Annotated in this window: 47 protein-coding genes, 3 tRNA genes and 2 pseudogenes (1 of these 52 running past the window's edge); 21 read left to right on the top strand and 31 right to left on the bottom strand. The window is 46.6% G+C overall.

The features are described 5' to 3' along the window. From B5J93_RS01620 to B5J93_RS01595, 6 genes and pseudogenes are all read right to left on the bottom strand, one after another. A protein-coding gene (locus tag B5J93_RS01620; RefSeq protein WP_079324118.1) for an Hpt domain-containing protein crosses the window boundary here: on the bottom strand, positions 1-3649 show its 5' end (the start). It extends 5186 nt beyond the left edge of the window; 3649 of the gene's 8835 nt are visible here — the first part of the coding sequence; the start codon lies at positions 3647-3649; its stop codon lies beyond the left edge, outside the window. Between the two features lie 110 nt (positions 3650-3759). Then, positions 3760-4653 (bottom strand): CheR family methyltransferase, encoded by an 894-nt coding sequence (locus B5J93_RS01615; protein ID WP_079324117.1) that lies wholly within the window; start codon positions 4651-4653, stop codon positions 3760-3762. A gap of 26 nt (positions 4654-4679) precedes the next feature. Then, a pseudogene (locus tag B5J93_RS14340) lies at positions 4680-5711 on the bottom strand (methyl-accepting chemotaxis protein); the annotation flags it as partial. A gap of 1169 nt (positions 5712-6880) precedes the next feature. Then, positions 6881-7411: a chemotaxis protein CheW gene (locus tag B5J93_RS01605; RefSeq protein ID WP_079324116.1), complete on the bottom strand. Its 531-nt coding sequence runs from the start codon at positions 7409-7411 to the stop codon at positions 6881-6883. A gap of 3 nt (positions 7412-7414) precedes the next feature. Continuing rightward, the gene (locus B5J93_RS01600; protein ID WP_079324115.1) at positions 7415-7777 is read right to left on the bottom strand and encodes a response regulator; all 363 of its coding nucleotides are present in this window, start codon (positions 7775-7777) and stop codon (positions 7415-7417) included. 63 nt (positions 7778-7840) lie between these two features. Beyond that, the gene (locus B5J93_RS01595) at positions 7841-8188 is read right to left on the bottom strand and encodes a response regulator (protein ID WP_036388546.1); all 348 of its coding nucleotides are present in this window, start codon (positions 8186-8188) and stop codon (positions 7841-7843) included. Positions 8189-8492: 304 nt separating this feature from the next. Between B5J93_RS01595 and B5J93_RS01590 the strand changes: the two genes are divergently transcribed. From B5J93_RS01590 to B5J93_RS01575, 4 genes are all read left to right on the top strand, one after another. Beyond that, positions 8493-9797 (top strand): efflux RND transporter periplasmic adaptor subunit, encoded by a 1305-nt coding sequence (locus B5J93_RS01590; RefSeq protein WP_143823467.1) that lies wholly within the window; start codon positions 8493-8495, stop codon positions 9795-9797. Between the two features lie 231 nt (positions 9798-10028). Continuing rightward, a complete protein-coding gene (locus B5J93_RS01585) occupies positions 10029-10751 on the top strand; it encodes a response regulator transcription factor (RefSeq protein ID WP_029103939.1) in 723 nt (240 codons plus the stop codon). A 125-nt stretch (positions 10752-10876) separates the two neighbouring features. Next, positions 10877-12571, top strand: coding sequence for a HAMP domain-containing sensor histidine kinase (locus B5J93_RS01580; protein ID WP_079324113.1), 1695 nt, complete (start codon positions 10877-10879; stop codon positions 12569-12571). Positions 12572-12959: 388 nt separating this feature from the next. Next, positions 12960-13211, top strand: coding sequence for a helix-turn-helix domain-containing protein (locus tag B5J93_RS01575; protein ID WP_079324112.1), 252 nt, complete (start codon positions 12960-12962; stop codon positions 13209-13211). An 88-nt stretch (positions 13212-13299) separates the two neighbouring features. Here the strand turns inward: B5J93_RS01575 and B5J93_RS01570 are convergent, their stop codons facing one another. The 9 genes from B5J93_RS01570 to B5J93_RS13415 all read right to left on the bottom strand — a co-directional run bounded on the left by B5J93_RS01570 (position 13300) and on the right by B5J93_RS13415 (position 20670). Then, on the bottom strand, positions 13300-13656 hold the full coding sequence (locus B5J93_RS01570; RefSeq protein ID WP_079324111.1) for a 2OG-Fe(II) oxygenase: 357 nt from the start codon (positions 13654-13656) through the stop codon (positions 13300-13302). A gap of 3 nt (positions 13657-13659) precedes the next feature. Further along, on the bottom strand, positions 13660-14139 hold the full coding sequence (locus tag B5J93_RS01565; protein WP_079324110.1) for a prolyl 4-hydroxylase family protein: 480 nt from the start codon (positions 14137-14139) through the stop codon (positions 13660-13662). Between the two features lie 74 nt (positions 14140-14213). Then, positions 14214-17021 (bottom strand): translation initiation factor IF-2, encoded by a 2808-nt coding sequence (gene infB / locus B5J93_RS01560; protein ID WP_079324109.1) that lies wholly within the window; start codon positions 17019-17021, stop codon positions 14214-14216. 198 nt (positions 17022-17219) lie between these two features. Beyond that, positions 17220-18701 (bottom strand): transcription termination factor NusA, encoded by a 1482-nt coding sequence (gene nusA, locus B5J93_RS01555; RefSeq protein WP_079324108.1) that lies wholly within the window; start codon positions 18699-18701, stop codon positions 17220-17222. Positions 18702-18725: 24 nt separating this feature from the next. Further along, positions 18726-19223: a ribosome maturation factor RimP gene (gene rimP, locus B5J93_RS01550; RefSeq protein WP_029103945.1), complete on the bottom strand. Its 498-nt coding sequence runs from the start codon at positions 19221-19223 to the stop codon at positions 18726-18728. 444 nt (positions 19224-19667) lie between these two features. Next, a tRNA-Met gene (locus tag B5J93_RS01545) sits at positions 19668-19744 on the bottom strand. 110 nt (positions 19745-19854) lie between these two features. Next, a tRNA-Leu gene (locus tag B5J93_RS01540) sits at positions 19855-19939 on the bottom strand. A gap of 36 nt (positions 19940-19975) precedes the next feature. After that, on the bottom strand, positions 19976-20524 hold the full coding sequence (locus tag B5J93_RS01535) for a hypothetical protein (protein WP_079324107.1): 549 nt from the start codon (positions 20522-20524) through the stop codon (positions 19976-19978). Continuing rightward, a complete protein-coding gene (locus B5J93_RS13415; protein ID WP_158080659.1) occupies positions 20521-20670 on the bottom strand; it encodes a hypothetical protein in 150 nt (49 codons plus the stop codon). Before B5J93_RS13415 ends, B5J93_RS01535 begins: the two co-directional genes overlap by 4 nt. A 230-nt stretch (positions 20671-20900) precedes the next feature. On the opposite strand from B5J93_RS13415, the gene rlmD reads away from it, so the two are divergent. Next, positions 20901-22322, top strand: coding sequence for a 23S rRNA (uracil(1939)-C(5))-methyltransferase RlmD (rlmD, locus tag B5J93_RS01530; RefSeq protein ID WP_079324106.1), 1422 nt, complete (start codon positions 20901-20903; stop codon positions 22320-22322). 63 nt (positions 22323-22385) lie between these two features. Here the strand turns inward: rlmD and mscL are convergent. Continuing rightward, positions 22386-22802, bottom strand: a pseudogene (mscL, locus tag B5J93_RS01525) (large conductance mechanosensitive channel protein MscL); the annotation flags it as partial. Positions 22803-22989: 187 nt separating this feature from the next. Then, positions 22990-24837 (bottom strand): translational GTPase TypA, encoded by a 1848-nt coding sequence (gene typA / locus B5J93_RS01520; RefSeq protein ID WP_079324105.1) that lies wholly within the window; start codon positions 24835-24837, stop codon positions 22990-22992. 180 nt (positions 24838-25017) lie between these two features. Here typA and B5J93_RS01515 point away from each other — a divergent pair, with 180 nt between their 5' ends. Together B5J93_RS01515 and B5J93_RS01510 are read left to right on the top strand one after the other, a co-directional pair. Continuing rightward, on the top strand, positions 25018-25554 hold the full coding sequence (locus tag B5J93_RS01515; RefSeq protein WP_079324104.1) for a helix-turn-helix domain-containing protein: 537 nt from the start codon (positions 25018-25020) through the stop codon (positions 25552-25554). Further along, positions 25527-26471 (top strand): IS3 family transposase, encoded by a 945-nt coding sequence (locus B5J93_RS01510; RefSeq protein WP_115237156.1) that lies wholly within the window; start codon positions 25527-25529, stop codon positions 26469-26471. Before B5J93_RS01515 ends, B5J93_RS01510 begins: the two co-directional genes overlap by 28 nt. 72 nt (positions 26472-26543) lie before the next feature. On the opposite strand, the gene B5J93_RS01505 is transcribed toward B5J93_RS01510, so the two are convergent. From B5J93_RS01505 to B5J93_RS01495, 3 genes are all read right to left on the bottom strand, one after another. After that, complete coding sequence (locus B5J93_RS01505) at positions 26544-27848, bottom strand: OmpA family protein (RefSeq protein ID WP_079324102.1); 1305 nt, start codon at positions 27846-27848, stop codon at positions 26544-26546. Between the two features lie 243 nt (positions 27849-28091). Further along, a complete protein-coding gene (locus tag B5J93_RS01500; RefSeq protein WP_079324101.1) occupies positions 28092-28832 on the bottom strand; it encodes a pyridoxine 5'-phosphate synthase in 741 nt (246 codons plus the stop codon). Positions 28833-28858: 26 nt separating this feature from the next. Beyond that, a complete protein-coding gene (locus B5J93_RS01495; RefSeq protein WP_079324100.1) occupies positions 28859-30289 on the bottom strand; it encodes a C13 family peptidase in 1431 nt (476 codons plus the stop codon). A 530-nt stretch (positions 30290-30819) separates the two neighbouring features. Between B5J93_RS01495 and ccoS the strand changes: the two genes are divergently transcribed. From ccoS to B5J93_RS01480, 3 genes are all read left to right on the top strand, one after another. Then, entirely contained in the window at positions 30820-31032 is a 213-nt protein-coding gene (gene ccoS, locus B5J93_RS01490; RefSeq protein WP_036387736.1) for a cbb3-type cytochrome oxidase assembly protein CcoS, read from the top strand. Further along, on the top strand, positions 31029-31892 hold the full coding sequence (locus B5J93_RS01485) for a sulfite exporter TauE/SafE family protein (protein WP_079324099.1): 864 nt from the start codon (positions 31029-31031) through the stop codon (positions 31890-31892). Before ccoS ends, B5J93_RS01485 begins: the two co-directional genes overlap by 4 nt. 226 nt (positions 31893-32118) lie before the next feature. Continuing rightward, positions 32119-33006 (top strand): LysR family transcriptional regulator, encoded by an 888-nt coding sequence (locus tag B5J93_RS01480; RefSeq protein ID WP_079324098.1) that lies wholly within the window; start codon positions 32119-32121, stop codon positions 33004-33006. Positions 33007-33069: 63 nt separating this feature from the next. On the opposite strand, the gene B5J93_RS01475 is transcribed toward B5J93_RS01480, so the two are convergent. Next, the gene (locus B5J93_RS01475) at positions 33070-33315 is read right to left on the bottom strand and encodes a hypothetical protein (RefSeq protein ID WP_079324097.1); all 246 of its coding nucleotides are present in this window, start codon (positions 33313-33315) and stop codon (positions 33070-33072) included. Positions 33316-33438: 123 nt separating this feature from the next. On the opposite strand from B5J93_RS01475, the gene B5J93_RS01470 reads away from it, so the two are divergent. From B5J93_RS01470 to recO, 7 genes are all read left to right on the top strand, one after another. Further along, on the top strand, positions 33439-33834 hold the full coding sequence (locus B5J93_RS01470; RefSeq protein WP_079324096.1) for a helix-turn-helix domain-containing protein: 396 nt from the start codon (positions 33439-33441) through the stop codon (positions 33832-33834). 256 nt (positions 33835-34090) lie between these two features. Beyond that, entirely contained in the window at positions 34091-36937 is a 2847-nt protein-coding gene (gene rapA / locus B5J93_RS01465) for an RNA polymerase-associated protein RapA (RefSeq protein WP_079324095.1), read from the top strand. A gap of 16 nt (positions 36938-36953) precedes the next feature. Continuing rightward, a complete protein-coding gene (locus B5J93_RS01460; RefSeq protein WP_079324094.1) occupies positions 36954-37310 on the top strand; it encodes a 5-carboxymethyl-2-hydroxymuconate Delta-isomerase in 357 nt (118 codons plus the stop codon). Positions 37311-37338: 28 nt separating this feature from the next. Continuing rightward, the gene (locus B5J93_RS01455) at positions 37339-37602 is read left to right on the top strand and encodes a hypothetical protein (RefSeq protein WP_079324093.1); all 264 of its coding nucleotides are present in this window, start codon (positions 37339-37341) and stop codon (positions 37600-37602) included. Further along, a complete protein-coding gene (locus tag B5J93_RS01450) occupies positions 37566-38027 on the top strand; it encodes an SMI1/KNR4 family protein (protein WP_115237154.1) in 462 nt (153 codons plus the stop codon). The genes B5J93_RS01455 and B5J93_RS01450 overlap by 37 nt, the downstream gene beginning before the upstream one ends. A gap of 178 nt (positions 38028-38205) precedes the next feature. Next, positions 38206-39699 (top strand): YifB family Mg chelatase-like AAA ATPase, encoded by a 1494-nt coding sequence (locus B5J93_RS01445; RefSeq protein WP_079324091.1) that lies wholly within the window; start codon positions 38206-38208, stop codon positions 39697-39699. 26 nt (positions 39700-39725) lie between these two features. Then, complete coding sequence (gene recO, locus B5J93_RS01440; RefSeq protein WP_079324090.1) at positions 39726-40478, top strand: DNA repair protein RecO; 753 nt, start codon at positions 39726-39728, stop codon at positions 40476-40478. An 18-nt stretch (positions 40479-40496) separates the two neighbouring features. Here the strand turns inward: recO and B5J93_RS01435 are convergent, their stop codons facing one another. The 4 genes from B5J93_RS01435 to B5J93_RS01420 form a co-directional block, all read right to left on the bottom strand. Continuing rightward, positions 40497-42149 (bottom strand): fatty acid--CoA ligase, encoded by a 1653-nt coding sequence (locus tag B5J93_RS01435; protein ID WP_079324089.1) that lies wholly within the window; start codon positions 42147-42149, stop codon positions 40497-40499. Between the two features lie 181 nt (positions 42150-42330). Then, positions 42331-42867 (bottom strand): YecA/YgfB family protein, encoded by a 537-nt coding sequence (locus tag B5J93_RS01430; protein WP_079324088.1) that lies wholly within the window; start codon positions 42865-42867, stop codon positions 42331-42333. A gap of 98 nt (positions 42868-42965) precedes the next feature. Then, positions 42966-43181 carry a PA3496 family putative envelope integrity protein gene (locus B5J93_RS01425; protein ID WP_029102430.1) on the bottom strand — a complete coding sequence of 72 codons (216 nt, stop codon included), beginning with the start codon at positions 43179-43181 and terminating at the stop codon, positions 42966-42968. Positions 43182-43368: 187 nt separating this feature from the next. Further along, positions 43369-44616 carry a hypothetical protein gene (locus tag B5J93_RS01420; protein WP_079324087.1) on the bottom strand — a complete coding sequence of 416 codons (1248 nt, stop codon included), beginning with the start codon at positions 44614-44616 and terminating at the stop codon, positions 43369-43371. 229 nt (positions 44617-44845) lie between these two features. Here B5J93_RS01420 and serB point away from each other — a divergent pair, with 229 nt between their 5' ends. Next, entirely contained in the window at positions 44846-46051 is a 1206-nt protein-coding gene (serB, locus tag B5J93_RS01415) for a phosphoserine phosphatase SerB (protein ID WP_079324086.1), read from the top strand. Positions 46052-46135: 84 nt separating this feature from the next. Beyond that, positions 46136-46657: a hypothetical protein gene (locus tag B5J93_RS01410; protein WP_079324085.1), complete on the top strand. Its 522-nt coding sequence runs from the start codon at positions 46136-46138 to the stop codon at positions 46655-46657. A 128-nt stretch (positions 46658-46785) separates the two neighbouring features. On the opposite strand, the gene B5J93_RS01405 is transcribed toward B5J93_RS01410, so the two are convergent. From B5J93_RS01405 to B5J93_RS01385, 5 genes are all read right to left on the bottom strand, one after another. Further along, positions 46786-48261 (bottom strand): UvrD-helicase domain-containing protein, encoded by a 1476-nt coding sequence (locus B5J93_RS01405; protein WP_079324084.1) that lies wholly within the window; start codon positions 48259-48261, stop codon positions 46786-46788. A 107-nt stretch (positions 48262-48368) separates the two neighbouring features. Beyond that, positions 48369-49175, bottom strand: a complete 807-nt coding sequence (locus B5J93_RS01400; protein ID WP_079324083.1) for an acetyl-CoA carboxylase carboxyltransferase subunit alpha — start codon at positions 49173-49175, stop codon at positions 48369-48371. 277 nt (positions 49176-49452) lie between these two features. Next, the gene (locus B5J93_RS01395) at positions 49453-49929 is read right to left on the bottom strand and encodes a hypothetical protein (protein WP_079324082.1); all 477 of its coding nucleotides are present in this window, start codon (positions 49927-49929) and stop codon (positions 49453-49455) included. A 3-nt stretch (positions 49930-49932) separates the two neighbouring features. Next, positions 49933-51477: an exopolyphosphatase gene (gene ppx / locus B5J93_RS01390; RefSeq protein ID WP_420811389.1), complete on the bottom strand. Its 1545-nt coding sequence runs from the start codon at positions 51475-51477 to the stop codon at positions 49933-49935. Positions 51478-51817: 340 nt separating this feature from the next. After that, the gene (locus B5J93_RS01385) at positions 51818-52798 is read right to left on the bottom strand and encodes an RluA family pseudouridine synthase (RefSeq protein ID WP_079324080.1); all 981 of its coding nucleotides are present in this window, start codon (positions 52796-52798) and stop codon (positions 51818-51820) included. 519 nt (positions 52799-53317) lie between these two features. Between B5J93_RS01385 and B5J93_RS01380 the strand changes: the two genes are divergently transcribed. Then, on the top strand, positions 53318-57064 hold the full coding sequence (locus tag B5J93_RS01380; protein ID WP_079324079.1) for an Rne/Rng family ribonuclease: 3747 nt from the start codon (positions 53318-53320) through the stop codon (positions 57062-57064). A gap of 110 nt (positions 57065-57174) precedes the next feature. After that, positions 57175-57251 (top strand) — tRNA-Pro (locus tag B5J93_RS01375). A gap of 263 nt (positions 57252-57514) precedes the next feature. Here the strand turns inward: B5J93_RS01375 and B5J93_RS14160 are convergent. After that, positions 57515-57658: a transposase gene (locus B5J93_RS14160; protein WP_079324122.1), complete on the bottom strand. Its 144-nt coding sequence runs from the start codon at positions 57656-57658 to the stop codon at positions 57515-57517. Positions 57659-57671: the final 13 nt, after the last annotated feature.

The following is a 57671-nucleotide window of genomic DNA, read 5'->3' as shown; positions in this document are numbered from 1 at the left end:
GGAATTCTTCATCATGGCTAAAATCATCTTCTTTTAGGCTTGCTTTGGCAGTTAGATAAACCTCACTAATGTCTCGGGCATTGTCATCATCTTGACTATCTTGGATATTATGTTCGGTAGCATCATCAGCCGATGACTCAGACATTTGAGTCTCCGACTGCTCCGCATACTCATCTGCTTGTGTCTTGCTTGACACTTCTGACTCAGCTTCTAAGGCGACATCCACATCTTCTGGGTCATCATCAAAGATAATCTCATCATCTTCACCAATTAAAATCTCATCGGTATCGGTATCGCCATGCAACCCGCTCTCAATCTCTGCATCATCATCACTGACCATCAAGTCTTCATCATCGCCAATCAAGATGTTTTCTTCATCGGCAAACATCAGCTCTTCTGCCGTCTCGTCTGCTTGGCTCTCTGGGATTGGCTCATCCATGCCTGGTTCAACTTCGCCCAGCTCAACTTCATCTGCCAAAATGGCGTCATCTGACATCACAACATCATCAGCCAACTCAGATTCTACTGTCTCAACCTCTACATCGTCTGCCGTGTCATTAGGGGCATCATCGAATACAATACTTTCATCAAAAATATCTACATCCGTTGCAGTATCAGTTAACTCGTCTGGCACATCTGACGCATCAGACAACAATTCGCTACTATCAAGGCTTGGTATGACGTTATCTACTGTACCCTCATCAACATAATCAGACAGGCGAATCTCTTCGTCAACCGCCACCAACAGCCCATCGTCAGATTGCTCTGATTCCGTCTCTTGGGGCAACTCATCCACCGTCAGCTCATTATCTTTATCATCAGCCCAATCAAGGCTAATGTCCTCGCCTGATAAATCCAACTCAATTTGGTCATCACTAAGTGGGTTATCGATAGCATCACCATCTAATACCACTGCCAAATCATCAACCGCCACCTCATGAGCCACCAACTGCTCGCTGATTGTCTCATCTGCCATCTCTATGTCAATGGTGGATTCAATGACGACTTCATTTTTATGAACAATTTCATCATCCAATGTCAGCCCATCATCAAAGATAAGCATGTCATCTTCGTCTGATGTCTCTGCCATCAACGGCTGTGCATGAGATTCCTGAGTCGATTGTTTGATGTCATCAATACCAAAATTATCATCAAACACTAAGCTATCATCAAACCAATCATCCAAGTCATCATTTTGACTTTCACCCCCAACTTGATTGGCAGGTTTATCAACCTCATTTAATGACATATTGAAGGATGATGCGAATACATCATCAAAAATAGATTCATCGTCGTCAGACTGCCCAATATTATCAGACACTGTCCCTTCTTTAGGGTTGATATCCTCATTGGTATTATCAGCATTTAATTCCGACAATACCGAAACCTCATCAAGCCCAATAGATTGATCCAGTATCTGAATGTCATATCCTTGAGACTTGAGAATATCACCAGTCAAACAGTCAGCATCTACATTTTGCGACTCATCCAGTGCCACTTCCAAGACGTCGACAGAGGCATCATTCATCTCATCTTGTGAATCAATGATCTGCAATTCAACATCATGGCTTACAACCATTTCATTTACTGTGACATCAGCATCAAAATCTTCAAATAATACATCATCCCCCCAATCATCATTAGAGACTTCTAGCACCTTATCATCACTGTGTACATCTTCAAAGATGTTTAGACTGGGTTCGGAGGAATCACTTTCATTTACTTTATTTTGATCGTCAAAGCCAGATGAGGGCAACTCGCTTAAATGACCATCATCTGCGATTGAATCAATCTGTTCTTCCGTCATCTCAAATGACTGGTCTGCCTGTCCAAATATTTGGGCATCGTCAAGATTAATCGGTGTTAACTGTTCTTCGTTAGCACCTTCTGATGTATCCATAAACGAATCATCTAGACTATCAACCATTTGGCCTGTTTGTACAAAGGACAGTGGCTCATCAAAAATAGATGGTACATCCTGCACGTCATTTACGAGCACTGGGTCATGCTCGCCCATATCATCATACAAAATATTATAACGATTGGCGGACTGGCGTTCGCTTTCAATCTGAGCAAGCTCATCCCCATCGCTAACACCATCTAACAATGTCGCCACACCATCAATACATTCCTCAGTACGAGTTAATAATGCATGGTCAAGAACTTGCTGAGCCAAATTATCAAGGAACATCTCAAAAAGCGATAAGCTCTCAGCCACTTTATGTGCCAATTGCCAACTAATATGTGCGAGGGCTTGAACCTGCAACTTTTCAAACACGGTCAAGAGTTTTGTAGCAACACCTGCTGCATCAAACAGCCCCATGTCATTAAAATTCTTAATCAGCGACTCAAAGTGCTTGATTGAAGGCAGATGGTTTACCTGTTTATCTTGCAAGTAAACTGCAAATCTATCTTTAATCTCTTCCATCAAAATACGCACTTCACGCAACACATCACGCTCACCCGTCATCACGCTTGTGTCGTATTGATTTTCCTTAGCGTTAATCACCTCAGCAGTACTGGCAATGGCAGTGTATAAATCTTGAAGTTGGGTATTAAGTTGCCATTGCATCTGAGCAAACATCTCATCACTGCTTTGGGCGGTGTTTGCATCACTGATGATTTGCTCTACATAACGAGCATAGAACGACCAACCACGTCCTGACAGTTGTTCTTGCAAGGCATACAAAGTATCTATTTGGATTTTATTATCTGCCAAAGCAAATACCAAACCCTCAATGGTTGTTAAAATATGAGGAAAAAAGGTTTGGTCATCTTCTAAAATATCATTAAGATGCTTAAAGAGATTCTGAGCAGATTCGTTTTGAATGTTCAGGCTTGCAAGCATGACATACATGTCCACAATCAAGCTTTCCATCCAAATGCTTGCTTCTAATTCTAACGCCAATCCTGTTTTTTGAAACACAATAACCCGATCAAGCTCTCCTAATATATGAGCATAATAATGAGGCAAAGGTTCACCATTTAAGGCGATATTCTCAAGCCATAAAGCAGTTAATAACCATAATTTTTGTAAAGTAATTTCATTGGTGGCACTTGCTAAGTGTGTACTAACATTACGCAACTTAGTTAATTGATCGCCATTAACACCGCTTTGAATAAGCTGACCTGCAAGCACTTTCCAAGCCTGATGAATCTCCTGATAGCTTTTATCATCAAGAAATCTAACGGCTGATATTGCAAGATTTACCTGCCCACTAAAGCTTTTACCGACAGCAGACTGCAAAATTCCTTGCTTGTCAGCATTACCACCTACATGGGCATAAACAAGACCAAGATAGCAAGTGCGAGTATTTAACATTGATCGACGTACAAACCCTATTGTGGCGTAGCGATTAATCTCATGTTGCAACAAGCGACTGGCGTAGATGATTTTTGGGGCAAATGCACCTGCTTTCTCCAAAGTAGCAAAATAATGAGATGCCTCACTAATGACTCGAGCCAACTTATTAAACTCGGGTAAATTTGCCATCAACAAAACGTTACTCAACGAATTGTATTCGCGAGAAAAATGTAACAACAGGTCAGAAACCGACGTTGCTCCATAGGCATGCAAATCATCAAGCTCTTTGTTTAGTGGCTCAATCAACCATTCTAATGCCACTAATTCATTGGACTGCTTGGTCATCTTTCTATCCTAAATCAATACTTTAATGGCTTACGCCAATTGTTATTCGCTTTGGTATATTACATATATGTGCACAACATCAAGTTGTCTTATTTTCGCTCAGCAGGCAGTTAATCACTAATCTTGTACCAAGCATTTATTTGCCCATCTTCTATTCGTTTCATCTTAGGATGGTGCCAAAACATGGCTTCATTCGGAGCAAGCACCAAATACCCACCAACAGCTAGATTCTGCACAAAATATGCCAAAATATCACGTTGGTCAAATTTTCTAAAGTATATCAGCACATTTTGGCAAATAATCACTTGTTGCTTAGCTAAATTCACTGGTTCTTTCGTAAAAATGTTGTGCCAAAAAAACTCGGTATGCTTATACGTCTTGTCGTCAATATGCCACATTCTTTGATGGTCAAATGCACCTTCATTTGCCATAGGCTTAACTTGTGGGCGATAATGTGTAGGGATTTCAGCAATCTGACGCTCTGAATATTCAGCAGTGCGTGCAATCCCCAAGGAACGTTCACTTAGGTCGGAACCATATATGTTAAACGGCAAAGGATTTGCATGCTGTCTAAAAATCAAAGTCAATGTCATGGCAAGTGAATACACCTCCTGTCCTGTAGAGCAACCCACACTCCATACAGAAAAATTTGGCAATTCACTAATTTCACCACGTGCTTTTAGTCGACGATGGTGTTCTATCTCGGTTTTATAAACATCCCCAATAAACATCATGGATGGTTCATGTCGAAAAAAACGACTCTCAGCAATTAGTAAGTTATTTAATAGCGACTGAGTAAGTGGGGGCAACCGATTGATACACTCCCCATCTCTCACCCTTTCGTCTTTTTCCTGTATTAAAGCATGATACAAATCAACATCACTCATGCCATGATTTTCAGCAGTGACAGCAACAGCATGAGTTAACCAATTACATTGCACTAATGGCAAGACAAACCCACATATCTGTTCAACATACGTCTGCCACAGAGACAAATTTACCACATTATTCTCCTGCCGCGGATGGCAAATTAATCAGCAAAAACATCATCGTTAGACAGCTTAAAGCCAGATACTGACTCTTGAAGTGCTGCCGCCATCTCATTGAGGCGACCCACCGAACGAGCGGTAGCCATCGTACCCGAGGAGGTTTGCGAAGTAATGTCCTGAATGATGTTCATCGTGCTGGAAATATGACCTGCGGAGGTGGCTTGCTGACGGGCAGCGTTCGAGATGTTTTGAATCAAGTCTGCCAACGTATTTGATACAGTTTGCACTTCTTCTAGTGCCTCACCTGCGTCTTTGGCAAGTTTTGCACCCTTAACAACTTCTGCGGTGGTTGATTCCATGGACGACACCGCTTCGTTGGTATCCGCCTGAATGGTCTTAACCAGTGTTTCAATCTGACGGGTCGCCGCAGCAGAACGCTCCGCCAGTCGCTGTACCTCGTCGGCAACAACCGCAAAACCACGACCTGCTTCACCTGCCATCGATGCCTGAATGGCAGCGTTCAAAGCAAGGATGTTGGTTTGGTCAGCAATGTCGTTAATCAGACCAACGATGTCACCAATCTCTTGTGATGATTCACCCAGGCGTTTAATACGCTTAGAGGTTTCTTGAATCTGGTTACGAATGGTGTTCATGCCCTCAATAGAGCGTTGTACCACGTCCACACCGTTTTGGGCGATGACTACCGAACGCTGTGCAACTGAGGCAGATTCTGAGGCGTTAGCAGATACTTGGTCAATCGACACTGCCATCTCATTAATCGCGGCAGACACACCAGCAATCTCTTGGGCTTGGTGTTCGGATGCTTCGGCAAGCTCTACCGCGGTCATCTGCGTTTGTTGTGATGACTGGGCAACTCGGTCGGCGGTGGTGTTAATGGCGAGTACCAGCTGACGTAGCTGGTCAATGGCGAAGTTTACTGAATCGGCAATCGCCCCCGTAAAGTCTTCTGATACGGTGGCATTAACTGTCAAGTCACCTTCTGCCAAATCGCCCAATTCATCAAGCAGTCGCAAAATTGCCATTTGCGAGCGTTCGTTTTCTTCCTGGATTTTACGGGCTCGCTCTGCTTCAACTTCCATCTCTTGGCGTTGACGCATGTTTTCTTTTTCACTGACATACAGCTCTTGGTTACTTCTTTGGCGTAGCAAGTTGTACAGAGCAAATGCCAATGCCAAGCTACTAAGCAGCAACAGTAGTGCAGGGATGAGCACACCTTTTTGATTGATAATACCTCTATCAATATTCGCTAGATGCTCTTGGGTTTTGGTGGCAAGGTCGGTCAGTGCTTGGGCTGATTCACGTGATTTGATGGCGGGATTACTAAGGTCAGTCAGTTGGGTAATCACTGGCTCAACCATTTGCTTATAAGTACCATCAATATTCTGCAAGGCAGGGGCGGCTTGACCAAAAGAGGCTTTTTGATTAGCAAGTGTTTGAGCAAATCTTGCCACCTCTTCTTTAAAATCATCGGTGCTTGTACCTGTACTGGTGGTTAATGCCACCATCTCTTCGTTGATGCGCTCAAGACGAAGCATCTGCTCTTGGATCTCTTTGACAGCAGTCGCTGGCATGCCCACACGCACTGCCTGTTCAGTGACGCCCGCATACTGCTCTTGCATTTGGCGAGCGGCATCTTGGACTTGTTTTTGCAGGTCTTGCAAGGCATTGACATCATTTTGATGCTCAACAACATAGTCCACACTACCCTTTTTGGCTTGCCAATCGTTGGCAATAGCATTGATAATCCCTGCATTACCAATCATCTTATTGCTTTGCAAGCGTGACAATGATGAGTCATAATTCTGCACATCATCAGATAACTTAGCATAGGCAGCTTTACTGACCTCGAAATCACGTGAGAACATGGCGTCATTAACATCTTTGACGATATTAGCGGCACTCACCTCAAGCTGATTGACATCCGCCAAATAATCGGTAACTTTCAACAGTGAATATGCCAAATATACCAAGCTAAACATGGCGATAAACCCAGAGATAATCAGTAGTGTCCACCACTTTTTCTCTGATGCATTGGCGGATGCAACCACTAAAGACTGCTCTGAGACTTTGCTCACATCATTCATTTTTGCTTATCCTTTAAAAAATCGAGCCAGACCACTTTGCCCGCTTTTCGTTCATTAATGAGTTTATTGGCGTACGATGAGTTCATCACGCATACATTTTATGATTGTATTTTTACCATGCCTATCATGGCAATTCATCAGCTTATCGCTGCATTTAGATATTCACTGTCGCTAAACAGTAATGATGGCATGACCACGTACCAGTCTTTACCCTCTTTGCTAAACTTACCGTGATTGTACGGGGCAAAGGGCGATGATTCGGGCAGGGGCATGTCTTTATAATCCAAACCCGAAAACTGCACCATGCCTGTGACTTGGTCAACCAAAATACCCGAGAATACCCCGTCCTGGTCAATCACCATCACCTTTTTATTTTTTAGGCGTTCGTGACTGTCAATGTGCAAAAACTTCGCCAAATCTGCCAGTGGCAACAATCGTCCACGCACGTTCGCCACACCGAGTAGCCACGGCTTGGTTAAGGGAATGGGGGTAAGCTCAGGCATTGCCAAAATCTCAGACACCTCACCCATGGGGGCGACAAATTCTTGTCCGCCCACTTCAAAGGCAATACCAATCCACTGTGTATAATCCGAGTCATGTCGCCCTGTCGCCCGAGCCTTGGCAAGGTCGGCAAGACGCAATAACTCAATAAAACCAGACGACGCCACGACTTACTCCAATACAGAGTGAATGACTCTGATTAACTCTTCTTCGGTAATGGGCTTGGTTAGGTACTCTTTTGCCCCTTGACGCTTGCCCCACACACGGTCTGTCTCTTGGTTTTTGGTGCTGACAATAACCACAGGAATGTGGGCAGTCTTTGGCTCACGGGTGATTTTACGGGTTGCTTGAAAGCCGTTCATCTCAGGCATGACGATGTCCATAAGCACCACATCGGGCATGACTTCAATCGCTTTGGCACAGCCATCTTCGCCATTGTAAGCCTCAAACATCTCAAAGCCATTTTTGACCAAAATTTCACGAAATCGCAATATCTCTGTGGGCGAATCATCCACAACTAACACTTTTGCCATGTCTGTCTCCTAGATTAAATGAATTTAACTTCTAACTAATCATCAAGAAGTCAAGAGAGCCGACTAGCGAAAGCGACTGATGGTCGCAAACAAGTCTTCTTTACTAAATGGTTTGGTCAAATACTCGTTTGAGCCCACGATACGTCCACGAGCTTTGTCAAACAGACCATCTTTGGACGATAGCATAATGACAGGTTTTTGGGCGTATTCTGGGTGATTTTTAATCATTGAGCAGGTTTGATACCCATCAAGGCGTGGCATCATAATGTCCACAAAGATGATGTCAGGGTTAGTCTCAACGATTTTTGATAAAGCATCAAAGCCATCAACAGCAGTAATCACTTCACAGCCTTCTTTTTGGAGTAGGGCTTCGGCGGTACGACGGATGGTTTTTGAGTCGTCAATAATCATGACTTTAAGACCAGCAAATTCACTCACGGGATTATCCTTTTGTTTGGAAATGGATTGTAAATTAGAAAGTCAAAATCAGCTCATCTATCAAATATTAAGTCCTATCATTAATTGATAAAACTAAACGTTAATAAGATTTGGTTAAATTTTGACAAATATTTTAGTTAGTAAAAACCTACTTTACTTTTTAGCACAAATAAGGCAAATTTTCCACTCTTTTTTGATAAAACAAAGTATTTATGGGCTAAAAATATGATACGATAGCAAGGTATTTTTAGCGACCTGTTTTTATTGTCTTGTTATTATGAACTTACCTTTTTGCTCATTGTCCTGCCAGTCATCTTGGCGGTCTCTGTCCGCCCTTGTGACACTGTCCTTGTTGGTGAGTGCCTGCGAGCCTGTGCCTGATGCCAAACTGACCGATTTGGAGAGCTTTGATGACAAGCACGAGCGAGATGGGCTGGTGCATGGCAACATGGCTGTGCGTCCGCCCACCGATGCTGATAACGCCAAAATCACCATCAATGGCGACAACGTCACCCTTGCCACCGCTCATGTCATGACAATCAAATCCGAACGTTATCAGCCTGCCTTTCGCCTAGAAGGGGTCATCATCCCCCACAAGCAGACAACCATCCCCCTACCCCAAGATGGCAAACTTGACCGCATGCTCGTCAAAGTGGGCGATACAGTCAAGGTGGGCGACATCGTGGGCAAGTTTTATCAAGAAACCGTCACTTTTGCCGACAATCCCGATAACATCTCCAATGACAGCCTAGATGACAACAAAAGCGATGATACTGACAAGCCTGCTGACAATGCCGTCACCGACAAGCAAAACACAAACAAAGCAGAAAATACAAAAACATCCGAAAAATCAAAAGACCACTCTAAAAACACAGGCAAAATCAGCCCCCAAGAGCAGACGGATGACACCGATGATGAAATACCAATAGCCCCCATCATCACCAAAACCCCCTTTGATGTCAAAAGTCCGATGACAGGCAAGGTAGATGCGATATTCATCAATGATAAAGACAAAACCCACCCCAAGACCACGCCTGTGCTTATCGTCTCTGATGAGCGGTTTATTAAGTTTATTAGCCCCTTGCCTGCCGACTTTGCCGACTATCTTGCCATCGGTGACGGGGTGAGTTTTGACACCGAAGATGGGCGAAGTTTTGGCGGTCAGATACAAGAGATTACCCCCAACCCCAAAGTGCGTGGCATGATGGAAATCCACGTCGCCATTACGCCCGAACAAGTCAAAAAAGCCCAACTCACGCTTGGCGAACGGGTCGGCGGTTATGTCAATTATGGACAAATCGATGTGGGTGTACTCGTGCCTGCTTTTGCCATTTTTGATGATGAGCTAAACCCCATGGATTTGTCCGAGCTGACCAAGCCACCCTATCGCCCTGCCACACCCCGCCCTGCATGGCTATGGACAGTGGGACAAGATGAACGCTTGGCTCTATCCAAAATCGTCGTCATCGAATACCAACCCGAAAGCGACCAATATCTCATCGCAGGCATTGCCTTAGATGGTTTGGTCGTTCTTGCCGATTTGCCCAAACAGGCTCATGGCGGACGAGTACGTTTAAAATAACCCATAGGCTATTATCCCCCCAATCTCACAATCATCTGTAACAATAGTTACAAAGAGTGGGTAAATGTAGGCAAAATCGGCTAAAATACACCCCGTCATTTTAATTAAATAACAATTTACCCCTTGCCAAAGTGAATAAATATTGGCAAGATATAGCCATGATTTTTTCGCCCTTATTTTTGGGTTTTTTATAAAAGACAATTTAAATACTATTTGACATAAGGCATGACCATGACCAAGCAAATCCTACTCATCGAAGACGACCCAGATTTGGCAGAGCTTATCAGCGACTATCTGTCCATGAACTATTATGAAGTTCATCACGCCCCCACCGCCCAAGAAGGGCTTGACCTACTAGAAGCCAAAGAGCGTGATATTAACCTTATCGTGCTTGACCTAATGCTCCCTGACATGGACGGCATGCAGGTCTGTCAAAAGGTGCGAGCCTCCAAGAATGTGATGATTAATAAAGTGCCAATCGTCATGCTCACCGCCAAGGGCGACACCACCGACCGTGTGCTGGGCTTAGAGATGGGGGCGGACGACTACATCGCCAAACCGTTCGAGCCCCGTGAACTGCTCGCTCGCATCCGTGCGGTGCTACGCCGTCATGAGACCCCCAACCAAGCCGACACCAATTCAGGCAGTCTGACCTTTGGGCGACTGACCGTATTCCCCGACAGTCATGAAGTGACCATTGATGATAAAATCGTCCGTCTGACCACGCACCAATTCCAGCTCCTGCACTACTTTGCCACCCATGCTGGCAAAGTGCTAAACCGTGAACAGCTCTGGCAAGCCATGCCGAACGATGACAGTTCCGAGAACATCGACCGTGCCATTGACGTGCATATCTCACGCCTTAGAGCCTTGATTGAAGACAATCCCCGTCAGCCCAAACGTATCATTACCGTGCGTGGCGTGGGTTATCAGTTCGCCACTGACCAAGTATAATCTTACCAAACATTCAATTCTTATGGGATTGGATGTTTATTTTTTATGGCGGTTTAGCAAATACACCAGCCAAACCAATACCCTGTTAGACTGCCATTTTATTTTAAATCCACCTGCTACTATCCATGCCCCACAGAAACAACCCACCGCCCAGCTTTGGTTTTCGCTCGCTGTTTGCACGGCTGTTTATCAGCGTGTTTTTGGCGATTATTGCCTTTGCCATTGCCATGATTTTGCTTGCCCAGCTTGTCCATAACAACTCCGACAGCATGAAATCCAAAGTCATCGCAGGGCAAATCGTGGGGCAAATCGACCCTTTTTTGGTCGAAGTCGATAAGCTAAGCAAAGACAATAACCGCTTGCAAGCCCGTTTTATCCTTGCCGTGGTCAAAAAAAGCTTTGATATTTTTGATGAAAGCCTAAACGCCAAAATCGGACTCTACGACCCCAGTCGCAGGCTTATTTTGCAGACCGAAGACACCGAACTGCCCGAACGTCTGCCTCCCACGCCGTCATGGCTTGCCGAGACGTTGCCCACCCTATCAGGCAAAGAGCCACATCATGTCATCTTAAAGACCAGCTCGGGTTACTCGGTGTGGTATGAGAGCCGAAAACCACCCAAGGAACGTCCGTTTTTGGGCATGTTTAACTTCTTTACTGGCACGTTTTTGCTCATTCTTATCATGACGGCGGTGCTGTGGGGCATTGCCCATAACATGACGTGGCGACTCAATCAGATGAGTCGCAAGATGGCAAAAATGGGTGATGGTGATTTTAGTGTGCGGGTCAATCAGACGGGCAATGATGAGATTGCCATGCTCGCCTATGGCTTTAACCAATCTGCCGAGAAGATAGAGCGACTCATCAATGCCAACAGCCTACTGCTCGCCCACGCCAGTCATGAGTTTAGAACGCCGATTACTCGCATTCGCTTGCAGATTGAGATGATGGACATGCTCACCCAAAAGCTCGACCCTGCCGACAAAGCCAAGTTTGACAAGCGTGCCAATGCCATCAATCGTGACTTAACAGGGCTTAATGATTTGGTTGAGAGCATTCTCTTGGTGAGTCGTCTGGACGCAGGTCATGCCCTACAAGCCAATGAAAGCGTGGATTTGGTAGAGCTTATCAAAAGCGAATGCCAACACTATACCGAAGCAACACTCTTTGCTGAGCCTGTGACGATGATGGCACAGCCCAAACTGCTGACGCATTTGGTGCGTAATCTCATCAATAACGCTCTCATTCATGGCACACCCCCTGTGGAAGTCTATGTCTATGGCTCGCCCAGTCTGGCAGAAGCAGGCTTTATCCCCAAAGCACTCATCGACCTTGGCAAAGACGATGACCACATGAACACGCCTGCCACTCATGACATCACAACCGCCCACGGCAGTGACCATGATGAGTTGGCAAGCCATCTTAATATCAATGATGACTTGCCAAAACAAACCGAACAAATAGACAATAAAGAAGATAGCGACAGCAAAGAGCAAACGCAAACCACCCAAGATACGCCATTAGAGAAGCATACCCGTGCCTTCTTTAAACTACTCTCTCGCAACAAAGACAAAGATGATGGCAAAAAAAGCCACTATGCCGTACTGGCAATCATCGACCAAGGCTCGGGCATTCCTGTGGATAAGCGTGAAGATATATTTAGTCCCTTTGTACGGCTCAAACAAGAGAAAAAAGGTTCAGGACTTGGGCTGTCGCTGGTCGCCCAAATTGCCGAAGCCCATGGCGGACATATTAGCACCGACACATGGCAGGGCAAAACTCGCTTTTTGGTGGTGTTGCCGATAAATCAGGATGGTTAATGCCAATCATATACACCCAAGAAGCTTTAAAATTACTACAAATACAATGATGTGTGGACGTAGGGGCGTGCTGAGCACGCCTTGTATAGTAATATCATCAAAGGGTGTGCTCAGCACACCCCTACAAACCCGTGGTAAATATCAAGTTGGTTGGGTGTAGCACCCCATATTCCATCGGGCGTGTTAAACTTTGGTATTTGCAATGAAAATGAGAAAAATCGCCCGTTTTTCAAGGAAAAAACTTGCTTGATAGTCATTCTATCAAGCAAGTTTTTGACGATGAAAAACAAGATTTAGCCATTTTTCATGCAAAAATTGATTGAAACTGTTAAACTTTCATCTTATTTTATAAGAATGTTATCAATGGTAGGCACGCCCTAACAACCCCATGAAAAAATCCAATCAAACACCCCGTTTATACCGCCTAATCTTCGCCCAAAACATGAGACAACTTCGGCGTATCAAAGAGTTTTCCCAAGAAGAGCTGGCATTTCAGGCAGGCATCAGCAAAACTTATGTCTGTGAGATTGAAAATGGTGGACGGGCGGTATCCATTGACCTGATGGGACAGATTGCCGACGCCTTAGAAGCTCCGCTGGATAAATTACTCATAGAGCAAGACCCAACAAAGATGTTTTAAGTAAACGCTTTTGAAAAATATTCAAGCATAAAAAATCGCCCGACATGACTGTGGGCGATTTTGTGGTATTTATCATCAAACCAAAACATTAACTCTCACGTCTGTAAGGACGTTCACGCACCCATTTGGTGGCGATAAATTTCACACCTGCAATGACAGGCACGCCTGCATGCAAGGTCAGTTTGTCTACATCCCCCTGCTCGTCTACATCAGCAAAGAACACCGCACCACCCTTTTTGGGCTTGACTTCCATACCCACACTGGGAAATGACGTTCCGCCCCCTGCCTGCACATCCGACAGATACATCACACAAGTGCCGACACGCTGTCCGCCTACTTCCAAATGCTTGCGACCGCCCACGCTGTCACCAAAATAATCAAAATGTGGACGGTATTCTCCGCCTTTTTGATAACGCAGTACCTGCAAACCCTCGCCATTTTCCACCGGTCAATTTAGCAGGGTCGCCAATCGTCTCTCCACGCGGTCAATGACCTCAAACTCACCCAAAGTGAACTGGGCGTTATCACTACTGCGGTGAGCATGCAGACGTGAATTACCAGTCTTTTCATCAACAACCTTACCACGCTCCAACCTACCATCCGCCAATGCAATCAGCTCATCGCACTCCGCCTGTGTGAGCAGGTTGTCAAACACTACCACTCGGGGCGATTTTAGAGTACAAACCACCTGCACGACATGCCCATCAATATCAACAAAATTCTCATCATCATTGGTGATATTTGGACGCACGGCAGGCAGATACTTGCTTGGCAATTTTTTATTGCCCGCCAAAACTTTGGCGATGCTGGCAGGGCTACACCCCCGCTCAATGTTAGTCTCTATCCACGCTCTCCAACTATCATCAAGTGTCAAGCTCAATGCCAGTAAGTCTTCATGAGTTAATGATGAAAAGGCAGATGATGTCATATGAATACTCCTATTTGTGCAACTTATTATCAAAAAAACCGTTCACCTTAGGGCAAGCGGTTTTTGTCATGACATCACAGGGTGCGCGCCACTTCGTGAATCTCAAAGACTTCAATCTTATCGCCAGTAGCGACTTCATAGCCTTTGACTGCCAGACCACACTCCATGCCTGCCTTAACCTCGTTCACATCGTCTTTGTAGCGACGCAAGGATTGGAGCTGTCCTGTAAAGATGACTTTATCATCACGCAGAACACGGATGGGCTTGTTACGATAAATCGTGCCTTCTTGTACCATACAGCCTGCCGCCGCCCCGAACTTGCTAGAACGGAACACTTCACGCACCTCGGCAATACCCAAGATTTTCTCACGGTGCTCAGGGGCAAGCATGCCACTCATCGCTGCTTTGACATCGTCAATCAAGCCATAAATCACGCTATAATAACGAATGTCAAGCCCCGCTTCATCTGCTTTACGCTTGCCGGCATTGTCAGCACGCACGTTAAAGCCCAGCAGAACCGCCTCACTAGACTCCGCCAAGATGACATCAGACTCAGTGATGGCACCCACGCCCGAGCTAATCACACGCACTTTGACTTCATCGGTTGATAGCTCATCTAACGCACTAAGCAGGGCTTCTAGCGAACCACGCACGTCTGTTTTTAGGATAAGATTTAGGGTTTTTGCCTCACTGCCCATGTTGGCAAACATGTTTTCTAGACGCATTTTGTTTTGGCGCTCAAGCAAACGTTCACGCTCACGAGCGATACGAAAATCCGCCACTTCACGGGCTTTTTTCTCATCAGAGACCACCAAGAACTCAGAACCTGCCATCGGAGCATCAGGCAAACCCAAAATCTCCACAGGAATAGAAGGCCCTGCCGACTTGATACGCTCACCATTCTCATCGGTCATGGCACGCACTTTGCCATAAAACTCGCCTGCCAATACAAGGTCGCCTTGTTTTAGCGTGCCTTTTTTGACCAGTAGGCTTGCCACCGCACCACGCCCTTTGTCTAGGCGAGATTCGATGACCACGCCTTGGGCAGCACCATCCACAGGGGCGGTCAGCTCCATGATTTCGGCTTGGATACTGATGGTCTCTAACAGCTCATCAATACCCATGCCTGTTTTGGCAGAGACCTTGACCAGTGACGTATCCCCACCCCAAGCGTCCGTAATGATTTCTTTGACTGACAGCTCATTTAGCACACGCTCTGGGTCAGTGGTGTCTTTATCCATCTTGTTCATGGCGATGATGATTGGCGTACCAGCCGCTCGTGCATGGTCGATGGCTTCTTCGGTCTGTGGCATAACCCCGTCATCCGCCGCCACCACGATGACCACGATGTCGGTCGCCTGAGCCCCACGTGAACGCATGGCAGTAAAGGCAGCGTGACCAGGGGTATCAAGGAAAGTAATCACGCCACGGTCAGTCTCAACATGGTACGCCCCGATGTGCTGGGTAATACCACCAGCTTCACCGCTTGCCACTTTGGTTTCACGGATCTTATCCAGTAGTGATGTCTTACCATGGTCAACGTGACCCATGATGGTAACGACAGGCGGACGGGTTTGGACGTTGCCTTGTTTCTCGGTGGCAGCCTCTTGTAGGTCGTCTTCTAGCTGGGTGTCAGACACAGCGATGAAGTTATGCCCAAACTCTTCGATGACAAGGGCGGCGGTGGTTTGGTCGATGACATCGCCCTCACGCACCATCTCGCCCATTTTCATGAGCGACTTGATGACTTCACGCACTTTGACCGCCATTTTTTGGGCAAGGTCAGACACGACAATCTCTTCGCCCACTTCAACATTATGGATGATTTTTTCCACAGGCATCTCAAACTTATGTTTGCTTGCTTGTGATGATTTTAGACCACGTGACTTAGGTCTGATTTCAAGCTCTTCTTTACCTTTTTTCTTACCGCCTTTGGCACGGCTTGATGTACTGCTGGTACCACGCTTAATCTCACGACGCTCTTTTTCAAAAGACTCTTCTAATGCCGCTCCGACCAGACCTGCTGCCAATGGCTCATCTTTACGCACGACCGCACTTGGCACCTCGTCTTTTTCACTATAACGATTTGCCATTTGTTTCATCTGCTCCAAAGTGCGATTTTGGGCGTCAATGGCAGCACGGCGACGGTTTTCCGCTTCTATCTCACGCAGTTTTTGCTCTTCGGCTTCACGGGCAAGGCGAGCTTGACGCTCTTCTTCGGTCTCGCTCTTGGCAGGTTTGGCAGGTTGTTTTTTGGCTTTGTCTGTCTTGGTCTCTTTTTTGTCAGATTTTACGTCACTCTTGGCAGCTGTGCCTTTTTTGACCACAGATGAGCTGACCACGCTGTCGTCTTTATCGGCTTCATCTTTTTTGGCTTTTTTGACAATCACAGACGCACTGGGCTTACTCTCGCCACCATTTGCACTGCCCGAGTTGGCGCGCATGGCAGCCAATGTCGCCTCTTGGCGCATGGCAGCTTCTTGTTTGGCACGCTCTTCGTTTTGTTTGGCTTCTAGGGCGGCAATCGCTTTGGCTTGTTCGGCTTCACGCTCTGCTTGGGCTTTGGCTTTTTCGGCAGCTAAGTCAGGTTTTTGGATGTCAAACTGCTTTTTCTTGGCACGCACGACATTGATGTTTTGGGCTTTGCCGGTGGTGGTGGTGATTTTTTTGGTGGTGGTGATTTTTTGAGTCATGCCAATGCGAGTTTTTTGGGCTTGACCATGACTTTGTTTTAAAAACGCCACTAACGTCGCCTGCTCATCGGTTGAGACAGAATCATCTTCGCCACGAGTGGGCAGACCTGCGTCTTTTAGTTGTTTTAAAAGCACGTCAGTGGTAATGTTAGAATCTTTTGCTAATTCTTTTACGGTTTTTGTTGCCATTGGTTTACCTAAATTTGTTTGGTTATCTGAAGAATGATTTTATCATAAAATGATGAATTTGGTGAAAATGGATGGGCAGGATGAGTCTTGTTCATCCCCATTTTACCCTCCATTTTTACAAGTTGCCAAATTCTCACCAACCAAATTTGGCAACGTCCTTACGTACTCATGACAGTACGCCCCATGACGCACGCATGGTTATTCAAACCATGACTGACGTGCTGCCATAATCAGCTTGCCCGCCAGCTCACTGCCCATGCCTTCGATGTCTTCGATGTCAAACACCGCTTGTTCGGCTAGGTCGTCAAGGGTAATGATGTCACGCTCCGCCAATTTATAAGCAATGGCAGGGGTCATCTCTTCTAGGGCAAGTAGCTCGCCACTAGGTTCTTTGATGTTTTGCTGTTTGATAAGTTCATCATTGATGATAACTTCTTTGGCACGATCTTGGATGGCACCGATGGTCTCATCATCAAGCCCGTCAATGTCATAGAAAGTCTCAGCAGGCACATAAGCCACTTCTTCGATGGTGGTAAAACCAATCTCCGCCAACGCTTCCGCCAAATCTCTATCCACTTCCAAACGCTCGTAGAACAGCGTGATAATCGCCTCAGACTCGCTTTTTTGGCGTTCTAGGTATTCAGATTCTAGCATCATGTTAAGCTTATAGCCGGTCAAATCAGACGCCAGACGCACGTTTTGACCTTGTGAGCCGATGGCACGAGCCAACTGGTCGTTCGCCCCAAAGATGATGTCGGCAGTTTGGTTATCTTCATCTAGCACGATACTAGACACATCCGCAGGCTCCAATGAGCTGATGATGTACTGGGCAGGGTCATCGCTCCACACCACGACATCGATACGCTCGCCATCTAGCTCTTGTTGCACCGCTTGGATACGAGTGCCACGCATGCCGATACACGCCCCCACAGGGTCGATACGGCTGTCGCCTGTTTTTACCGAGATTTTGGCACGCAAACCAGGCAGACGAGCCACATCACGAATCTCAATAATCCCTTCGCTAATCTCAGGGACTTCTTTGGTCATCAAGGCAACAAGCATCTCATTGCTCGTACGAGATAGCACGAGCTGACTGCCACGCCCATCACGATTGACCTTGGCAAGTAGTGCCGTCACACGGCTCTTAGGGCGTAGCATTTCACGGGGCAAGGTTTGGTCTTTGGCAAGATAACCCTCCGCCCCGTCGCCTAAGTCAATGACATAACCATCACGGCTTGCTTTTTTGACTTCGCCCGTGATAAGCTCGCCCACACGAGCTTCAAAAGCATCGGCAATCAAGGCACGCTCGGCTTCACGGATTTTTTGGATGATGACCTGCTTGGCTTGGGTAGCGGCAATACGCCCAAACTCAATGGACTCAATCTGCTCTTCGATGATGTCGCCAATTTGGTATTCGTTTTCGTCCAAATCGCTAATCGCCTTTTGGCAAGCAGGCATCTCATGGTCTTCATCTGCCACCACCGTCCAGTAGCGATAAGTGTCATAATCGCCTGTCTTACGGTCAATGGCAACACGGATTGCCACTTCTGGCTGTTCGGTATAGACTTTTTTTTTGGTTGAAAAAACAAGTGCTTGTTCAATCGCCCCAAAAATATCATCAGGGTCAAGCCCTTTTTCATTACTGACGGTCTCAACAACGGTCAAAATCTCACGGCTCATCTTATCTACCTTTTTGGTTAAATTTTAGTCTTGATAAATCAAATTGGCTTTATCCACATTATCAAAAGCGATGTCAAATTCTAGTTTATCTTCGGTGACCACATTCATGCTCGTCTCACTCGCACTCACCAGACGACCGACGACCTTACGGCGTTTGGTGTCGCCTTGTCCGATGGCGTGAATCAGACGCAAACTGACGGTCTCTCCCACAAACATCGCCACCTGCTTGGGGGTAAACAGCGGACGGTCAAAGCCAGGGCTTGACACTTCTAGCACATACTCGCCTGCGATGGGGTCATGCACTTCTAGTACGCCTGAGACTTGGTGATTGACCGCTGAGCAGTCCTCGATGGTGATATGCTCACCACGCTCACGGGCATCGGCATTGACTTCAATATAAATACGGAGCAGTGATTTACGCCCTTGGGGCATAAACTCAATCCCCCAAAGCTCTACGCCACAAGCGGACACCGCAGGGGCAATCATTTGGGTAAGTTCAGCAATCTTGCTAGATGGTTTCATTTTGGCTTGGTTAATCCTATGTTAAAGCACAAATTAAAAATCAAAAAGAGTTAGGGCGTGTTGAACATTGATAACATTTTATTGGAGTTTGATAAAATTTGATGGTTTAGCCTATTTTTGCATGAAAAATGGCTAAATCTTGTTTTTCATCGTCAAAAACTTGTCTGATAGAATGACTATCAGCCTGCATTTTTCCTTGAAAAACGGGCGATTTTTCTCATTTTTCATGGCAAATACCAATATTCAACACACCCTAAGCGGTTTGGCAAATTGCAAATACAAAAAAACCCACAAAACACGTTGGTGGGCTAAAATCATTGCTCGCCGACATCTTAACCATGTTTACTTTATCAATTTAAAAATCTGATGATAAACTTTATGGAAAAGATACCTTATTTTCACAATTTTAAAAATAATTTTAAATTTAAATAAGGATTTAAAAAGTGGTAGCGGGGGCTGGATTTGAACCAACGACCTTCGGGTTATGAGCCCGACGAGCTACCAGACTGCTCCACCCCGCATCAATTTAGAACGCTATTATAACATGGTTTTTGGTATTGTCAAGCAAAAATTTAAGTTTTTTGATTTGATAAATTTTTGACATAAAAAAATCTAGTAAAACTAGACTAGTTGGTGCGAACGGAGGGACTTGAACCCTCACGCCGTGAAGCACTACCCCCTCAAGATAGCGTGTCTACCAATTCCACCACGTTCGCAAGTGGTGTGCATTATATCCGAAGCCATCGCCATTTTCAAGCATTTTTTGCAAAAGATAGGGGTATATCTCGCCCAAAATGCACCTCGACGGTAAGTTTTGGCACATCCCCCAACACGTCTTGGCACACGTTCATGATATGCTCGGCAGTGAGCCATTCTACCGTACTGCCCTCTTGGGTGGCATCCTTAACCAGAAGAGCCGACCCCAGTATCGCCACACGTCTTAGCCCTTTGTATCGCATGAGTTCATAAATGTGTGGTTTTAGGGCGGTCAAGGAGTGTTTGAGCATTCGCACGCTGATGGGTTGTTCGGGGAATTTTTGGACGACAAGACTACCAACATACTCCGCTCCACCCGTCTGTACGCCAAGCCCCGTGGTTTGCTTAGAGATGCGAAACACCATCGCATCGCCCAGCGACAGCTCGCCCCCGATTGCCTTTTTTTGGTAATGCTCGTAGTTGTCGGCATACAAGCCTTTGCACCGTGCGATGACAGGGTGAGCAATGTTACCGTCTGTGCTAACAGGCATGATGAGCATCTGAGCCCTGGACTGCAAAAACGGCTCATGACTGGCAAAAATCACAACGCACCGCCCGATACAGGGTAAGCCTGCTCGCTGTCAGGATTTTCATTATCGCTTTTTTCATCAGCAGACGGCTTGGTATTGTCATGCTCATCGACTAGGGCGTCATGAATGATAAAGGGGCTAATGTTACATAATTGGCACATAATTTTTCACATATAGATGAAGAACTTTAAAATTACCACAAATTTATGATGTGTAGTATCATCAAGGGCGTGTGCAACACGCCCCTACAAAGCCTGTGGTAAATATTAAGTTTGTTAGGTATAAATATCAATAAACCCTACTTATTATAATGCCAAACACCAAAAATACCAATGCCCACCCACAATAATGATATAATGCCTTTTTATGATACCCAACAAAATAGGCAATCATGACCCACCAGTTATCCAAATCCGAGCAAACCCAAACGCCCATCACCCTACACATCACCGCCCTAACCCATGACGGACGTGGCATCGCAACCTATGACGACACGCATGGCGACAAATCGGGCAAAAAAGTCTTCATAAGCCACACCCTACCCACCGAGACGGTAACGGCACATCTTACCAAATCCAAAAAAAGCTATGATGAAGCCGACTGCTCGGGCGTTCTGACCCCAAGCCCTCACCGCACCGCTCCCATTTGTCCGCATTTTGGGGTGTGTGGCGGTTGCACCCTGCAACATTTTAACGTGGACGAGCAGATTCGGCACAAACAGTCCGTCCTACAAAACCACCTTACCAAATCAGGCATTACCCCTGCCACGTGGCTGCCGCCAATCGTGGGCGACAGAACGCATTATCGCACCAAAGCTCGTCTGGGCGTGCGTTATCTACCCAAGACAGGCAGGCTCATTGTGGGCTTTCGTGAGCGAGCGAGCAATTTTTTGACAGACATTGACACTTGTCCGATTTTGGATCAGCGTGTGGGTGATAAGTCAGATGACTTAAAACACCTTTTAAAAACGCTAAAAGTCAAGGACAGCATTACCCACCTAGAAATCGCCGTGGGCGAGAGTGTGGACAAAGAAATGGGCAACTTGCCAAGCGTGGCTCTTATCATTCGCCACACCAAGCCAATCAACAAAGCCGACACCGCCACACTTATCCATTTTGGCAAATTGGTAAATTGGCAAATCTATTTACAGCCCAAAGGGGTAGATAGCATTTATCGTATTGACAGCACCGACAAGGCGATACTGCCCATGAGCCACACCACACCTCCGACAGGCGGATTGTTTTATCATTTGCCTGAATTTAATTTGACCTTACAAAGTAGTCCTACCGACTTTACGCAGGTTAATTTATCCGTCAATCGGCAAATGGTAAATCTTGCCTGTCGGCTCCTTGATTTAAAACAAGGCGAGCGGGTGCTGGATTTGTTTTGTGGACTGGGTAACTTTTCGCTGGCTCTTGCCAAATGCGTGGGGGATATGGGCAAGGTCATTGGCGTGGAGGGTAGTCGTGATATGGTCATGCGTGCCAAGATGAATGCCAAAGACAATGGACTTGGTAACACCAACTTTTTTGTTCAAGACCTAACCCAAGATTTCTCAGGCAAGCCGTGGGTAGGACAGGTGGATGCCCTACTCATCGACCCGCCACGCACAGGGGCGTGGGAGGTTATGGATTATCTGGGGCGATTTAACGCCCGACGTATCGTCTATGTCTCATGCGACCCTGCCACGCTCGCCCGAGATAGCGTCCGCCTTGCCGAGCGGGGCTATCGGGCGACTCATGCAGGGGTCATGGATATGTTTTGTCATACGGGGCATGTTGAGAGTATTGTGCGGTTTGAAAAGGCGGTCTAAACCCATTAAAACAACAAACCCATCATCTATCAGATGATGGGTTTTGAGTGTGGTACATGCTAATTATTTGCCTAGCTTTTGGCTAATCTCACGCAGTAGCAATACTTCTTCTGATGGCTCGGCAGGAGCTTCTGGCTCTGCTTCGGCTTGTCTACGCATTTTGTTCATGCCTTTAACAAGCATAAATACAATGAACGCCAAAATGATAAAATTAATCAAAATCGTGATAAAGTTACCATACGCCAGTACAGGTACGCCCGCTTCTTTTAGGGCAGCATAAGTCATTGCTGTACCCTCTGGCACTTTACCAAGCACAACAAACATATTGCTAAAGTCAAGCTGACCACCCATAATCGCAGAAATTACAGGCATAATCACATCATCAACCAACGACGTGGTAACCTTACCAAACGCAACACCGATGATGACACCAACCGCCAAGTCCATCACGTTGCCCTTGACAGCAAATTCTTTAAATTCTTAGATAATACTCATAATAATCTCAACACTTAAAGAATATAAAAAAATAATTCTCATTCTCATATTCTAAAAAAATTTAGGGCAATATGCAAAGACTTGCCCCAAATCAACAAATTGACGGATAAGATACCATTTATTTTTAAAACATCTATTTAGAATATTTAAATAATGACATCATTTTTGTCAATTAAGCATCCTTTTTGCGACCAAAACGCTTACGGTCATTTTCGGTCAGATACTTTTTGCGGATACGAATAGATTTTGGGGTAACTTCCACAAGCTCATCATCTTCGATAAATTCAAGTGCCTGCTCCAAGCTGTACTCCAACGCAGGGGTCAAAATAATGGCATCGTCCGAGCCTGACGCACGGATATTGGTGAGCTGTTTGGCTTTGGTTGGGTTTACCACCATGTCATCGCCACGAGAGTTGATACCCACAATCATGCCTTCATAGACTTCAAGCTGTGGTTTGGCAAACAGTCGCCCACGCTCCTGCAAGCCAAACAAAGCATAACCTAGGCAAGTACCTGTTACCATAGAAATCAGTACGCCATTTTGACGTTTGGCAACCGCACCCTCTTTCATCTCACCATAATGACTAAAACTTGATGTCATGATACCCGTGCCAGATGTCATGGTCAAGAACTCCGAGCGAAAACCGATAAGCCCACGAGATGGCACGGTCGCCTCGATACGGATACGACCTTTACCGTCCACCTCCATGTTGGTCAGTTCGCCTTTGCGGTTACCCATCTGTTCCATGACCGCCCCTTGATGTTGCTCTTCGACATCAAAGGTTACATTCTCATATGGCTCACACATCACGCCATCAATCTCTTTGATGATAACCTCCGGGCGAGACACACCAAGCTCAAAGCCCTCACGTCTCATGTTCTCAATCAAGACAGATAAATGTAGCTCACCACGACCCGACACCTTAAAGCGGTCTGGACTATCGGTGTCTTCAACACGAAGTGCCACGTTGTGAATAAGTTCACGGTCTAGGCGTTCACGAATGTTACGGGACGTGACAAATTTACCCTCACGCCCTGCAAATGGACTGTCATTGACTTGGAACGTCATCGATACGGTCGGCTCATCTACCGACAACGCAGGCAAGGCTTCGACTTCTTTGGGGTCGCAAATGGTGTCCGAGATATTAAGGTTGTCAATACCTGTCACGCAGACGATGTCGCCAGCTTGGGCAGACTCCACGTCCACACGCTCAAGCCCGTGATAGCCCATGATTTTTAGGATGCGACCGTTACGTTTGTTGCCGTCTTTATCCACGACCACCACAGGTGTGTTGGTCTTGATAGAGCCACGCTGAATACGCCCCACGCCAATCACGCCAACAAAGCTGTTATAGTCAAGGCTTGAAATTTGCATTTGGAATGCACCGTCCACGTCCACTTTTGGTGGTTCAACGATATCCACAATGGTCTCAAACAATGGCGTCATGTCAGGAGCAAGCTCATCAGGCGACAGCCCTGCAATGCCGTTAATGCCTGAGGCATAAACGATGGGAAAATCAAGCTGTTCGTCTGTACCGCCTAGATTATCAAACAAATCAAACACTTGGTCGATTACCCAATCGGCACGGGCAGCAGGTTTGTCGATTTTATTGATAATCACAATCGGCTTTAAACCACGGGCAAATGCCTTTTGGGTAACAAAGCGAGTCTGTGGCATGGGGCCTTCTTGGCTATCTACAAGCAGTAGCACACAGTCCACCATAGATAACACACGCTCCACCTCACCACCAAAGTCGGCGTGTCCGGGGGTGTCCACGATGTTAATGCGGTATTCGGTGTTGGTGCGTTTGTCCATCCATTTGATGGCGGTGTTTTTGGCAAGAATGGTAATACCACGCTCACTTTCTAGGGCGTTTGAGTCCATGACTCGTTCAATCTCGCCCGCTCGCTCGCCCAAGGCGCCTGATTGTTGTAAAAGTTTATCAACCAAGGTTGTTTTACCGTGGTCAACGTGGGCAATAATGGCAATATTGCGTAGATGTTGGATATTGTTTGACATAAAATCTCAAATTTTAAATAAAAATAGGGGTGCAAATTAAGAACTTACACAAAAGCTGTCTATTATAGCATGGATTTGACCAATAATAATATAAAATGCCAAGTTTTAGAAAATAAAAACCCCCCTGTCTGAACCACACCCCAAAGCTCGCCACTCACACTAACCTTTGGGGTGCTTTCTATGGCAAAATACACAACCGACTTTAAACTGTCTGTGATTGGGTATTATCTTAATCATCATGGCTACAAACAAACCGCCAAACACTTTAATCTAAACCACAAAACCGTAGAGCTATGGGTTAAACTCTATCAAGCACATGGCATTGATGGCATAAAAAGACGACACACAAAGGCTGTCTATGACACCACCTTTAAACTTGACGCAATCAAACAACTTCAACAAGGCAAATCGCTTACACAACTTGCCATAGAGCTTAATCTGCCACAACCTTCTTTACTGTCAAGTTGGTTAAAGTCCTACCAAGCCTTTGGTATAATGGGACTCACCCCCAAACCCAAAGGCAAAAAAGCAATGTCAAACAAACACAACGCTAATAAAACCAAATCAACTTGGAAAACCAAACAAGACCACGAAAAAAGTGTGGATGATTTGCTTGATGAACTTGCCTATCTTAGAGCAGAGAATGACTACCTAAAAAAGCCAGATGCCTTAATTCGTCAAAAGGAACAATCAGCACAAACAAAGAACAAGTCCTGATCATCCAAGAATTAAGGCATAAGCACAAACTTGCTGACTTATTGGCAGTGTCAAACTTGCCAAGAAGTGTGTTTTATTACCACATTCATCAAAGCAAAAAACCTGACAAAGACTTGTCTTTAAAAGAACACATTAACCACATCTACCACCATCACAAAGGCAGGTATGGCTATCGTAGGATTACATCAGAGCTTAACAATCAGCTTGCCCAAAAAGGCATGGTCATTAATCATAAACGAGTGCAACGACTGATGGCTAAACTTGGACTCAAAGCATTGGTTCGTCGTCAACGTAAGTTTAATACTTACAAAGGCACAATGGGTCATATTGCTGGCAATGTATTAAACCGCAATTTTAAAGCAGACAAACCCAATCAAAAGTGGGCAACAGACATCACTGAGTTTAAAGTACAAGACAGAGAAAAAGATGGCAGTGTCATTCAAAGAAAACTCTACCTATCACCCATCATCGACTTGTTTAATGGTGAGATTGTCAGTTATACGATGAAGGACAGACCAACGTATGAGTTGGTCAAAGAGATGTTAGATAATGCCCTATCCAAGCTAAGCCAAGAAAAGATGGATGACAAACCTATCATTCATTCAGACCAAGGCTGGCACTATCAAATGCACCAGTATCAACAAACCCTAAAAGAACAAGGCTTAACCCAAAGCATGTCAAGAAAAGGCAATTGTTTGGATAATGCTGTGATAGAGAGGCTCGAAGGTACATTAAAAGAAGAGATATTTTATGAGACAACCACATTTACATCAACAGATGAACTCAAACAAGTGATTGATGAGTACATACACTACTACAATCATGATAGAATAAAGAGCAAATTAAAAGGACTAAGTCCTGTTAAGTACAGAAACTTAGTCCAATTAGGGTTAATACAACCACTTGCAACAACCTAACCTTTAATCTTATGTCTAAGATTTGGGGGTCGGTTCAGAATTACTTTGGATGGTTTTTGAATAATCAGAAGATTATTTGGTTTCTACAACGTTAGTTACCTTGTTACCTTGGATAACTGCATAAACACGGCGGTTAAGTGCTTTGTTTTCAGCAGTATCGTTAGGTGCTACAGGACGGTCAAAGCCATAACCTACCGCAGAGATACGGTTAGGAGCGATACCGAACTCGTTAGATAGCATAGACTTCACAGCGTTTGCACGAGCTTCAGATAGGCGTTGGTTGTACTTAGCACTTGAACGCTTGCTGTCTTTAGAAGCGTGACCTTCGATGGCAGCAGTTGCGTTCGGGAACTCACGCATCTTGTCAGCAACTTTAGCAACCTCTTCACGGAACTGTGGTTTGATGTTTGACTTGTCACGGTCAAAGAATACACGAAGTTCCATGCGTAGGTCTTCTTGTACCGCAGTCTCAACTGGGCAACCATTAGCGTCAACCACAACGTTGCGTGGAGTATCTGGGCATAGGTCTAGATGGTCAGCAACACCATCACCATCGCTGTCAATGAACTGCTCTTCAACAACTTGTACAGGTTGAACCACTGGCTCAATAATAGGAGCAACAGCAACTGGAGCAACAGCAACTGCAGGAGCCAGACGACCACCTAGAGTCACTTCAAGACCTGCTAGGGCTTGACCTTCCCACCATGCGTTGTCAAAGTTGTGAACGGCACGAGCTTCACCACGTAGAGCTAGAGCATCGTTGATTAGGTAACGAGCACCTAGACCTAGGTTACCGATGGTGTCTTTTGATTCAGCAACTTCAGAGCCAGCGTTTACAGTACCTGAAATACCAGTTTGAGTGGTTTCACCTGCACTGGTATTATAAGCTTGGCGATTTTCCATGGTGGTCTTAACTTGACCAGCACCCACCAATACATAAGGCTTGAATCTGTTATTAGTGTAGCCAGTAAACTGTTCGGTACCGATTAGGAAGTTACCAGAAATGGTTTCTCTTTCTGCATCAAAACGGTTGATACCAGCTCTTGCAGAGGCTTCTGACGCTTCACCGTTGGTGTTAGAAACACCATACTCCACTTGGAATTGAGTAGATGGGGTTAGTTCCACACCTAGAGCAAGACCAGTGTATAAACCGCCTTCTTGGGCAACGCCACCATTGGTCACTTTACCAGCACGACCATCAATAGATTTGCCGTCAGCGTTAACATATAGATCTTTACCAGTTTTGAATACTTCACGTTGTTTGTCGTGAGCCTCATCAGGATGGTTGTAACCAACAAGTGGGGTTACAGTAACGCCAGCAGATGCGGCGGTAGCAGCAGTGGCAACCAGTGCCAAAGCGATTTTATTAAGTTTCATAAATTCCTCCAAAGGATGGTTTCGATTAAAGTCAAACACACTAGACTATCACTGTCTATTCTAACATTAAGCTGAAATATTTTTCAATAAAAATCTATAAAAATAAGCCAACTTTCTGACAGATAGCCATAGCTTAACGGCAAAATAAGAATTTGACAACCTTTTTTTGATAAAAAATACAGTTTATTACATAAAAGTTGCCATTTTTTACAATAAAGCAGATATTTTTAGTGATAAATGGCATCAAGCTTTACAACCAAAAGCTTGTTTCATATCCTGCACAGCCCTACCCAAGCCCACAAATACACCATCGGCAATAATACTATGCCCAATGTTTAATTCATGAATGCCGTCAATCTGAGCAATGGGGGCGACATTATCCACCGTTAAGCCATGCCCTGCATTGACCAAAAAGCTCGGGTGTTTAGACAAAGCAAATGCTACGCCTTTTTTGACACGGTCTAGCTCATGGGCGATTTTGTCTTGGTTATTTTCAAGGCAACGCTCGGCATACGCCCCTGTGTGAATCTCAATAGCATCCGCCCCAAGCTCTATCGCTCTGTCAATCTGGGCGGTATCGGGGTCTATAAAGAGCGATACTTTGATGCCGACATTTTGCAGGTCTTTGATGAAGTTAGGTAATTTATCATTATTGATGACATCAAGCCCACCTTCGGTCGTCACCTCTTGGCGTTTTTCGGGGACAAGGCACACCCACTGGGGGCGGACATCGCAGGCAATGGCAAGCATCTCATCGGTTACCGCCATTTCTAGGTTCATTGGAATGCCAATCGCTTTTTTCATGGCATAGACGTCAGCGTCCTTGATATGACGGCGGTCTTCACGCAAATGCAGGGTAATGCCGTCCGCCCCTGCTTGCTCACACACCACCGCCCCTTTGACAGGACACGGATAATCCACGCCACGAGCGTTACGAAGTGTGGCGATGTGGTCAATATTAACACCAAGTCGGGGGGTTTTCATGGTTTTTCCTTAATATCTCGCATATGTTAGGGCTTGCCATCTGCTGGCATGGTCGGCTCTTGGCTGTTGTCAAAAAGCGTTTGCTCAAGCTCGGGCAGTGCCGTTTTCATGAGACTACCGACATACATCTGTGGCTCTGATGGCATAAAGCCCATGAGTGCTTCTAGCTCGCCCACCCGCTTTTTGGTGTAGGCGTAGGCGTTATCAAAAGTGTTTTTATCGCCACGCAAGCCTTCGGCAAAAAACGCCCGCCCAAAATAACTCAAATCGGCGTTATGACCGCACCCGAAAGACGCTCTATCGGCAGCCGATGCGGTAATGATGAGCGTGGTCGGTGATGCCAAACTCTCAATAAACGCACCCGAGTAGCACGATGAGATGACAATCACCCGCCAACGAATGCCCGATGCGTCAAGCGTCTCTTTGAGCCACACAGGGTCAATGTCATCCAAATCCAGTGGCGGATTATCCAGCACCAAATCCCCCAAAATCTGACCGCTCTCATCCACCGCCCCGTGTGAGCTTAACGTCAAAAACAGCACGTCTTCATCGGCATTCATCTGTTTGCCGATGGTTTGGAGCGTCTCGTGAATACTGGTCTTAGTGGCGATGGGGTCAGACTGCCATGTATTTGGGTTATTGATGAGTGCAATTGATTTGCCCTTTGTGCCAAAACGCACATCAAACAGCTGTTTTGCCTGCTCTATCTCATTGGTAAAGACATCCAACTCGCTATATCCTGCCACACCCATAAAGTACCAGTCGGTCTCGCCCGTCTCCGACTTTTCAATGTTCGCCAAATGGTCTGCCAAAATCATCGGCTGGGCATAAAAGGCAGTCTCGCTGATGGTCGGGTTTTGGTTTTTTACCTTAAAAATGGGTTGGTCTGCCACGTTTTTTTGCCACACCACCAACAGGGCAATTGCCCCCATCATCATGATGACTCGCTCCCACCACTGCCAGTGCAAACGCTTGGCGAAAATCAGTAGCAGTGCTGCCGTCTGCCACACAAACAGTGCCACGAACAAATCGGGCAAAATGCGATACATCCAATTTGGTAGCCAGTTTTGCAAGCTCAAAAACTGCATGCCACTTTGCACCAAAATCAGTAGTGTATCTGCCACTAGCCACAAAATCACAGGCACAAACAGCAGTGAGTAGTTAAGCGTACGCTTGGCAAGCAAAATCCCTGCAATGAGCATGATGGTCGGCCAAATCAAGTAGCTAATCAGCCCCTGCTCGTTAAAGTCGCTACCAAAATTTGCCGTCAGCCACGCCAATAAGATATTGACCGCCAACGCCAACAGAGCAAACAGCACAAACTGCCCAAACGTGGGCTTGACCCAGTTAAAGGCACGCACCGACCCCACCAACATCCACAAGGCAGCGACGATGTTGGCGGCAAAGTTTAGGGAAAATCTTGGCAGGGATTGTATTTTTAGGGATTCTAGTGACAAATGGCGACTCTTTATCGATATAGAACAAAAAGTTAAATTGGTTTATTTTCGCAAAAATTTACGGTTGTGGCAAGTGGTTTTATAAAAATTTGGTGCATTACTGTTTATCAATGACGAAATGACTGACGTTCATTCGTTAAATCAGCAGAGTTTATTTTTAGAAAAAGTTATACACCCAAGAAACTTTAAAATTACTACAAATACAATGATGTGTGGACGTAGGGGCGTGCTGAGCACGCCTTGTATAGTAATATCATCAAAGGGTGTGCAGAGCCAACCCCTACAAACCCGTGATAAATATCAAGTTGGTTGAGTGTACTTGCTCAAAAACCATAAATTTTTTGTGGATTTTTTAAAAACTTAACCGCCAAAGCGGATAAATATGTTAGAATATTACCCCTATCTTGGTTTGTGTTGATTGGTTGGCACTGGGGCATTTTCCCTTTGTCCAAATTTATCAATAAATACACCATTAACCAAGGGTGAATTTACACCTTTCTACCTTTAACACCTTTTATAAAAGAGATGACATGGTCAGTATCTACCTGCTCATTCCACTAAGTCTTATGTTGTTCGTTGTGGCGATTTGGGCGATTGTGTATGCGGTCAAATCCAACCAGTTTGAAGACTTAGACAACGCCCCCGACCAAATCATCTTAGACGACCGTCAAGCCCGCCGTGACACCCTAAATCACGCTCGCCAGGCAAACCAAAATAACCAACACCACAAGGATAACGCATGAGTATCGCTCTATTAGTACCTGCCCTTGCCATGGGCTTTTTGGGGTCGCCACACTGCATGGGCATGTGTGGGGGCATTGTGACTGCTTTTGGCATCTCGATGAAAAACCTAAGCCCCCAAAAACGAGGTATACTCATCGCCAGCTATCACACAGGGCGACTGCTCAGCTATATGGGTTTGGGATTGATTGCCACCCTCATTGGCGAGAGCGTGCTTGCTCCGCTCATGACCGATAACGCTCTGCCACGCATTGTGCTGGGTCTGGCGATTGTGTTTGCCGCCCTACTCATGCTTGGCGTGCCATTTTTAAATCGCCTTGAAAAAGTGGGACTGGGTCTGTGGAATCGCCTTGCCCCTGTCCGCCAAAAGGTATTGCCCATGGACAGCTTGCCCAAGGCTCTGGGAGCGGGTCTGCTGTGGGGGCTACTTCCCTGCGGTCTGGTCTATGGGGCACTGGTCATGGCGATGAGTGTGGCGGCGGCAGGGCATGAACCCATCATGGGCATGCTGTTCATGCTCGCCTTTGGGGTTGGTACGTTGCCCATGCTTGTCATGACGGGGGCGGCACTGTCATGGCTACAACAAAAAGTTAAAGCCTTTAACCTGCGTAAATTTAGTGGAGCTGTTATGCTCATCTCGGGGCTGTCTGTCATGCTCTCGCCCACCATCATGCATCTCATGCACGGTCATCATCATGGCGGGCATGGCAATCATGGTCATGCACACGGTGAACACCACTACGAACACAATCATCAAATGAGCCAAGACGCTCATGCGGGGCATGAACATCATCATGAACATGGGCATCAGCACAGCCGTGAGCACAGCTCTCATGGACACAACCACGACCACCATCATTAAATGCCATCATCAAAGCCCTGTCATGGGGCTTTGACATGATTGGGCGGATGTTTTTATGGACACGCAAAGCCAACCCCCAAAACCTATGGCAAATATCGAATTCATTGGGTGTACAAAAAACCACACCCCATTATCAATCACTACTTATTCTCATTACCAACCTTTTAACCTGAAAAATTTTTGATTTTATGATAAAATACTGAAAAATTTTTAACCCAAAACCGCCATGCTAGAAATCCGCCATTTGCAAATGCTCTCCGCCCTTGACCGCCTCGGTTCGCTTGCCATGACTGCCGATGAGCTTAATTTGACCGCATCCGCCATTTCTCACCAGTTAAAAGAGCTAGAAAGCTATTATGACATTACGCTGGTCAATCGCCGTACTCGCCCTGTAACCTTTACGCCAGCAGGTCGCTTGGTTTTGCAGCTTGCCGATAATGTCCTGCCGCAAGTCGCTCGCACCAAAGCCGACATAAGGCGTTTGGCACACGGACAAGCAGGGCAACTAAGACTGGCAAGCGAGTGCCATAGCTGTTTTGATTGGCTCATGCCGATTTTAAATGTCTATCGTAACGAGTATAGCGATGTGGAGTTGGATTTTGCCTCTGGCTTTGAACCCGAACCACACCAAATGCTCCTAGACAGCGACATTGACCTACTCATCACGGCAAGCGATTTGCCGATAGACGGTATCCATTATGAGCCACTGTTTACCTACGAAAGTCGCCTTGTGATGTCGCCCACGCACCGCTTGGCAAGCCATAGCGTGATAACTCCTACCGACCTAGCGGACGAGACACTCATCGCCTATCCTGTGGAGCAGACTCGCCTTGATGTCATTGCCAAATTTTTAGAGCCAAATGGCGTTACCCCCAAACATATTCGCACGACCGAGCTTACCGCCATGCTCATTCAGCTGGTGGCAAGCGAGCGGGGTGTGTCGGCACTGCCCGACTGGGTGGCGAGCGAATATGAGAAAAAAGGCTGGGTGGTAACACGTCCGCTCGGGGCGGGGGTATATTGTCAGCTGTATGCAGGGGTGCGTGCAAGTAGTATGGATATGGCGTATGTGAAGGGGTTTTTGGGGTTACTTGAAGGGATTAAAAAGCCTTAAACTTAAAAGGGTAAAAATAAACCGCCTTTGGGGGGCGGTTTATTTCATATATACAAGGTGGTTTTATTCAAGACAAGCTTGACGGATAGCCGTATCTAATGAAGAAACGTGAAATCCCTGTTGCTTTCCTTGAACAGTCCACGAACCATCTGAACCTTGAGAGCCGTTAAAATATGTCCCATCATTGCAACGTCCTTCAACCTGAAACCAAATTTCATACCATTGACGTTCAATGGTATAAGCCATTGCACTACTTGTCATGGTAGCGATTGTGGCAAGAATTGCCAAGTTTTTGATAAATTTACCCATAAGATTTCTCCATGATTGGGGGTTAAAAAGGTGGTAATTTGTTTGTATGTGCTTTATAATATTCCCAAATTATTGAATAGTCTAAGACTTTTAGAACATTTTTCTGTCCAAATTGAGTTTTTTATGCAAATTCACGAAAAAATCAAACACCTAAGAGAATTTAATCATTGGACACAAGAAGAAGTGGCAGAACGCATGGGTATGTCGCCAAGTGGCTATGCCAAGATTGAACGTGGCGAAACCAAATTGCATTTAGATAAAATACAACAGCTGGCCGAAATATTTGAAGTGAATTTATTTGATTTATTGATTGCAGATAATAGTGGCGATACGTTTTATAATCATGTTCATAATAACGGAAGTTCTGTTTATTATAAATACTATACTCACAATGAAAATATAGCAAATGAAATTGAAAGTTTAAAACAAATCATCGCTTGTAAAGATGAAATTATTGCCGAAAAAGAAAAGCAGATTGTGCTATTAACCAAACTTCTAGACGGTCAAGAAAATCATTAATATAAGTGAATAAAGGACTATTTTTCAGGTAAGACATACCGCCCTTTAAACAGTTGTAAAAAGTAAGATTTGATGACAGTTATTTTTCATAACAACTGTTCTCATTTTCGCTTGCATACGCCCCACCACCACCCACAACAAATTTTTATTGCAAAATCCTACCCATTTCACTTAAAATAATCAATTTGCCTTTATAAAATGGGGATTGCCCCCATAAACATCAATTCATCACATCTTTACCGAGCGTTAAATTTTTATGAGCGTATTTGCCATTGGTCAGCGTTATTTGTCCGATTCTGAGAGTAATTTGGGATTGGGCGTGGTCATCGAAGTGGACGACCGCTGTGTTCACATCTTATTCCCCCAAAGCGAAGAAAAACGAGTGTATGCCAAAGCGTCCGCTCAACTGTCACGGGTGGTCTTTGGCAGTGGCGACACCATTTTTGACCAAGACGGGCAAGAGTTCGTGGTGGCAAGCTGTGAAGAGATAGCCGATGTCATGCGTTATCATCTGACCTGTGGCAAAAGTCTCATGGAGACTCGCCTGTCGGCAAACATCACGCTCGCCAAGCCCTTGGAGCGACTGCTGGCAGGACGCATTGAGCATAATGAGCATTATGAAGTCCGTCAAGACGCCTTGAAACTCAACGCCATGCTCACCTGTCATCCGCTTCGTGGACTCATCGGGGCAAGAGTGGACATCATTAACCATCAGCTCTACATCGCCCACGAAGTCGGCAAACGCCTAGCCCCCCGAGTACTACTGGCGGATGAAGTGGGACTGGGCAAGACGATAGAAGCAGGGCTTGTCGTTCATCAACAGCTCATCACAGGGCGAGCCAATCGAGTGCTTATCCTTGTTCCTGATAGCTTACAATATCAGTGGATGATAGAGTTAAAACGCCGATTTAACTTAGACTTTGCCATTTTTGACCTAGTACGGACAGCATCCATCAAAGAGCACAACCCTGATGAGAACGTGTTTGGCACCGAACAGCTCATCATCGCCAGCATTGATTTGTTGCTTGACCATCACGACCTATATGAGCAGGCGTATGCATCGGGCTTTGATTTGCTTGTGGTGGATGAAGCCCATCATCTACATTGGGACAGCGAGCAAGGCGGTAATGACAAATACGAGTTGGTGGCGGATTTTGCCCAACACATCGCAGGGGTGTTACTACTGACCGCCACGCCAGAACAGCTTGGGGTGGAGAGTCATTTTGCCCGCCTGCGACTGCTTGACCCACACCGCTTTGATGATTTGGATGATTTTATTGCCTCCCAAGACGCCTTTGCGGACGTGGCAATGGTGGCAACTTTGCTGATAGACGGTAAAGATTTGACCGATAAGCAAATCACGGCAGTGGCAGGACTGCTCGGCTTTGATGTCAGCGAGATTGCCGACATCAACACCAATGACAAACTCCGCCAGCACATCATTAACGAGCTACTAGACCGCCACGGCACAGGACGTGTGCTGTTTCGTAATACCCGAGACAGCGTGCAGGGTTTTTATGGACGTACCAGTATCGCCTATCCACTGCCCCTGCCAAGTGCATGGCAAAACACCCCTTACACCCATGGCAAACTGCGTGAACAGTTGTGGGGCGAAGAGGGCTTTCCTGACGGCTCATGGCTAGAAGCTGACCCCCGAGTGCCGTGGCTCATTGAGCTGTTAAAAAACGACTTAAAACACAACAAAGTCCTGCTCATCGCTCGCTCTGGGGCGACCATTGAGAGCCTAGAAGCGGTGTTACGTCTGCACGCTGGCATTAAGACCGCCATCTTTACCGAGCAGATGAGCCTGTTGGAGCGTGACCAAGCATCTGCCTACTTTGCTGACACACATGGAGCTCAGATACTGCTGTGTAGTGAGATTGGCTCGGAGGGGCGTAATTTTCAATTTGCCCAAGATTTGGTGTTGTTTGATTTGCCTGCCAACCCTGACACCTTGGAGCAACGTATCGGACGACTTGACCGCATCGGACAAATCGCCCAAATCCGCCTGCATGTCCCTTTTGTCGTTGGTACCGCCCAAGAACGCCTATATCATTGGTATGACCACGCTCTAAACATCTTTAGCCACATCAGTCCCACCGCCCAAACGGTGCAAGAGCATTTCATCGCTGACCTAAAACCACTACTAGAAGGGCAAGGCACGCCCAATGACTTTGCCGAACTGGTGGCGGACGCAACCGCCCTGCGTATACAGCTCGAAGAAGAACTACAAGCAGGGCGAGACCGTCTATTAGAATACAACTCATGCCGTCCTAGCGTGGCAGGACGTATCGTGCAAGCCATGCATGAGCTGGACAACACGCAGATACTGCCAGTATTTCTTGACCGCTATCTGGACGCACTCAACGTCGATTATAGCATTAGCCGTGATGATTCGTGGGTCATTCATCCCATTGACAGCACCGAAGTGCAGGACATCTCGGGACTGCCCCTTGACGAAGACGGTATGACCCTAACTTTTGACCGCACCCAAGCCCTAACCCGTGAAGACATGGCGTACATGACCCTAGAACACCCGCTCATGACGGGCGTGTTGGAGTCCATCAAGTCAGGCACGTTTGGCAACACCAGTGTGGTGCTGTTAAAATCATCCGCCATGCCACAGGGTATTATGCTCATCGAAAACCACTTTCGAGTCGAAGCCATCGCTCCCAAACACCTAAATCTATCTGCCTATCTTTCAGGGCAAATCATCCGTGTGCTACTTGCCGAAAATGGCAATGACCTAACCAAAGTGGCAACCCCCGATAAACTTCTGCCCATCATTGACAGACTGGACAAAGCCAAAGCCCGTCAAGTCATCAAGGCAAGACATGAAGTCATCGGCAACATCACCGCCCTAGCCAAGACCAAGGCAACCGATGAGCTGTCCGCCATCAGTGCGTCCGCCCAAAGCCAATTTGCCGACCATCTGGATAAAGAGATAGGACGACTGCAACGCCTACAAGCCATCAATCCCAACGTGCGAGATGACGAAATAAAGACTCTCATTGAGATGAAAGAGCAGGGACTGTCGGCATTGGCAAATCTATCGCTCGTGCCTGACAGCATTCGTGTGCTGATTTGTGTCAAACCTGATTAATCCAAAAGGAAGTTTTATGCCCCATCTTACCCTAGAATTATCCAAAAACCTAAAAATCGCCGATGAAGCCGATTTGTTATTAAAGCTAAATACCGCCTTATTTGAAAGCGGTCAATTTGCCCAGTCCAAAGACATCAAAAGTCGTGTATATCATGCCACAGACAGCCTTATCGGACTGGCGTTTGATGATGGCGAGCATTTTGTGATGGCACATTTGGCGATTATGGCAGGTCGCAGTGATGAGATAAAGGCGGATTTGGTCGGGCGTGTGATGAGCGTATTACAAAGCGAGATTGGTAAGGCTTATCAAAACGTGCAATATGCGGTCAATCTCACCGAATTGTCCAACGTTTATCAAAAGGCGATTGTTTAACTCATGGCTTAAACCACAAGGAAACATCATGAATTATCCAGAATACTTGGATTATTTGGAACAGACTTATGAAGTTACCTTGCCAAGTTTATACAAACAGCTTGTCAAAGATGATATGCTGGATATGCAAACTGGCGTGCCAAATTGGTATCAAGATGTGTTTCCAACACTTGTGCAAAACCCGCCTTTTTTACTCGTGTCTTATGAATATGAACAGTATCCGCCTGATGAGATGATTGCCTTGTCAAAGACTATCTGCCAAGCCAAGATGACGGCGATTGGTTTTATCTAAAACCAGAGTACGAAAATCGCTTGGTACTATTTGCCCAGTGTGGCAATGGCGACTTTTACGCCTTTTATTATGAGCATGATAAACACAGCGAGCCACAGATAGTTAGAATTTGCCATGACTGTGAAAGCGAGTATGTGGCAAACAATCTGCAAGAATTTATGGTATATAAAATGCTTGAAGTGGCTATGGTTGGGTGGGATAGCCCAAACATCAAAGAATATTTACAGGCTCAATTACGCACGCACAGTACTTATTTAACACCTGTCCAAATTGAGCGTTTAAATGACGTGTATCAAAAAGAGCCTGTCAAAGGCGATGACGGTTATTGGACGCTATTAGATGACGATGAATTTGAAGCGTTAATTGATGAGCTAATCCCTTTTGATAAAAGAGATGAGACCTTTGAGCTTTATGAATATGAATAACCGTGGTTTAACTGATGTTTTAGGGATTGTAGGGGCGAATTGCAATTCGCCCAATGATTAAAATTTGATAAATTTTAATAAAAGGTAAATTGTAATTTTCCCTACAAATTTATTTGCAAGCATTATCTATTAACCACGCCAACCATTACCAATCCTAAAATTTAAGATTATAAAACCCATGTCCTTCGCCCAAATCCACACCCGTTCTGTCATCGGTCTGACCGCACCGCCTGTTACGGTGGAAGTCCATATCTCCCAAGGCTTGCCTGCCCTAACCATGGTCGGCTTGCCCGAAGCGTCTGTGCGTGAAAGTAAAGACCGTGTCCGCTCGGCGATTATCAACAGTGGTTTTGATTTTCCCAATCGCCGTATCACGATTAACCTTGCCCCTGCTGACCTGCCAAAAGAGGGGGCTAGGCTTGATTTGCCGATTGCCATTGGGATTTTGACGGCAAGTGGGCAGATTGATGAGACGGTGCTGGATAATTTTGAATTTGTGGGCGAGCTTGCCCTAAATGGCGATTTGCGTGGGGTAACAGGCTCGCTGTCGGTGGCTCGCACCCTAAAAGGCGGTGGGCGAACGCTAATGCTACCAAGCACCAATGCGTCCGAAGCGGTGCAAGTGGCGGATATTTGCGTGCTGGGGGCACAGAATCTTGCCCAAGTCTGCCGTCATCTAAACGCTATCAATGGCGGTAATACAGACGATAGGCTGACCCCAACCGCCATACCGACCGTCAAAACGGTGGCGACTTATCCGCTTGATTTGTCCGATGTCAAAGGGCAACACCACGCCCGTAGAGCGTTGGAGATCTGTGCCACAGGTGGGCATTCCATGCTGTTTAAAGGCTCGCCCGGTTCAGGCAAAACCTTAATGGCAAGCCGTCTGCCGAGCATTTTACCGCCCTTGACCGATGATGAAGCCCTAGAAGTGGCAAGCATCTATTCGGTGGCAGGCGTGCCTTATGAGTTTGGCGTGCGACCATTTCGCTCTTGTCATCATACCATGAGTGCAATGGCGTTATCAGGCGGTGGCTCACGCCCCAAACCAGGGGAGATTAGTCTGGCTCATCAAGGCGTTTTATTCCTTGATGAATTGCCCGAGTTTGACCGCAAAACGCTCGAAGTCATGCGACAGCCGTTAGAATCCAAAACCATCACGATAAGCCGTGCCAACTCACAGGTGGATTATCCTGCCAATTTTCAGCTCATCGGGGCGATGAATCCGTGTCCGTGTGGCTATCATGGCGACCCGTCTAACCGTTGTCGCTGTACGCCTGAGCAAATCCGCCGTTATCAGGACAAAATCTCAGGACCCTTGCTTGACCGTATTGACCTGCATATCCATGTCCCTGCCATGCCGATAGACGACCTGCAAAACGCCCCGCAAGGCGAGCCGTCCGCCGTGGTGCGTGAGCGAGTTGCCAAAGCCCGTCAAATCGCCCTGGACCGTCAAGGCAAAGCTAACAGCGAGCTGACCCCAAGCGAGATTGATACCTACATACCGCTTGGCACGGCAGAAAAACAGCTACTCGCCACCGCCCAATCACGGCTCAATCTCTCCGCTCGTAGCTATCATCGGGTATTAAGAGTGGCTCGCACCATTGCTGACCTAGCAGGGGCGGATAGGGTCGGCGTGGCTCATTTGGCGGAAGCACTTAGTTATCGCTAACTTCTTTTTATATCAAGCGACCCATCATGAAAAACGAGCCACTGACCGGCTATCTACTACATACCCGAGCCTATCAAGAAAAACGGGCGATTTATCAGTTTTTTAGTGCCGAACATGGCGTGGTGCATGGCGTAGGCGTGCGTGGCATGCCGTCCTTTGCAGTCATTGAGCTGTTTGCCAGTGGACAAAACACCCTAAAAAACTTCACCCAAATTCACATCACGACCACATCGCCCCCACGCCCTTTGGGGCAAAATCAGTACGCCCTACTCTATCTTAATGAACTCATCTGCCGACTCATTGCCCCCGAAAACCCCTGCCCCGCCCTATGGCAACACTACCATGACAGCGTGACACAACTCCAAGCTGTCAGTCATGACATGGGCGATGATAAAAATAATAAAACGGGCAACAGCACCGCTCATGAGATGAGCAACATGAACAAGATGAAACGGACACTACGGCAGTTTGAGAGAGCGTTGTTTGATGAGCTGGGCGTAGGCATTGACTGGGGTGCAGATGAGACAGGGCAGGCGATTGATGTACAGTCATATTATGACTTTATCCCCGAACGGGGCTTTGTTAGCACCGACGGTACTGGCATGTCAGGGGCACTGATTAGGGCGGTCAGTAAGACAGACCATCATCAGTCAAGCCCCACCGCCTTGGCACTGCTCGGACAGGTACATCGGGCGATGATAGACTACCTGCTTGACTACAAACCCCTAAACAGCCGTAAGCTATGGGCAGAACAGGTCAGATATCGCCAGTTGTCTTGATCGCCTGCCCTGCGTTTGTTACAACTCACCGTCCGCCACGAGCGTGCGAATCACCTTTTTGTCATGCTTGCCCACGCTGGTTTTGGGAATGTCGGCAACAAAACGTAGCTCGCTCGGTATGCCGTATTTGGGGATAATCTCCCGTTCATAGGCTTGGTGTGCCAGTGCCAAAATGTCATCAGGCGTAATGTCATCATGATTTGTCTTTTTGACCACCAACGCCAAAGGTCGCTCGCCCCATTTATCATCAGGAATACCGATGACGGCAATGTCCGCCACAGACGGGTGCAACGACAAAATCGTCTCAATCTCCAATGACGACACCCACTCGCCCCCTGACTTGATGACGTCTTTTAGGCGGTCGGTAACTCGCACCACGCCTTTATCGTCCATGTGGGCGATGTCTTGGGTGTGTAGATAACCGTCTGTCCACAGCTCATCGCCTGCGTCTTGGTTTTTAAAATAACTCTGAGTCAGCCACGGCGTACGCACCACCACTTCGCCTGCGGTTTTGCCGTCTTGGGGTAGGCTTTGCCCGTGTTCATTCCAAATTTGCAAATCCACCAGTGGCACAGGCACGCCCGTACTTACCCGAATGGCAAGTGAGTTCTCGGGCGTTAAAGGCTCTTTTTTGTCAAAAGTTGCCACCGTAATCACAGGGCAGGTCTCACTCATGCCATAGGCGGTATAGACCTGTATGCCACGGGCTAGGGCGGATTTGGCAAGCCCTTCGGTCAGGCGTGAGCCACCGATAATCATCTTTAAGCCGTCAAAGGCAATATCACGCTCGCCTGCTTCTTTTAGCATCATTTGTAAAATAGTCGGTACGCAGTGGGTAAAGCTTACCTTGTGTTTGACTGCCAAATCTACCAGTAGGCTTGGCACATAACGGCTTGGGTAGATTTGTTTTAACCCAATCATGGTCGCCACATAGGGAATGCCCCAGCCATTAACATGAAACATTGGCGTAATCGGCATATACACGTCCGAGTATCTAAGCCCAACTTCATCGGGGTTTAGACTTGCCCCCATTGCCACCGCCATGGCGTGCAGGACGATTTGGCGATGACTAAAAAACACGCCCTTAGGGTCGCCTGTCGTGCCTGATGTATAAAAAGTCGTGGCAATGGTGTTTTCGTCAAAATCTTTAAATTCAAATACATCATCGGCACGGCTTAACAGCTCTTCGTACTCGCCCACCACAAAATCAGGGGCAGGCGTGGCGTGGTCATCAAGCCAAATGATTTTCTCAACGCTTGGCACGTCATGGACATGATTGCCAATCATCGGCATAAATTCAGAGTTAAGGAGCAACGCCTTGGGCTTGGCGTGGTTTAGGGTATATAGGATTTTTTCAGGGGACAGGCGGATATTAACCGTTTGTAAAATCAGCCCGAGCATGGGAATGGCAAAATACGCTTCTAAATAGCGATGACTGTCCCAGTCCATGACTGCCACAACGTCGCCTCGTTTTAGCCCCAAATCGGTCAAAACATTGGCAAAACGCTGTATCCGCCCCAAAAACTCCCGATAAGTAAATCGGGCTTTGTCGGCATAAAAAATCTCTTGGTCAAGCGAGACGGTTTTAGCTCGATTTAAGAGTTGTTTGATAATGAGTGGAAAAGGATAGGCGTGAGGGCTGGCTTCATAGCCGTGAATGTGGTCGTGCATGATGTGTCCTTACAAATAAAATAAAAAGTCATCAATCCTAAAATTATCCATCCTAAGACTGATGACTTAGCATAACTCATTTAAAAACACTTGTAAAGAATTTTTGTACATAAAAAACACCCTAAAACACGGCTGATTTTAGGGCATCCATCACAAAGATTTGTAATATCAAAGACCACCATCAATCATTGGTATGAAACAACAAAAACAGCTCAGTAACATTGCCTTCTAAGCTATTGGCGAGCTGCACCATCATGTCAATGTCACCTCGCATCATGCCAAGCTCTTCACTCTCTTCGTCCATACCTGACAAGATGACCATCGGCAAGGTCAACTCCGCCACGTCTTCTTCGGTGTCGGCATCATCAAACCAATCCACAGACTCATCGCCATACATCGCCTCGATAAAGCCGATACACCACGCCACCACGTCTGAGTCTTCGCCAAAGTCTTCTTCTTCGTCATCAGCATCAAAGGGCAGTTCAACAGGCTCTTCGTCTTTTAGGGTTTGATAAATCTCATCTCGCCATGCCGTCAGGGCGGTTTTGACATCGTCGCTCACGTCATTTTCATGCCCATCAAAATAGACGGACAGCCAATTTGGCAGAGGCTTGCCGACGATACTGGCGGTCAAAAACCCATGCGTGGCAACAGGGTCAAAGCCATAAGGGTTCGTCTCTTCGCTGTATAGTAGCGTTATTAATTCATCACGGGTCATGGGTGTACTCTTAGGGTTTGGGATTAAAATAGCATGGCTAAAAGTGGCATAATTAGATGACAGGCAAATGACAACACCAAACTTAGCCTAAGGCAAGTTTAGGCATCAAAATCATCATCGTCCAAATCATCAAATTCGGCAAAATCATCGTCATCTTCTAAGGCACGCATGAGTTTATTTAGGCGTTGCTCTTCAAGCATGGCGTCGATTTTAAGGCGTTTTTCTAAGGGTTTAGCTTTGGTGTCGTCTGCCAGTTGGGCATCGGCATCTTCTTCAAAATTATCATCATCAAAATCATCATCAAGACCGCTCATGATAACTCCTTTTGGATAAATGGGTTGGGGGTAAATAAATAATGGGTAAAATGGGTAAATTTGTTTTTATTTTTAAATCAATTTGGCAAAAACAAACTGACCCAATTTCAAAATCCTTATAAAGGTAAAATCATCTTTTGTCAAGTAAATTTTTAAAAATATTACCACCATTCCCCATGTTTATCCATCAGCCAGACAGCAATACCTTGTCTCGCACTCGCTCCAATGTCTCGGCATGAGAGACGCTCACGTGTCTTAGATGACGGCATTCACGCTCGGCAACACTAATCGGGTCGGCAAGTTTTAGAAAATTACCGTGAGATGATAAATCCGTGATGACACGATTTGGCATCAGCACCAGTGGTGTTTTGCGGTGTTTTATGCCCACGCTCACCACTTCATCTTGACGGGCGACGTCGCTGACATAAGTACGCATGGGTAGGGCAAAGCGTTTGAGTTCACGGTGCTTGTCATAGATGGTTTGATTGAGCATGAGTGCCAGTCGTGCCAGCAGGATGGATGCTAGGGCAGATTTGCTGTATTTATCCTTACCTGACAGGACGATACGACAGCCTTGGTCATCAAAGAGCGAGATACGCTCAACGCTGACCCCATGAAACACCGGCAGGGCAAGCAGTTCTGTGGTCGCCTTACTCAGTAGCTGATGGCACAGTGAAAAATAGACGTTTTTGGTCTGATTGCTCACCGTGGCAAGCAAATCGTTGGGATCGTCAAAGCGGGCTTGGATGACATAAGTATGCTCGCTTTGTGTTTGATGTGACGGTTCAGATTGGGCGGGGGGCGTATCATACTTGGCGTGATGTGTACTAGATGAGCCTGTTTGAGTGCCGATGGGGTCGCCACTGCTGTGGGCGTTGTTCTTTTGATTGACATCATACAGCAATCCCTTGGCAAGCAGGCGGTTACGCACGTCATGGGAAATCTCTGTGCAAATGGCGTCGGTCGGGCGTGCCACATAGCCATAAATGAGCAATAGCAGTGCATGTAAAAACGCCACCCCCACCAGATACATCCAGTTATCAGAGATAATCTTGGCTCGATTAATCTCATGCGTCTGCACCGTCACATGGCCCAACACGCTTTGACTGCCTGTCACCACTTCTTTGACCGCCTGCCCGTTTGTCTCTTTGCCCACAGGCACGAGCAGATTGTCATTAACATCATACACCCCCACAAATGCCACGTCATCGTCCCGAATGTAGCGATTTGCTACCACGCTGATGCTGATGCGGTCGTTAATGCTAAGCGGTGCGGACAGCTCTTCGGCAATCGCCACCGCTTCTGCCTGTATGCTACGCTCATAACGCTCTTTTTGCTGTCGCTCGGCACTGATGACAAAAAACAGCAAATTTAGGGTTAGGCTTACCAAAATAAAAACAGCAAATAAGCCGTGACGGGGGGCAGGATAGGTCATGACGAATCGTTCATTGGGCATGTGGACAAATAGGGTGTAGATTTTATCATTTTTTTTGTGAAATTTTAAGCACTTAAACTCATACTGGCATGATTTGGATAAAATTTTTACATAATATTGACCAAGTTGTTATAAAATTTCAATAATTCATGTCCATGCCAATTTTAACTTTTCATTGCCCAGCTAAAAATGTTACAATAAAACGCAACAACAATAACGAGTACTAACGATGAATACTTATGCACTTCCCAAAGATTCTAAGGCATGGCAAAATGCCATTGATCGCGTGGCACATCTTTTGCCTGAGGGTACAACAGGCAGTATTCAAGCTCTAAAACAGTTGCCCGTTTTTGCCATTATTGTGGTGGTAGCAAAGACAGCAGTTGATAAACTGACAGACAGTGGTCGGCAGATGGATGACGTGGTGCAAACATGGAGCAGTGAGCAAAGGGGCTGGCAAGCTGTGGTGGTCGCTGATGATGAGATGGCGGTTGCTAATGCACATCTGATTGGCACTCATGAGCATCTCTCTGACGTGGCGGTATATCGTTATCTACTCATCCCAACCGACCACAAAGAGATGAATGCCGACAAGCGTGAGGCGGTCGCCCACATCATCGATGAACAGCTGACCGCTTATCTAAGAAAAACCTTAAAGCCCAAGCCCAACTATCAATTTCAAGTTGATGAGACAGGGCAAGTATCCGAACTTACCCCCGAGCAGATGGCACAACTCAAAAAAGGCTATATTGACGTTCATATCCTATCCATCGCCCAAATGCTTCGCCGTCATAAACTTGTTTGTTTTGACATGGATTCAACGCTCATTCATCAAGAGGTTATCGTTGAGTTGGCGCGCATTGCCGGTGTGGCGGACAAGGTTGCAGAAATTACCGAATCTGCCATGCGTGGTGAGATAGATTTTAATGAAAGTTTTGCCAAACGTGTGGCACTCTTAGAGGGTGTGGATGTCTCGGTGGTTGATGAGATTATCAAAGACCACATCAGCTTCTCAGAGGGAGCATTTGCCACCATCAAAGCCCTAAAAAGCAAAGGCTGTCGCACGGTGCTGATATCAGGGGGCTTTACCCCGTTTGCCAAATATGTTGCTGAGACGTTGGGCATGGATGAATATCATGCCAATCCCCTACTGGCAACAGGCGGTAAGCTGACAGGCAGAGTCGAGCGTGGCATCATTGATGGCAAAGCCAAAGCCCGCATCGTCGCTCATGTCGCTGATAAGATGGTGATAGACATGGAAGAAGTAGTGTGCGTGGGCGATGGGGCAAACGATTTGCTCATGATGGCGATTAGCGACATTGGTGTTGCCTATAAAGCCAAGCCCATCGTGCGTGTTAAAGCTGACACTTCGGTCAATATCACAGGACTAGAAGGCGTGCTGTACGCCATGGGTCATCGCTTTGATAAGCACTGATAAATCCAAGTTACCAAAAAACACTTTTAAACGCTCGGATTTGCGTTAGAGTATTATTTTTTATTTTGCCATTTTGAGAACATCATGCCAACTTTACCCATCATCGACGTAAAAACCGACCCTTTGGATGCCCTGCTGTACGGCTTAGGACTGCGACTGTCAGCCCTATCAAAGGGCGATAACAAGACTTATCACAACCTTATCAAAGACAAAGAGCTTGCCATTCAATTTAAAAGTGGCGATGACGTGGCACGCTACTACCGCTTTGTTGATGGGCATTTTGGGCAGGCGTTGGGGACTGCCAGACATGCTGATTTGACCATTGACTTTAAAGACTCCATGACGGGCGTGCGACTGCTTGCCAAAGGCGGCATCACCAGTTTTATGAGTGCCATCCAAGATGGCGATGTGGTCATCTCGGGCGATTATAAGCTCTTACTGTGGTTTGCAGGTGTTGCCAAGCAGGGGGCGAGCTTGCCTGAACCTTATGCTGATTATGTCAAACAAGCCAAGCCGTATTTTGAGCAGGCTCGTCCTTATCTAAATAAAGCGGTTGATTTTACCAATAAGACGTTTGGTAAAAATTTTGGCAAGTCTGGTAAATAACATCTCATTCATCAAACGCATAATGCATGAGGCGTGGCATACACGCCCTTTTTTACACGTCCCTTTTTAAAATGGATGTAACAAATCGCCCCATGCCATCCCCAATTTAAATCACTACACCCATTACCCTACCCATACACCAATTTCTTACCACTGACCAGTCCTGCCAACAGCTCCTTAATGCCGTCCACGTCCAGCACGTCCTTGCCCCGAGTGCAGGCGACATAGAGCAGGCGTAGCTCTTCGGGGCTGATTTTGACGGTTTGGCGATTGACATCGTACAAAAAGTCATCATCTATCTGCACCCTGCCCCATTCTAACCCCTTGGATTTGTGGGCGGTAGAGACGACATAGTCAGCGTGTGAATGCGTGGTTAGGTTATTGATGGCGGATGTGATGGTCTTGGTGCCATGCTCTTCGATGAGTCGCACCCATGTTTTTAGGTCACTGCCTTCGCCTGTCTCGCTAAACTCTTGGACTTCGCCCCAATGACTAAAAAAGGCAAGCTCGGGCGTGCCATAGGCGGATTTGCCATGTTTTAAGCTGTCCGCCCCTTGGCAAAATCGCAGTATTCTTGCACTGTCGGCTTGCAGGGCGACTTTATGCCCCATCTTTTGCCCTGCCAACAGACGCGCCATGGCGTTGGCGTTGGTGCGACAAAGGATGGCATCTTTTTGCCCATTTGCCAGCAGGCGTGCGGTCATCGAATGTTTGGCAGGGTTACCTTTTAGAGGGATTTCTTCTTGTAATGCCTTTAAAAAAATATTGGCAACTTTGGCAATCTCATCGCCAAAGCGAAACGACTGCGTAAGTAGCGTGGCAGGATACGGCAAGCGTTTCATGGCGTTGGTCGCTCCCCGCCATTCATAAATCTGCTGATGAGCATCCCCGACATAAATGGTCTGCTTATTTTGTTGTAATAACGCCCCCATCATGAGCGGGTCGGCATCTTGGGCTTCGTCAAACAGGATGAAGTCGGCAGGAATGATGGGATTTGAGAGCGTCCACAGTTTTAGATAGACATCATGCCCTATCCCTGCTTGATGGCGGGGGTCGATGGACGACAGCCAGCGATATTCAAAGGCAGGATAGAGTAGCTCTTGCAATCGCACCTTGTCAGCATCCGACAGCCAAGACGGGGGCGTGATGTGGCGTGGGGCAGGATAGGCAGATGACGTCTTACAAAACGTGATGATGGCTTCGCTTATGATATTAGCAAGTTTGGCAGGGGTCAGCACCACGGATTTTTTGACCCCATCAAAACTTCGCTCCACTTCGATGGCACTCAAGCCAAGCTCCGTTGCCAGTCTAGCAGGGGTCAGCCGTGGCAGGCTCATTTTGGCGGTAATGCCCCGCGGCACATGGCGATAGGCGAGCGAGTGAAAGGTTTGGCATTTGACATTGGGGGGAAATTTGCCTTGGGCTTCACTGGCGATGGACTTATTAAATGCCAAATACAGCCCACGCCCACGCAAATTCTCGCTGATGAGTTTGAGTGTCGTGGTCTTGCCTGCCCCTGCATACGCCACGATTTTAAAGGAAGCGCCTGTCATCGCCATATTTAGGGCGGATAATTGCTCATCGGTAGGGGCGTATGCGGTCATGGCGGTCGGTCTGGATAAAACGTGGTATTATAGCAAATTTTGCCTGCATTGTCGGTAGTTTTGGCAATAATAAACCGCCCTTTTTGGCGGTTTGTCTGACATCACAATCACAGCGAAATCTTAGAATTAAATCTCATAAGACGCTCATACCGCCCAGCGAGCAACTCATTTTTGCCCAGCATTTCAAGCTCGTTTAATTGCTCGTTTAACAAATTTTCTAAATTTGTCATCACCACATCAGGCTCAATATGTCCACCAGCCCCTTCGTCCACAACTTCGTCAATGAGTCCTAACTGGTACAGGTTATTTGCCGACAGTTTCAACGCTTCGGACGCATCGGGGGCTTTTTCGGCGGTTTTCCATAGGATAGAGGCACAGCCTTCGGGGCTGATGACCGAATAAATGCTATTTTGGAGCATATTGACCTTATCCGCCACACCGATTGCCAACGCTCCGCCCGAACCGCCTTCGCCGATGACGGTAGCGATGATTGGGGTGTTAAGACTGCTAAATACCGCAATGGCACGGGCAATGGCTTCTGCCTGCCCACGCTCTTCTGCTCCCACCCCCGGGTACGCCCCTGGGGTGTCGATGAATGTCAAAACAGGCAAGCCAAAGCGTTCTGCCATCTGCACAAGGCGAATGACCTTGCGATAGCCTTCGGGGCTTGCCATACCAAAATTGTGGGTAATCCGCTCACGAGTAGAACGCCCACGGTGCTGACCGATGACCATGACAGACTTGCCGTCAAAACGAGCAAGACCGCCCAAAATCGCACGGTCGTCATGAAAAGCACGGTCGCCATGCAACTCATCAAATTCAGTAAATAGCGTCTTGACATAATCCAAAAACAGCGGACGGTCGGCATGGCGGGCAAGTTTGACACTTTCCCAAACGCTCACAGGTTGGTTCATAATGTTTCCTTATCATTCGTACAAATGTAAACTTATATAGTTTAGCATATTTTTTGGCGGTTGGGAAATGGTTTAGGGGTCGTCCCACACTCGCCCATTGGTGTAGTTTTTCTTGACAAAAGGGAAATGGCTGGCGGTTGGGTCTTGTTGGAGCATTTTTACCATACTGTCAATTATCCAAATGCAACTTCTTAGGTTTTCAGGAATGCATCTTTCATTTTGATGGGTAAAATAAAAAATAGCTCCCATCTCATTGGAACTGATTACATAAGAAAAATCATGCCACAATGACTTTATTTAAACTTATCGCAAACGACAGATTGCCCTTAGACAGAATATAAACACTTCCTATCTTATCAATCGGCATAGCCACAAGCTCTTCACCAAAAAGGTCATACACACGCATGTCTTGATGATGAATGGTAATAAAAGGAGTGATTTTTGGTAGATTTTTAATTACTTTTAATTGCTTTTTATATTGGTATTTGTCAATCATTGAAATGACCGCAAACATCACGATGAGTAGAAGCCAAAACCAAATAATATCCAGTATCGAATTACCCAAAGATAACAAAAGACCCAAAACAAACAGTTGTCCTATCACCACCAAAGCACAAAACAACCAACCATGCAGATTGTCTTTTTTATGATACTCTGCAAATCGCTCTTTGGTAGCATTCTCACGCATGATGACAAACGGCAAAGGAATGCTCATACGGCTTGGAATGTCATCATTGCTCTTGTATACGGTCATGGATTAGCCAACCACCGACAATTCCACCCCCCATTTGGCAAATTGGGCAATGTCATTATTTAGTTCATTAACGATAAGCTCTTTGTGCAAGCCGTCTCCCAGCGTGATTTGCCAATAGTCTTTGTTTTTGTCCAAAATGGATAGGTAAATGGGGGCAGATTTTATGGTGCGTGAGTGGTTGGCGGTAACGGCAAGGCGTAAAATCAGGCACAGATAGGCAAGTTTGCGACCGCCTAAGTTCTCAATAACATCTAGGTTTTCGGATTTGAGTTTGCGTCTGTGGTTTAGGGCAATCTGAGCCATGCTCGCCTGCCCTGTCTGGGCAAATCCTGCAATGTCCGAAAATTCAAGCAAATACGCACTATGACGCTGATAGTTGCTATGACTCACGGCAAGCCCAATCTCATGCAAATTGGACGCACGGCGGAGCAAGTCCCTGTCTTCACCATCAAAGCCCAAATCCGCCTTGACCATGTCAAACAGTCGCCCACAAGTCGTCATGACACGCCCTGCCTGCTTAAAATCCACCGAATACCGCTCAGCAAGGGCGGATACCGAACGATCTCGCACGTCTTCATTGTCAAGTCGCCCCAGCATGTCATACATCACGCCTTCACGCAACGCCCCGTCTGAATAATAAAGTTCTTTAATATCAAGCGTTTGCATGATTGCCAAAAGCTCCGCCACTCCTGCTGGGAATACCGCTTGGCGATGAGCTTTTACCCCTTCAAAGGTGATTTTGTCAATGTTGCCAAGTTTGATAAGGTGTTTTTTTAATTTTATCATGCCGTCCAGCGTGATGACATCTTTGGCAAACCCAAGCTCTTCTAGCACAAGTTTACACGCCTTTGCTGTGCCAGATGACGCGATGGCGTTGTCCCAGCCTGTTTTTTTGTAGCGTTTGGCGATACTTAACAGCTCGGTTTGGGTTGCCGTCATCGCCCCGTCAAACGCACGCTCGCTGATACGTCCGTCTGCAAAAAATTTGCGAGTAAAAGACACACAGCCCATTTGCAAACTTTCCATTTCAATGGGTTCAAAGCCTTGTCCGATGATAAATTCGGTACTGCCCCCACCAATGTCAATGACAAGGCGTTTGTCGGTACTGGCGTTAGAGTGCGACACGCCAAGATAGATAAGGCGAGCTTCTTCACGCCCTGCGATGACTTCAATGGGCTTTGGCAAAAAAGCATTGGCACGGCGGATAAATTCTTGGGCGTTCACCGCCTTTCTTAGGGCGTTGGTTGCCACCACCCTTAGGCGGTCGGGGCTGATTTCGCTGACATGGGGCAAAAAGCGTTTTAGGCAATCAATGCCACGCTCCATGGCTTCCTCAGATAGGACGTTGTTTTCGTCAAGCCCTGCCCCTAATTGCACTTTTTCAGAAATGCTGGCGATACGGCGTACCTCCCCATGGTCAAGCCGAGCAATCGCCAGATGAAAGCTGTTTGACCCCAAGTCTATCGCCCCCAAAAGTTCATCACGGGACAGCCCTGTGTCAGAAATGGATTTGGCGATTTGGGCGTGTCGGACAGTGGTGTCTATCATTACAGGCTTCATGGCGTTTTTCCAAAAAATATAAATGACTACTGTAAAATAAAATTGGCAAATTGTCTAGGGCTTTTTGGGGAAATTGGGTTGATTTGGGGAAGCGTTCTATGTTTGTCTGTCGTAATGGTAAAGTGCGTATTACGCACCAATATTTTTTAAGCCTTTGCTAATTGATGATAATTTTGGATAGATTTGTAGGAGCAAATTGCAATTTTTCCCTACCAATTTATCCAAAAAACTTACCCATTAACAATGCCTAAAAACATAGTGGTGCGTGGTATGCACCTTACTTACTCTTAACTAGCTCTTAACCCATGTTAAATAATCGCACACAATCCTAAACCCTATCCCCCACAAACCCCCTCATATCATCAGGCATATCCACTTCAAACACCTGCACACCATCATCGCTTGGCACAGCAATCCGCCATGCGTGCAGACACAGCCGTTTTATGCCTTTTTGGGTGGCAAGGCTTGCTTGCGTGGGCGATTGGTATTTGTCATCGCCAAGCAAGGCATGACCGATACTTGCCATATGCACACGGATTTGGTGCGTGCGTCCTGTCAAGGGACTTGCCTTGACAAAGCTTACCGCCATGCCGTCTATCTCAAAAGTCGCCAGCACCTCTATCACAGTCTGGGACGGTTTGCCGTCTTTATCTACCTTGACCCGTCTTTCACCATTTTTTAGGGTATATTTAAGGAGCGGCTTGTCTATTTTTTGACCGCTCTTGACCGTGCCATGCACCACGCACAGATAGTCTTTTTGTATGGTTTTTTCTCTAAAATGGGCTTGTAAGTCTTTTAATGTACTGCGTTTTTTGGCGATAAGCAGTAGCCCTGACGTATCTTTGTCAATCCTATGGATAAGTTCTAAATATTTTTTGCCCGTTGCCACTCGCATGGCTTCAATCACCCCAAAACTCTCGCCACTTCCGCCATGCACCGCCAAGCCGTGCGGTTTGTTTAGCACAATCAAGCCGTCATTTTCAAACACCACTCGTCCAAGCAAGCTTTTAGCAAAGTCATCTGACACCACAGGTTCATCACGCACCGACAGGCGAATGGGAGCGACACGCACGACATCGCCTGTACTAATGCGGTCATGGGGCTTACAGCGTTTTTTATTGATGCGGATTTCATCGTCTCTGATGAGCTTATATAGGTGCGAGCGTGGCAAGCCTTTTAAGCGAGCGAGCAAAAAATTATCAATGCGTTGTCCGTCTTGGCTTTCGGTTACGGTCAAAAAATTGACACGGCTAAAATCGCTAATCGCATCATCAGCCGATTGGGGCGTTTTGGGGGAATTTTGGGTCATATTGTTAAATTTTTAAAATTTTGATAGGAAAATTTGGGTAAATCTGATATAGTTTAGCACGTTACCAAATTAAAGTGATGACAAAAGTGAAATTTTTGCCAAAAATGGCGTATTGATTAAAAATACCAAACATAATCTTGGTATTGATTATTTATATTCATCACAGGTAGCCCACCCAATTTTTTATTTTGCACATCAAGGTGCGTAAGATTTTTTGCCAAACACACACAAAAACACAAGACAAACACTGTTTTTGTAGAATCCGCTGTTTGGTCTCATCGGTGCAAGCGATGACTGTATGATAAGGGTTATTCCCAACCAATTTTTAGGCGTTGAACTGATTTGGTAATGATTTACCAAATGGGTTTTTAGTTTTGTAGATTTTTATTGTAAAAAGCCAAAACATGGGTGCTTATGTACCCGATTTTTGCAAACCTAACACACCATAAAGCCCAACCATTTGTCTAATAGGCAACGCCCTATCTTACCGCCTTGATGTTTACTTTTTTAAGGAACATCATGAAACGCATTCTTATCAACGCCACCCACAACGAAGAGATTCGTGTGGCACTGTGCAAAGACCACCAGCTTTACGATTTTGACCTAGAAAATCGTACGCGTGAACAAAAAAAAGCCAACATCTACAAAGGGCATATTACCCGTGTTGAGCCGTCATTAGAAGCGGTATTTGTCGAATACGGCTCGGCTCGTCAGGGCTTTTTGCCCCTCAGAGAGATTGCCCCAGAGTACCTAAAAGGCAACCCACGCACCGACAACATCAGAGACATCATCAAAGAAGGCGACAGCGTCATCGTTCAAGTCGAAAAAGAAGAACGTGGCAACAAAGGAGCTGCCTTGTCCACTTATGTGTCGCTCGCTGGGCGTTATCTGGTACTCATGCCTAACAACGCCAAGGCAGGCGGTATCAGCCGTCAAATCTCAGGCAAAGTCCGTGATGAGATGAAGCAAATCATCGCCAGTCTGTCCATACCCCGTGGCATGAGCGTGATTGTGAGAACGGCAGGGATTGGCAAAGGCTTTGATGACCTACAAAACGACCTAAACCACCTGCTCGATGCGTGGTCATCTATCCAAGAGCAAAACCGCACTCGCCCCAGCCCCTGCCTTGTCCACCAAGAAGCAGGCGTGGTCACTCGTGCCGTGCGTGATTATCTTAGAGATGACATCGGCGAGGTATGGATTGACAGCGAGAACGCCTATAACGAAGCGGCACATTTTATTGCGTCCGTCATGCCCACCCAAATGGGCAAACTGCGTAAATATACCGATTATGAGCCACTGTTTAGCCGTTTTGGGGTAGAGCGTCAGATTGAGACCGCCTATCAGCGTGAAGTACGCCTGCCATCTGGCGGCTCTATCGTCATCGACCAAACCGAAGCCATGGTGGCAATCGACATCAACTCCGCCAAGTCCACCAAAGGCTCGGACGTCTCCGAGACCGCTTATCACACCAACTTAGAAGCCGCCGATGAAATTGCCCGCCAGCTACGCCTAAGAGACATGGGCGGACTCATCGTCATTGACTTTATTGACATGAACGACCCACGCCACCAAAAGGATGTGGAAAAACGCTTGATTGATGCCACACGCTACGACCGTGCCAGAGTGCAGTTTGCCGAGATTAGCAAATTTGGGCTGATGGAGATGAGCCGTCAGCGTCTGCGTCCGTCCCTAGAAGAAGCCACAGGCTATCTATGCCCTCGTTGTCATGGCAACGGCATGATACGGGATTTGCGTTCGCTTGCTCTGTCTATCATGCGTCAGATTGAGCAGATTGCCCTAAAAGAGCGTATGGGTGAGATTCAAGCCGAAGTGCCGACCGAGATTGCCGCCTTTTTGCTGAACGAAAAACGTGAAAGCCTTGTCTATTTAGAGCAAGACTCAGGCACACGCATTACCATTTTGCCCCATGCTCATCTAGAATCGCCCAATTTTAGCCTGCACTTCAACCCAGACGGCTTTGCCCCGTCAAGCTATGAGCGGATTGTTGATGTTGAAGAGCGTGAAAACATTGACCGTGGCTATGAAGTGAACTGGCAAACGCCCGAACCTGCCACACCAAAAGGGGCAAATCATTGGGACAAAACCGAACAAAAGCCCGCCCCAAACACCCAAAAAGACAAGCCCAAAGCCAAAGACACAAAACCTATCCATGAACCAAAAGCCGTGGCGTGGTTATCAAACCTATTTGCCCCCAAACCACAGGCACGCCTTGCTCACACCCTAAATAACGAAGACGCTGCCGCTGCCATCGAATCCATCGTCAATGGTGGGGGCGTGAGCTTGGGTTCGTTTGGCACCCTAGCTCTGCCCGAAAAAGAACACAAAGAAGCAAAAGCTGACGACAAAACCCACGACAAGAGCGGTGACAAACATCATGACAAGACAGAACGCCCTGCTCGCTCTGAACGTGATGATAAATACAAGAAAAAGACCAAACGTGACCACAGCGACAGCGACAGTCAGAACAAGACCGACAAACGTGAAAATCATGAAAAGGACAGAAACGAAAAAACCGACCGTCGCAGAAAAGAGCCAGACCATCCCAAGCGTGAGCCAAACTCTCAGCGTGAATCTCGTGGCGAGATGGTGCGTGGCGAGACACTAAGACCTGCCGACAAAGCGGACAAAGAAACGGATAAAGGCACAGGCAAGGGCATCGGCAAATCAACAGCCAAGACCCAAGCCCATGAGCCAAAGCCAGAATCAAAACATGAGCCAAGAGCAGATAAAGGTGCTGACAAACCTGCCAAAGCTGACCGTAGCACACGCAAATCTGCCAACTCTGATGAAGTGGTGCTATACATCAGTCCCATCATCGAGCCTGAGATGACAGGCGATGTGGTGCATGTCTCGCTAGACAACAGCAAACCCAAGCCAAAACGTGCCAGAGCTGAAAAAGCCGAACCCACCGATAAACCCAACAAAGACAGCGAAGTGGTGGACTTGGTGGCGCAAGCAGAAGCACAAGCAGAAGTGGTGACAGAAATCATCAGTGTGGATGATAATGTTACCGCTCCTGTTACCACACCTGCCAATGATACAGGGGTAAATCAGAAAGAGCAAGCCACATCCGCCCAAGTAGATGAAGTGAGTACCCATGCTTGCGATATGACACAGCAGGCAGACACGCCAACCGCTGATGTCGTGAGTGCAAAAAGCCTAACCACGCTCGCCCAAGAGATGAATAAGGCAATCAACGACCCCCGAGTTGTGGCGGTCGCCCTGCGTGAGAAGCTTGGTCTGACCAAAGCACAGTCAGCCCCCACCACGACTCGCCCAACCATCACAGGCACGGCAGGCGAGTTCATCCAAAGCGTACTGGGCGACACCCTGCCCCAAGCATGGCGTGATGACTTTGTGGCACACTTTTTGCGTGCGGTAGACGCCATTCACGCTGACAAACCCACAGAGACTCACTCTGCGACAGACGGTGAGCAAGAGTTTGAGCAGGCGTTCGCCAAGCAGTTCGCCAACTACGGCTACGCTCCACTCTCAAGCGAATATCTGGCGGACTTTGCCGAGCATACCACCGCACAGCGTGCATGGCACATCGGACAAGGCAAAACCGAAACCATGCCACGCCCCATCGCTCGGCGTGCCAGCAACGACCCTCGTGGTCAGCACCCTGACCTAGGCAAGGGGTCTATCTCTGATGCAACGGTAGACGAATCTGTCTCGAGTACGATTACAGACGAGACGGCAACCCCTGTCACGGAAACTCACAAGCCTGAGCCTGTGGACAGCCCTGACCTGCCAGCAGGCGACATGGCGGAGCCCAGCACAAATAACACTACCGAGCCAAGCTTATTAGAGTCTGCCAGCGACACCATGGATAAAGTGTTAGAATCCACTGAGTCCGCCTTAGAATCTTTGGTACAAGCCTTGGATGATATCATCAACCCAACCGATGAATCCAAAGACGACGGTAAAATGTCAGATGCCAAAGTAGCTGATAAGACTGACGATAAGACAAATGATGAGACCACCAAAACCAGTCCTGCCAGTTATAAGGACATGATTGAGAGCGTCTCAGGCCAGCTGTTACAACCAACAGGGATTTTAAATTTGGTAACGCCCAAAAAGCCCAAACCTGCCAAAGCAAAAACTCCAAAACCTGCCAAAACCCCTGCCAAAAGAACATCCAAGGCAGCCCAAAAGGCAGAAGTCGTCAAACGCAAACCCAAAGCCGATGACATCGCCCCGCTTGATACCCCATCATCTGATGACAATCAAGCAGGATAAACCGCCATACAAAACCACCCAAATTTATTGGGTGGTTTTGCTTTACAATCACAATGTAAGTTAAAAATCGCTTGCAATCTACCAAAAACCTGCTATAATAATCGCCTATTCGGGGTGTAGCGCAGCTTGGTAGCGCACTTGCATGGGGTGCAAGGGGTCGCGAGTTCGAATCCCGCCACTCCGACCATATAACAATCTAGGGCTGTCCGTCATCGTACGACAGCCCTTGATTTTTCTAGCTTTCCAGCCTTTTTGTTGTCTTTGGTTGTCCGTCTTAATCTATTGCAATCTATGTATTTTGTTGGTATTATAGTTCACATTCTTTCAATACCAACAAACTGACCGCCAAGGCTTATCTATCATGGCTTTAACAGATACCGCAATTAAAAAATTAAAACCATCTGCAAAATGTTTACAAACCAAACAGCCTGACAAATATACCAACCGAACTTAAAAACTACCACACAACCACATAAAATAAAAGAACAACTTATCAATACAATCCAACCTCCAATCTTGTCTTAATCCTTTAATCCAACTCCAAACTTGTTCAATGGGATTTAAATCAGGTGAGTAAGGCGGTAGCCAAAGAATGGTGTGATTGTGC

This window comes from Moraxella equi (assembly GCF_002027555.1).
GTDB lineage: Bacteria > Pseudomonadota > Gammaproteobacteria > Pseudomonadales > Moraxellaceae > Moraxella > Moraxella equi.
This window is presented reverse-complemented; position numbering and strand designations above follow the sequence as displayed.

Bases quoted from the DNA above. Each gene is read 5' to 3' on its own strand.
- B5J93_RS01515 (WP_079324104.1), top strand. From the start codon at position 25,018: ATGGCAAAATACACAACCGACTTTAAACTGTCTGTGATTGGGTATTAT.
- B5J93_RS01380 (WP_079324079.1), top strand. From the start codon at position 53,318: ATGAAACGCATTCTTATCAACGCCACCCACAACGAAGAGATTCGTGTG.
- B5J93_RS01480 (WP_079324098.1), top strand. From the start codon at position 32,119: ATGCTAGAAATCCGCCATTTGCAAATGCTCTCCGCCCTTGACCGCCTC.
- serB (WP_079324086.1), top strand. From the start codon at position 44,846: ATGAATACTTATGCACTTCCCAAAGATTCTAAGGCATGGCAAAATGCC.
- B5J93_RS01585 (WP_029103939.1), top strand. From the start codon at position 10,029: ATGACCAAGCAAATCCTACTCATCGAAGACGACCCAGATTTGGCAGAG.
- B5J93_RS01430 (WP_079324088.1), bottom strand. From the start codon at position 42,867: ATGACCCGTGATGAATTAATAACGCTACTATACAGCGAAGAGACGAAC.
- B5J93_RS01445 (WP_079324091.1), top strand. From the start codon at position 38,206: ATGTCCTTCGCCCAAATCCACACCCGTTCTGTCATCGGTCTGACCGCA.
- B5J93_RS01395 (WP_079324082.1), bottom strand. From the start codon at position 49,929: ATGACCGTATACAAGAGCAATGATGACATTCCAAGCCGTATGAGCATT.
- B5J93_RS01455 (WP_079324093.1), top strand. From the start codon at position 37,339: ATGAATTATCCAGAATACTTGGATTATTTGGAACAGACTTATGAAGTT.
- ccoS (WP_036387736.1), top strand. From the start codon at position 30,820: ATGGTCAGTATCTACCTGCTCATTCCACTAAGTCTTATGTTGTTCGTT.
- B5J93_RS01505 (WP_079324102.1), bottom strand. From the start codon at position 27,848: ATGAAACTTAATAAAATCGCTTTGGCACTGGTTGCCACTGCTGCTACC.
- B5J93_RS01470 (WP_079324096.1), top strand. From the start codon at position 33,439: ATGCAAATTCACGAAAAAATCAAACACCTAAGAGAATTTAATCATTGG.
- B5J93_RS01575 (WP_079324112.1), top strand. From the start codon at position 12,960: ATGAAAAAATCCAATCAAACACCCCGTTTATACCGCCTAATCTTCGCC.
- B5J93_RS01425 (WP_029102430.1), bottom strand. From the start codon at position 43,181: ATGAGCGGTCTTGATGATGATTTTGATGATGATAATTTTGAAGAAGAT.
- B5J93_RS01405 (WP_079324084.1), bottom strand. From the start codon at position 48,261: ATGACCGCATACGCCCCTACCGATGAGCAATTATCCGCCCTAAATATG.
- typA (WP_079324105.1), bottom strand. From the start codon at position 24,837: ATGTCAAACAATATCCAACATCTACGCAATATTGCCATTATTGCCCAC.
- B5J93_RS01485 (WP_079324099.1), top strand. From the start codon at position 31,029: ATGAGTATCGCTCTATTAGTACCTGCCCTTGCCATGGGCTTTTTGGGG.
- B5J93_RS01460 (WP_079324094.1), top strand. From the start codon at position 36,954: ATGCCCCATCTTACCCTAGAATTATCCAAAAACCTAAAAATCGCCGAT.
- recO (WP_079324090.1), top strand. From the start codon at position 39,726: ATGAAAAACGAGCCACTGACCGGCTATCTACTACATACCCGAGCCTAT.
- B5J93_RS01400 (WP_079324083.1), bottom strand. From the start codon at position 49,175: ATGAACCAACCTGTGAGCGTTTGGGAAAGTGTCAAACTTGCCCGCCAT.
- B5J93_RS01420 (WP_079324087.1), bottom strand. From the start codon at position 44,616: ATGACCTATCCTGCCCCCCGTCACGGCTTATTTGCTGTTTTTATTTTG.
- rimP (WP_029103945.1), bottom strand. From the start codon at position 19,223: ATGAAACCATCTAGCAAGATTGCTGAACTTACCCAAATGATTGCCCCT.
- B5J93_RS01590 (WP_143823467.1), top strand. From the start codon at position 8,493: ATGAACTTACCTTTTTGCTCATTGTCCTGCCAGTCATCTTGGCGGTCT.
- B5J93_RS01600 (WP_079324115.1), bottom strand. From the start codon at position 7,777: ATGGCAAAAGTGTTAGTTGTGGATGATTCGCCCACAGAGATATTGCGA.
- rlmD (WP_079324106.1), top strand. From the start codon at position 20,901: ATGACCCACCAGTTATCCAAATCCGAGCAAACCCAAACGCCCATCACC.
- rapA (WP_079324095.1), top strand. From the start codon at position 34,091: ATGAGCGTATTTGCCATTGGTCAGCGTTATTTGTCCGATTCTGAGAGT.
- ppx (WP_420811389.1), bottom strand. From the start codon at position 51,477: ATGATAGACACCACTGTCCGACACGCCCAAATCGCCAAATCCATTTCT.
- B5J93_RS01435 (WP_079324089.1), bottom strand. From the start codon at position 42,149: ATGCACGACCACATTCACGGCTATGAAGCCAGCCCTCACGCCTATCCT.
- B5J93_RS01500 (WP_079324101.1), bottom strand. From the start codon at position 28,832: ATGAAAACCCCCCGACTTGGTGTTAATATTGACCACATCGCCACACTT.
- B5J93_RS01385 (WP_079324080.1), bottom strand. From the start codon at position 52,798: ATGACCCAAAATTCCCCCAAAACGCCCCAATCGGCTGATGATGCGATT.
- B5J93_RS01475 (WP_079324097.1), bottom strand. From the start codon at position 33,315: ATGGGTAAATTTATCAAAAACTTGGCAATTCTTGCCACAATCGCTACC.
- B5J93_RS01595 (WP_036388546.1), bottom strand. From the start codon at position 8,188: ATGATTATTGACGACTCAAAAACCATCCGTCGTACCGCCGAAGCCCTA.
- B5J93_RS13415 (WP_158080659.1), bottom strand. From the start codon at position 20,670: ATGTGCCAATTATGTAACATTAGCCCCTTTATCATTCATGACGCCCTA.
- nusA (WP_079324108.1), bottom strand. From the start codon at position 18,701: ATGAGCCGTGAGATTTTGACCGTTGTTGAGACCGTCAGTAATGAAAAA.
- B5J93_RS01580 (WP_079324113.1), top strand. From the start codon at position 10,877: ATGCCCCACAGAAACAACCCACCGCCCAGCTTTGGTTTTCGCTCGCTG.
- infB (WP_079324109.1), bottom strand. From the start codon at position 17,021: ATGGCAACAAAAACCGTAAAAGAATTAGCAAAAGATTCTAACATTACC.
- B5J93_RS01410 (WP_079324085.1), top strand. From the start codon at position 46,136: ATGCCAACTTTACCCATCATCGACGTAAAAACCGACCCTTTGGATGCC.
- B5J93_RS01565 (WP_079324110.1), bottom strand. From the start codon at position 14,139: ATGACATCATCTGCCTTTTCATCATTAACTCATGAAGACTTACTGGCA.